Source organism: Telluria sp. ZT3P26 (assembly GCF_059686035.1).
Genome location: NZ_JCASII010000012.1, coordinates 1 through 46,261, shown reverse-complemented (window position 1 = coordinate 46,261; position 46,261 = coordinate 1). Strand labels below are relative to the sequence as shown.

The 46,261-nt window shown below is 57.2% G+C and carries 45 protein-coding genes; 29 read left to right on the top strand and 16 right to left on the bottom strand.

From position 1 onward, the window contains the following. Window positions 1–298 precede the first annotated feature (298 nt). From AC56LN_RS22850 to AC56LN_RS22825, 6 genes are all read right to left on the bottom strand, one after another. Window positions 299–664, bottom strand: a complete 366-nt coding sequence (locus tag AC56LN_RS22850) for a TrfB-related DNA-binding protein (protein ID WP_499574858.1) — start codon at window positions 662–664, stop codon at window positions 299–301. Window positions 665–720: 56 nt separating this feature from the next. Continuing rightward, window positions 721–1,881 (bottom strand): ParB/RepB/Spo0J family partition protein, encoded by a 1,161-nt coding sequence (locus AC56LN_RS22845; protein ID WP_499574857.1) that lies wholly within the window; start codon window positions 1,879–1,881, stop codon window positions 721–723. After that, on the bottom strand, window positions 1,878–2,660 hold the full coding sequence (locus tag AC56LN_RS22840; protein ID WP_499574856.1) for a ParA family protein: 783 nt from the start codon (window positions 2,658–2,660) through the stop codon (window positions 1,878–1,880). The genes AC56LN_RS22845 and AC56LN_RS22840 overlap by 4 nt, the downstream gene beginning before the upstream one ends. 129 nt (window positions 2,661–2,789) lie before the next feature. Further along, on the bottom strand, window positions 2,790–3,329 hold the full coding sequence (ssb, locus tag AC56LN_RS22835; RefSeq protein WP_499574855.1) for a single-stranded DNA-binding protein: 540 nt from the start codon (window positions 3,327–3,329) through the stop codon (window positions 2,790–2,792). Window positions 3,330–4,280: 951 nt separating this feature from the next. Then, window positions 4,281–4,949, bottom strand: a complete 669-nt coding sequence (locus AC56LN_RS22830) for a recombinase family protein (RefSeq protein WP_499574854.1) — start codon at window positions 4,947–4,949, stop codon at window positions 4,281–4,283. 88 nt (window positions 4,950–5,037) lie between these two features. Further along, complete coding sequence (locus AC56LN_RS22825; protein ID WP_499574853.1) at window positions 5,038–5,682, bottom strand: OmpW/AlkL family protein; 645 nt, start codon at window positions 5,680–5,682, stop codon at window positions 5,038–5,040. Between the two features lie 314 nt (window positions 5,683–5,996). Between AC56LN_RS22825 and AC56LN_RS22820 the strand changes: the two genes are divergently transcribed. The 3 genes from AC56LN_RS22820 (at window position 5,997) to imuA (ending at window position 9,585) form a co-directional block, all read left to right on the top strand. Then, the gene (locus tag AC56LN_RS22820; protein ID WP_499574852.1) at window positions 5,997–7,115 is read left to right on the top strand and encodes a DNA-binding protein; all 1,119 of its coding nucleotides are present in this window, start codon (window positions 5,997–5,999) and stop codon (window positions 7,113–7,115) included. Window positions 7,116–8,207: 1,092 nt separating this feature from the next. After that, window positions 8,208–8,780 carry a helix-turn-helix domain-containing protein gene (locus AC56LN_RS22815; protein WP_499574851.1) on the top strand — a complete coding sequence of 191 codons (573 nt, stop codon included), beginning with the start codon at window positions 8,208–8,210 and terminating at the stop codon, window positions 8,778–8,780. A gap of 85 nt (window positions 8,781–8,865) precedes the next feature. Then, window positions 8,866–9,585: a translesion DNA synthesis-associated protein ImuA gene (gene imuA / locus AC56LN_RS22810; RefSeq protein WP_499574850.1), complete on the top strand. Its 720-nt coding sequence runs from the start codon at window positions 8,866–8,868 to the stop codon at window positions 9,583–9,585. A 211-nt stretch (window positions 9,586–9,796) separates the two neighbouring features. On the opposite strand, the gene AC56LN_RS22805 is transcribed toward imuA, so the two are convergent. The 5 genes from AC56LN_RS22805 to AC56LN_RS22785 all read right to left on the bottom strand — a co-directional run bounded on the left by AC56LN_RS22805 (window position 9,797) and on the right by AC56LN_RS22785 (window position 14,026). Then, window positions 9,797–10,177 (bottom strand): hypothetical protein, encoded by a 381-nt coding sequence (locus AC56LN_RS22805; RefSeq protein WP_499574849.1) that lies wholly within the window; start codon window positions 10,175–10,177, stop codon window positions 9,797–9,799. An 88-nt stretch (window positions 10,178–10,265) separates the two neighbouring features. Beyond that, window positions 10,266–10,562 (bottom strand): hypothetical protein, encoded by a 297-nt coding sequence (locus tag AC56LN_RS22800; protein WP_499574848.1) that lies wholly within the window; start codon window positions 10,560–10,562, stop codon window positions 10,266–10,268. Window positions 10,563–10,593: 31 nt separating this feature from the next. Further along, window positions 10,594–10,842 (bottom strand): hypothetical protein, encoded by a 249-nt coding sequence (locus tag AC56LN_RS22795; protein ID WP_499574847.1) that lies wholly within the window; start codon window positions 10,840–10,842, stop codon window positions 10,594–10,596. Between the two features lie 66 nt (window positions 10,843–10,908). Then, a complete protein-coding gene (locus AC56LN_RS22790) occupies window positions 10,909–11,736 on the bottom strand; it encodes a DUF932 domain-containing protein (protein WP_499574860.1) in 828 nt (275 codons plus the stop codon). Window positions 11,737–13,150: 1,414 nt separating this feature from the next. Next, window positions 13,151–14,026 carry a LysR family transcriptional regulator gene (locus tag AC56LN_RS22785; RefSeq protein WP_499574859.1) on the bottom strand — a complete coding sequence of 292 codons (876 nt, stop codon included), beginning with the start codon at window positions 14,024–14,026 and terminating at the stop codon, window positions 13,151–13,153. A gap of 151 nt (window positions 14,027–14,177) precedes the next feature. On the opposite strand from AC56LN_RS22785, the gene AC56LN_RS22780 reads away from it, so the two are divergent. From AC56LN_RS22780 to AC56LN_RS22760, 5 genes are all read left to right on the top strand, one after another. Continuing rightward, on the top strand, window positions 14,178–14,909 hold the full coding sequence (locus tag AC56LN_RS22780; protein ID WP_499574846.1) for an SDR family NAD(P)-dependent oxidoreductase: 732 nt from the start codon (window positions 14,178–14,180) through the stop codon (window positions 14,907–14,909). Between the two features lie 39 nt (window positions 14,910–14,948). Beyond that, window positions 14,949–16,019 carry an alkene reductase gene (locus AC56LN_RS22775; protein WP_499574845.1) on the top strand — a complete coding sequence of 357 codons (1,071 nt, stop codon included), beginning with the start codon at window positions 14,949–14,951 and terminating at the stop codon, window positions 16,017–16,019. Between the two features lie 29 nt (window positions 16,020–16,048). Further along, window positions 16,049–16,876, top strand: a complete 828-nt coding sequence (locus AC56LN_RS22770; RefSeq protein ID WP_499574844.1) for a pirin family protein — start codon at window positions 16,049–16,051, stop codon at window positions 16,874–16,876. A gap of 69 nt (window positions 16,877–16,945) precedes the next feature. Then, window positions 16,946–17,551 carry an isochorismatase family protein gene (locus AC56LN_RS22765; protein ID WP_499574843.1) on the top strand — a complete coding sequence of 202 codons (606 nt, stop codon included), beginning with the start codon at window positions 16,946–16,948 and terminating at the stop codon, window positions 17,549–17,551. Window positions 17,552–17,563: 12 nt separating this feature from the next. Then, a complete protein-coding gene (locus AC56LN_RS22760; RefSeq protein ID WP_499574842.1) occupies window positions 17,564–18,700 on the top strand; it encodes an FAD-dependent monooxygenase in 1,137 nt (378 codons plus the stop codon). Between the two features lie 256 nt (window positions 18,701–18,956). On the opposite strand, the gene AC56LN_RS22755 is transcribed toward AC56LN_RS22760, so the two are convergent. After that, the gene (locus AC56LN_RS22755; protein ID WP_499574841.1) at window positions 18,957–19,421 is read right to left on the bottom strand and encodes a helix-turn-helix domain-containing protein; all 465 of its coding nucleotides are present in this window, start codon (window positions 19,419–19,421) and stop codon (window positions 18,957–18,959) included. 1,383 nt (window positions 19,422–20,804) lie between these two features. On the opposite strand from AC56LN_RS22755, the gene AC56LN_RS22750 reads away from it, so the two are divergent. Next, window positions 20,805–21,548, top strand: coding sequence for an autoinducer binding domain-containing protein (locus AC56LN_RS22750; protein ID WP_499574840.1), 744 nt, complete (start codon window positions 20,805–20,807; stop codon window positions 21,546–21,548). A 63-nt stretch (window positions 21,549–21,611) separates the two neighbouring features. Then, window positions 21,612–22,694 carry a fatty acid desaturase gene (locus AC56LN_RS22745; protein WP_499574839.1) on the top strand — a complete coding sequence of 361 codons (1,083 nt, stop codon included), beginning with the start codon at window positions 21,612–21,614 and terminating at the stop codon, window positions 22,692–22,694. An 86-nt stretch (window positions 22,695–22,780) separates the two neighbouring features. Here the strand turns inward: AC56LN_RS22745 and mnmH are convergent, their stop codons facing one another. Continuing rightward, window positions 22,781–23,812, bottom strand: coding sequence for a tRNA 2-selenouridine(34) synthase MnmH (gene mnmH, locus AC56LN_RS22740; RefSeq protein WP_499574838.1), 1,032 nt, complete (start codon window positions 23,810–23,812; stop codon window positions 22,781–22,783). A gap of 227 nt (window positions 23,813–24,039) precedes the next feature. Between mnmH and AC56LN_RS22735 the strand changes: the two genes are divergently transcribed. From AC56LN_RS22735 to AC56LN_RS22670, 14 genes are all read left to right on the top strand, one after another. Next, window positions 24,040–24,366, top strand: a complete 327-nt coding sequence (locus AC56LN_RS22735; RefSeq protein WP_499574837.1) for a hypothetical protein — start codon at window positions 24,040–24,042, stop codon at window positions 24,364–24,366. A 1-nt stretch (window position 24,367) separates the two neighbouring features. Then, window positions 24,368–24,988, top strand: coding sequence for a lytic transglycosylase domain-containing protein (locus AC56LN_RS22730; RefSeq protein ID WP_499574836.1), 621 nt, complete (start codon window positions 24,368–24,370; stop codon window positions 24,986–24,988). Window positions 24,989–25,017: 29 nt separating this feature from the next. Next, the gene (locus tag AC56LN_RS22725; protein ID WP_499574835.1) at window positions 25,018–25,302 is read left to right on the top strand and encodes a hypothetical protein; all 285 of its coding nucleotides are present in this window, start codon (window positions 25,018–25,020) and stop codon (window positions 25,300–25,302) included. Continuing rightward, window positions 25,299–25,664, top strand: a complete 366-nt coding sequence (locus AC56LN_RS22720) for a VirB3 family type IV secretion system protein (protein ID WP_499574834.1) — start codon at window positions 25,299–25,301, stop codon at window positions 25,662–25,664. The genes AC56LN_RS22725 and AC56LN_RS22720 overlap by 4 nt, the downstream gene beginning before the upstream one ends. Continuing rightward, window positions 25,639–28,011: a VirB4 family type IV secretion/conjugal transfer ATPase gene (locus AC56LN_RS22715; RefSeq protein WP_499574833.1), complete on the top strand. Its 2,373-nt coding sequence runs from the start codon at window positions 25,639–25,641 to the stop codon at window positions 28,009–28,011. The genes AC56LN_RS22720 and AC56LN_RS22715 overlap by 26 nt, the downstream gene beginning before the upstream one ends. A gap of 101 nt (window positions 28,012–28,112) precedes the next feature. Then, the gene (gene virB5 / locus AC56LN_RS22710) at window positions 28,113–28,772 is read left to right on the top strand and encodes a P-type DNA transfer protein VirB5 (RefSeq protein ID WP_499574832.1); all 660 of its coding nucleotides are present in this window, start codon (window positions 28,113–28,115) and stop codon (window positions 28,770–28,772) included. 72 nt (window positions 28,773–28,844) lie between these two features. Further along, window positions 28,845–29,789: a TrbL/VirB6 family protein gene (locus tag AC56LN_RS22705; protein WP_499574831.1), complete on the top strand. Its 945-nt coding sequence runs from the start codon at window positions 28,845–28,847 to the stop codon at window positions 29,787–29,789. A 138-nt stretch (window positions 29,790–29,927) separates the two neighbouring features. After that, window positions 29,928–30,737 carry a VirB8 family type IV secretion system protein gene (locus AC56LN_RS22700; protein WP_499574830.1) on the top strand — a complete coding sequence of 270 codons (810 nt, stop codon included), beginning with the start codon at window positions 29,928–29,930 and terminating at the stop codon, window positions 30,735–30,737. Then, a complete protein-coding gene (locus AC56LN_RS22695; protein WP_499574829.1) occupies window positions 30,734–31,564 on the top strand; it encodes a TrbG/VirB9 family P-type conjugative transfer protein in 831 nt (276 codons plus the stop codon). The genes AC56LN_RS22700 and AC56LN_RS22695 overlap by 4 nt, the downstream gene beginning before the upstream one ends. Further along, the gene (virB10, locus tag AC56LN_RS22690; protein WP_499574828.1) at window positions 31,561–32,850 is read left to right on the top strand and encodes a type IV secretion system protein VirB10; all 1,290 of its coding nucleotides are present in this window, start codon (window positions 31,561–31,563) and stop codon (window positions 32,848–32,850) included. Before AC56LN_RS22695 ends, virB10 begins: the two co-directional genes overlap by 4 nt. Continuing rightward, window positions 32,831–34,048: a P-type DNA transfer ATPase VirB11 gene (gene virB11 / locus AC56LN_RS22685; RefSeq protein WP_499574827.1), complete on the top strand. Its 1,218-nt coding sequence runs from the start codon at window positions 32,831–32,833 to the stop codon at window positions 34,046–34,048. The genes virB10 and virB11 overlap by 20 nt, the downstream gene beginning before the upstream one ends. Then, window positions 34,041–35,927 carry a type IV secretory system conjugative DNA transfer family protein gene (locus tag AC56LN_RS22680; protein ID WP_499574826.1) on the top strand — a complete coding sequence of 629 codons (1,887 nt, stop codon included), beginning with the start codon at window positions 34,041–34,043 and terminating at the stop codon, window positions 35,925–35,927. The genes virB11 and AC56LN_RS22680 overlap by 8 nt, the downstream gene beginning before the upstream one ends. Before the next feature lie 15 nt (window positions 35,928–35,942). Continuing rightward, window positions 35,943–37,598: an LPD7 domain-containing protein gene (locus AC56LN_RS22675; RefSeq protein WP_499574825.1), complete on the top strand. Its 1,656-nt coding sequence runs from the start codon at window positions 35,943–35,945 to the stop codon at window positions 37,596–37,598. Between the two features lie 92 nt (window positions 37,599–37,690). Then, entirely contained in the window at window positions 37,691–38,077 is a 387-nt protein-coding gene (locus AC56LN_RS22670; RefSeq protein ID WP_499574824.1) for a TrbM/KikA/MpfK family conjugal transfer protein, read from the top strand. A 555-nt stretch (window positions 38,078–38,632) separates the two neighbouring features. Here AC56LN_RS22670 and AC56LN_RS22665 read toward each other — a convergent pair. Then, on the bottom strand, window positions 38,633–39,394 hold the full coding sequence (locus AC56LN_RS22665) for a hypothetical protein (RefSeq protein WP_499574823.1): 762 nt from the start codon (window positions 39,392–39,394) through the stop codon (window positions 38,633–38,635). A 117-nt stretch (window positions 39,395–39,511) separates the two neighbouring features. Here AC56LN_RS22665 and AC56LN_RS22660 point away from each other — a divergent pair, with 117 nt between their 5' ends. After that, a complete protein-coding gene (locus AC56LN_RS22660; protein WP_499574822.1) occupies window positions 39,512–40,204 on the top strand; it encodes a hypothetical protein in 693 nt (230 codons plus the stop codon). Window positions 40,205–40,671: 467 nt separating this feature from the next. Here AC56LN_RS22660 and AC56LN_RS22655 read toward each other — a convergent pair whose 3' ends face one another. Together AC56LN_RS22655 and AC56LN_RS22650 are read right to left on the bottom strand one after the other, a co-directional pair. Further along, on the bottom strand, window positions 40,672–43,515 hold the full coding sequence (locus AC56LN_RS22655; RefSeq protein ID WP_499574821.1) for an LPD7 domain-containing protein: 2,844 nt from the start codon (window positions 43,513–43,515) through the stop codon (window positions 40,672–40,674). Next, window positions 43,475–43,837 carry a plasmid mobilization protein gene (locus tag AC56LN_RS22650; RefSeq protein ID WP_499574820.1) on the bottom strand — a complete coding sequence of 121 codons (363 nt, stop codon included), beginning with the start codon at window positions 43,835–43,837 and terminating at the stop codon, window positions 43,475–43,477. The genes AC56LN_RS22655 and AC56LN_RS22650 overlap by 41 nt, the downstream gene beginning before the upstream one ends. Before the next feature lie 336 nt (window positions 43,838–44,173). Here AC56LN_RS22650 and AC56LN_RS22645 point away from each other — a divergent pair, with 336 nt between their 5' ends. The 4 genes from AC56LN_RS22645 to AC56LN_RS22630 all read left to right on the top strand — a co-directional run bounded on the left by AC56LN_RS22645 (window position 44,174) and on the right by AC56LN_RS22630 (window position 46,145). Next, window positions 44,174–44,548 carry a hypothetical protein gene (locus AC56LN_RS22645; RefSeq protein WP_499574819.1) on the top strand — a complete coding sequence of 125 codons (375 nt, stop codon included), beginning with the start codon at window positions 44,174–44,176 and terminating at the stop codon, window positions 44,546–44,548. After that, the gene (locus tag AC56LN_RS22640) at window positions 44,545–45,276 is read left to right on the top strand and encodes a P-loop NTPase family protein (protein WP_499574818.1); all 732 of its coding nucleotides are present in this window, start codon (window positions 44,545–44,547) and stop codon (window positions 45,274–45,276) included. The genes AC56LN_RS22645 and AC56LN_RS22640 overlap by 4 nt, the downstream gene beginning before the upstream one ends. After that, on the top strand, window positions 45,277–45,771 hold the full coding sequence (gene traM / locus AC56LN_RS22635; protein WP_499574817.1) for a conjugal transfer transcriptional regulator TraM: 495 nt from the start codon (window positions 45,277–45,279) through the stop codon (window positions 45,769–45,771). It begins immediately after the preceding gene. A 230-nt stretch (window positions 45,772–46,001) separates the two neighbouring features. Further along, window positions 46,002–46,145: a hypothetical protein gene (locus AC56LN_RS22630; protein WP_499574816.1), complete on the top strand. Its 144-nt coding sequence runs from the start codon at window positions 46,002–46,004 to the stop codon at window positions 46,143–46,145. Window positions 46,146–46,261 lie beyond the last annotated feature (116 nt).

Here is a 46,261-nt window from a genome sequence, read left to right as displayed (position 1 = left end):
GCATCGGGGCTGGCCGGGGTCGGCCCGGCCAAACCCGCCCCTACATGCTCCCGCGATACAGGGGGTGCCGTCCTGCGGCGGCATCCGGACCTTCGTCCGGACCGGCGAGCCGCCCCCATCTGCTTTGTTCACGAGCCGGGAAACCCGTCTACAGGAACGGGGATGTTTAAGATCATGGCTGAGTGATGCGTCACGGGAATTCAAGGGGAGACGGTGTGTTACAATCGCGCCGTTAAGTCGGAAGCACTTTCGGCTTACGTTGACTTATGCCCGGTGCGCTTTGCGTGTCCGGGTTTTTTTATTGGTCCGGCATGTGCTTGCTGCTGCCGCTCGATCCAAGCGCGGCGATTTCGCTCCTGAACTTCTCGATCAGTGTGCTTGGGGCGATCAGCGTCACCACTTCCCATCCTGGCGGCACGAGAACGCCCGCGTGGGTCTTCGCGCGCTGCGCCTCTTGGTATTCCTCCAGTTTGTCCCAGAACGTCCCTACGACGTTGTTAACCGCTTGCCGTGACCAGCTGTGACGCTCTGCGATCACTGCTAAGGTCTCGCCGTCAACGAGGGCAGAACGTGCGGCGGCGGCTCGCTCGTCGCTGACGTTCTTCAACAGCTTTCGGGTCGCGTCAAAATCAGCTTCCGTCATGCGCCTTTTCGCTCTTGTCATGCTCAGTTCCTTGAATCTATATGCAGGCCGGGCGACAATGGTCGCCCTCTTCCATTCTACGCTTTGACAAGTCCCAGTACCTCAATGGCGTTGAAGGTCTCAACCTCTACGTCCGCGCCCTGGAGAAAGGCCATCATGGCAAACGCGCCGACACCATCGTTTGCAAACGCTCCGTTCCGCAGTCCTTGGATAACAGCCTTCGAGAGATTCTTGCACTTCCGGCCAGCATAGAAAAACGTTTCCAGCCACTGCGTCACGTCGGCGCGATCCTCGGCCGAGAGCGTTTCCATGAACACCTTCGGACTCGATCCGAGCTCGAAAATCAGCCCGAATGCATTGGTCAGCGTGGCCGCCGGGTCGAAAGGCGTGTCACGGCGCAGCGCGGCCGGTGCGCCCTCTTTCGCCTTCGTTTCATCGTCACCCGACGTTTTCGCGTCCGCGAAATTGGTCATCGTGGCCGGGCCCGGTTCCTCGTGCGCGGTGTCCCTCGCCGTGGCCGCGTTCTCTTTCGGTCCCTTTTCGGCTTTCGGCTTTACCTGGGCTTTGACCTGGGCGACCTTCTTGCGTGCGTCTTCCTTGCCGCGCGATTCCTTGAGGTCGTCTACCAGTGCCCCGGCCTTGGCCGCGTCCACCTTCTCGATCACCTTGACCGCATTGATGACTTCGAGGTCCGCACTGATGTTTTCCGCCACCAAGCGCAGCGTTTGGCCGGGCAGGTTCAACAGGGACAGGATTTTGGAAAGCCATGCCCGGCTTTTCTTGTGTTTGGCAAGGACGGCTTCCACGGTGCCCAGTTGGTCCAAGTCGCGTTGAATGCGCTTTGCTTCTTCGATTTGCGTGAGATTCTTCCGCTGGACGTTCTCGGCAAATTGGACGCGGTCGGCTTCTTCGTCGGTCATGTCCGGACGATAGTCGCCCCAGAGTTCCGTGATTCCCTTCAGATCGGCCGCAGCGCAGCGGCGCCCGCCGACGACGAGCCGGTACGGCAAGACGCGGCCTTTGCGCAGCAAGATGGGCTGAATCTGGCCTTCCTTCAGGCTGTCCCCCAAGTCGGCCAGCGTGTTTTCGGCGTCCTCGAACTCTTCCCGCACCTGGGGATCAATCTCGATGTCCGCAAGCTTGAACATCTGGCGTTGCGCGCCGTCTTCCATCAGGGTCGCGTCGAAACCGGCAACCAGCATGTCTCCCATTCCAGCGAAAGCGTTGGTTTTGCTCATTTCGATACCCCTTGAAGATTGGTCAGAATTTGTTTGCAGACGGCCCGCCATTCCTTGGCTGCTGCCAGATGGCCCGCGCCCTTAGTGTTACGCCATACCGGGCGGCGATTCATGATCGACTTTTTGACGGCCGCGCGCTCGGACAACTGGAACGGCATGATGACAGCGCCGAGCTGCGCGCGCAGCGCGGCCAACGCTGCAACCTCGTCCGGGCTGCGCGTGTTGATCCGGCTCGGTAGCAGGCCCATCAAGCGAAGATTCGGGTTGTACGCCGGGGTCTTGATGGACTTGAGATAGCTCCACAGTTCAGACAGCGAATGCCCCTCGAACAGACCCACACTGAATGGGCAAAGGACAGCATCGGCCGCGACCAAGGCAGCGACGGTCATCGGCGGGTTGAACCCGATTGCGCCCGGCGTGTCGATCACGCACAGATCGAACTTGCCCGCGAAGCGGCGCAGGTTGGCGGCGACCCGCTTTTCGGCCCCGGCCACGTTGCCCCCGAGCTGACGCAAAACCTTGTCGGACCGGATGATGTAAAGGTTGTCGGCCAGCTTTTCCGGCTCCATATCGACCGGCTCTGCGCTGAACAACATCGAAGCGGTAAGGCCCGGTTCGGAGCCAGCAACGGGAGAATGGCTGACAGACAGACTGCCGCGCGGGTCGAGGTCGACCAACAGCACGTTCTGTCCGTCCTCAATCGCAGCGTGCCCGACATGGTAGGCGAGTGAGGATTTTCCTGCGCCGCCCGATTGGTTTGCTACCGCAAAGATTTTCATGGTGAGAGCCTGTTATTGGGTTACGTTGACTTGCTGCTCATTATTATTTGGGGGCAATTATAGTCCGCCCCCAATTCTGGCAACACATTTTAATTGTCAAGTCTCGCCAGTGTGAGACCTGACATCCGCTTAGCTGGACTGCTGCTCGTCCCAGGCCGTTTCGGCTGGCGCGGCCGACGCGACGGCGGGTTTGGCGCCGCGCTTGGTCGATCCTTTGGAGCCTGCGGCCTTGCCGGAAGGTGCAGGCGTGGATGGCGCAGGTGCAGGCGCCGGGGCTGCGGCCGGGGTTTGTGCGGCGGCGGCTTGTTGCTGCCCTGCGTCGCGGTTGGCATTGGCCGGGCCACCCAGCATTTGCATGGACTCCGCGATGATGTCGGTAGCGTACCGCTCCACACCGTCCTTGTCGGTGTATTTGCGGGTCTGCAAGCGGCCCTCGACGTACACGGACGAACCTTTCTTCAGGTACTGGCCCACGATCTCCGCAAGGCGCCCGAAGAATGCGATCCGGTGCCACTCGGTGCTTTCCTTCGTCTCGCCTGTGTTGCGGTCCTTCTGCGTGTAGCTGGTTGCGACCGCGATATTGGCGATGGCATCCCCGCTAGGCAGATAACGCACTTCCGGGTCACGACCCAAATTGCCGAGAATGATGACTTTGTTGACTGAGGCCATTTTGATGCTCCTTGAAAGGTCGGGAAAGTCTCTGGTGCCCCGGACTTCTCCGGGGCGGCTGGTGTTACTGAATCGCAAGATCGAACATCTGATCTATCTTGTAAAACAGCAAAATCAAAGTTGGCGTCACTAACAGCAATGCAGTGAAGAAGCCGAGCCAGAAACTTTTGTTAAACATTGAAAACTCCGGTTGGTTACGTTGACGTTGAATCGTTTTTACTGGTGAATCGTTTCGTCCACCATGTAATTATTATAGTCCATGACAACTCATTTGACAACGTATTTCAGTTGTCATTAACCGATATGTGATCGCATATTTATTGATCGAGCGCCCGCCCTCAATAGCCAATTTAAATAGGCCAAAAACGCCCGATCCCTGCGGCGACAGCGGCCGACAACCTTCCTTTGTAGACGGGGTTTCCCAGCTCGTGAACAGAGCAAACGGGGGCGGCTCGCCGGTCCGGACGAAGGTCCGGATGCCGCCGAAGGACGGCACCCCCTGTATCGCGGGAGCATGTAGGGGCGGGTTTGGCCGGGCCGACCCCGGCCAGCCCCGATGCGACCGGCCCGCGACCTCGACGGACCTAGAACGCGCTGTGGTGGTGACAGGATCTCGGCGCCGGCGCGCTGCAGGCGTCACCAAGGATGGTGACTGCGATCGCGCACCTGGTCGCGCCTGGCGTCACCAAGCATTGGCGACAGCGATCGCATACCTGGTCATTTCCGGCGTCACCACGCAACCCTTTTGGTGACTGGAAAAATTCTCGAGAGCTGCCGCGGTGTCACCATCGGACACGGAAAGCCCCGACGCATTTCGCTTTACGGGTTTCGGCAAGTGGTGGCCTGGAAGGGTGGGCGGCATTGCCGCTCAGTCGCGCAGCGACCAAGGGAGCGCGAGCGACCGCGCCCTGGAACGGGCATCCCGGTTTTTCGCGTAGGCGAAAAATGCCCCTATGCCTTGTCAGTGGAGTTTGGCGGGATTGTTGACGTATCTATGTCCGCCGACACCTCTCCCTGGTGTAGCGCCCATACACGCTTTACCTGACTCTCTGAACACCCTGCCAGCTTCGCTGTCTCTGCAATCGAATGGTTCGACCGGCGCAGGGCGATAATTCGTTCGTGGACGGCCTTATCCGTCTTTCGGCCTGCATACTTTCCTTTTTCCTTTGCAAGCTGTATCCCTTGAACCTGACGTTCCCGGCGCGTTTCATACTCGTCGCGGGCCATCTGCAAGGCCAGCTTCAACAGCATGTCTTGGACCGATTCGAGCACGATTTTTGCGATGTGGTCTGAAGTTGCGGCAATTTCCGACAGGTCCACGATGCCGGGCACGGCCAGCTTTGCGCCGGTTGCGCGAATGGACGCTATTAGTTTTTCGGCGTCAGGAAGCGGTAGACGGCTGATACGGTCGATCCGTTCGGCAATCACGACATCGCCGGGCTGAAGGTCGGCAATCATCCGTAGAAGCTCCGGCCGATCTGCTCGGGCACCGGACGCCTTTTCCTTGTAGATCGCGGCGATGTAGAAGCCCGCAGCTATTGCCGTCGCCTCTATGTTGGCCTGTCTTGCAAGGTCTTGCTGGTCAGTGCTGACTCTTAGGTAAATTCGAGCAACTTTCATTCAGGGTGTGCAGTGAGTTGTAAGCCCGGGCGGGCGAAGTGCTCAACGGATCAGATAGAGCACTGCAAAGGCGCGCGGCCGGGAGAACTTAGAAGCGATATCCAATAGCCACGTTGACGGCGAGCGGGTTCACGGACACGTTGACCGATTGTCCGGTCGAAAGGTGGGCCGTTGTCTTCACGCGCATTGCGACGACGGAGCCGTCAAGGAACCAGCTTGGAGACAGGTCATACGTCCCGCCGACCTGTCCGCTCAGCCCCCACTTGTTATCAATCGAGGCGCTTACACTGCGCCCCTGGTTCATCAGCGCCGCCAGTATGGGCGTCGTCCGTACGCTAGCAAATCTCGCATAAGTCGTTCCCAAACCAATGTAAGGACGGAAAGCACTGCCGGGGAAGAATCGGTACTGCGCGACCAAAATCGGCGCGTAAATCTCGGTGTCAGCTATCTTCCCGGCTGCGGCAACTGTGCCGTCGCCAGTGATATCGAGCCTGGGCGGAACGCAAAAGGCCAGCTCGGCGCTGAAACGATCATCGAACGCATAGACGGCGCTCCCGAATATTCCACCGCCTCGACTTACATCGACGGCACTGCCCGGCACGCCGGTTATCTCACCGCTGCTGACTTGCGGGTAAAACTCGTTGTACCCGATCTTGCTAGCCCAACCGCTAGACTGCGCCTGCGCGGCTGTCGCCGTCAGCAGCGTAATGCACGCCGCCACACTTACCGCCATGCATCTATTCATCTGTAACCTCTCGTTCAACGTGGCGAAAGACTTATGGTTCAGCCCAATAGGGTATACGCAAATCGGCTACACCAAACGTCGGTAGCCAAGAACGCAAACCACGACTCTAAATGGCTACCCTATTTTTGTCCACTCAAAATAGCTAACACTATGTAGATGATTAAAAGAAACCTTTAAGAGTTGCAATAATTAAACGTGACGATCACAAAAAATCATGGAATTTTGTTTGTTTGTTAGTTTGTGTTTTGTTTGTTTGTTTGTTTTGCTATACTAGGTTTTTCTCCCTTTCTGACGGATATGCCATGCGACCAATCGAATTTGCACCCGAAGCTGTAATCCAAGCAGGACAACAGTTGCGCGACAGCGGACGCAACATCACAGGCTTTGCGCTCAGAAAAATTGTCGGCGGTGGGAATCCGACCCGGCTAAAGCAGGTATGGGATGAGCACGTCAGCACTGAGGGAACCCAGAAGCCCGAGCCAACCGCCGAACTCCCAATAGAAGTTGCGGAAGAAATGGCAAGCGTCAGCGCCGCCCTGGTTGAACGCCTCACTGGTCTAGCCGTGGCCCTCAACGACAAAGCGGTCAAAGCAGCCGAACGGCGCGTGCACGAAGTGGTCCGCGCAGCCGGTGAGCAACGTGAACAAGCAGAACGCGAACTCGTGGACGCCTCGCAGACCGTGGACGACCTCGAATCGAAACTGGACGAGACCTTGGCCGTTGTAGAAGGAATGAAAGCTGAACTTGCCCAGAGTCACGAGAAAAGCCAGAGGTTGGCCGTCGAACTGGCCCAGACGGCCGAACGGCTTGCACTTGCCGAGAAGACCGCTAAAGCAGCCGAGACAAACCATGCGGCCGAACAGAAACGACTGACGGACGCCCTCGATGGCGAACGCCAGCGCCGACAGGAAGAAACAGACAAGCTGCGCACGGACTTGGCAACAGCTACGGCAAGAGCGGAAGCCGCGCGGGAGCAACACGCCGCCGAGCTGGCCCGGATCACAGCCAGCCACAACGACGAACGGGCAAAGAGCGAAGACGAAAATAAGCGACTGGCCACTGCGCTAGAAATGGAAAAGCAAAGGTATCAGCACGACACCGAAAACCTGCGCACCAATCTAGCAAAAGCGGCGACCAGGGCCGAAGCGGCCGACGAACAACACAAAGCGGATACGGCCAGATACGAACAGGCTATTGAGCAATTGAAGGTGGAATTGCATACCGCACTCGCACAGATGGAGTCTGCAAAAGGCGAAGTTGCGAGTTCAAGGGAAGAGACGGGGAAATTGCAGGGACAAATTCAGGCTCTCGAATTGCAAACCTCCAATCAGTTGCAAGCCCTGGCCGCATTTCAGAATCAAAGTTCCGAAACCGATACCGGGATCAAAAGCGGCAAGACAAAGCCATCGCCTAAGTCATAAATGCAACAAGCATAACTTTCTCACCATAAGCTAACAAGGCGCCTTAGCGCGCGGGCGTCCCCGCTTGCTTGCACCCCGATTTCGTTCCGAAATCGCCGCGCCTGTTTTTTTAAAACCCCCCTGGTTAAAATTTTTTTACATTAAATGCAACTAACACACGGCCTATGGACAACAAAAAGCCGTTGCCCACAGGAATAACCGCCAACATGATCCACCGACCAACCCGTTATGGCCGCGCCGCCAAAAGACCGTTTCCTGTAGACGGGGTTTTCCAGCTCGTGAACAGAGCAAACGGGGGCGGCTCGCCGGTCCGGACGAAGGTCCGGATGCCGCCGCAGGACGGCACCCCCTGTATCGCGGGAGCATGTAGGGGCGGGTTTGGCCGGGCCGACCCCGGCCAGCCCCGATGCGACCGGCCCGAGGTGTTGATGTTCCTTTTACGGGGCGCTCCAGCCCCGCACTTTTTGCTTTTGAGTTTTCCTTGTGCGGCCGTAGGCCGCAGTCTGGACTTGTAGTTGTTTTACCCCGCGCCGCGCGCAAACCCGGGGGCGAGCAGACCCATAGGAGATAATAGAGAACAACGTGGGCGGATGCCTTGAAACCCGCATGGATACTGGCTTATGCGATTTCTTTATAGGTCACGCCGTGACCTGCATTCAGCTCACAGTGTGAGCGGTATACAGGTCATCAGTTATGACCTGTATGTGTTTTTCACTACCACACAATTGACAAATCTCCAAGTAAATCGAGGCATCGTATTTCTCGTCTGCTTCCCTATACTTCGCGTGACCTGAATACGGGTCAAACGTGACCTCAATACAGGTCACACATGACCTCTGGGATGGCATATACGACCTTTGACGGGTCATGATGCCCATCCGCTGCCCTACCCGCCGCTCTCTTCCCAGATCGCGCCATGACCCGAATAGGGGTCAAATTTGACCTGCATAGAGGTCACGCGTGAGCCACGAGCAGTCTAGCTTGACCCTGCATGGGTCACGAAAAACCTTGCGAAGCTCATTTGTAGGGCGTATAGTAACATTTGTGACCTTCGGAGGGTCACAAATGAACTCAATACAGGTCAAGGAAGCCATGAACGATTTCACGCTAGATGACGGTGCCGGTGGACACTCTCGTACTCAACTCGCCGCCGAGCTGGAATCGACGCGCCGGGAATTAGCTCGTGTGAAGCACGGCGCTGTGAATTCCGATTTCGTTCAACTTAGCAAGATTTACATGGATGAAACTGTATCACTTGCTAATCACGCCCCCGCCGCCTTCATGGTTTTGATGACTCTGGTTAAGCAAATGAACAAGGCGAACTCGGTCATGATAAGTAATGAATCGCTCGAACGCATTTGCGGGGTCAGTAACTCGACCATTAAACGCGCTATAAAAATCCTGCGCGAACAACAATGGATCGACGTGTTGAAAGTAGGCACGTCAAATGTTTACCGGGTGAACTCCAATGTATTTTGGCAGGATCGCGCAGACGGAAAATGGGCGTCCTTTCAAGCTCAAGTTGTCCTTAATTTCGACGAACAGGACGAGACGACGAAGAAGAAAACTGTCAAGTCGTGGACCCGGCATATTCCCTTGGTCGAAGCCGACGATGCTAACCGCGTCCAGGCCGACCAAGGCGCCCAAGGCGAGTTAGGTATTTGATGGATTTCGCGGACGCGAAAATCTCACACTTGCCAAAACATGAACTTGCATATACTGTACATCCGTACAGTATATGCAAGTTACCATGTCCACCTCTGCTGTCCAGCTCGATCCCGAAACCCTGCACCCGTCCCTATGGCGTGCGTCCCAGCTCGCACGCGCGGATACCTTGTGCATCGACACAGGCCATGCGGCGCTATCTAACCAGCTTCCAGGGGGTGGATGGCCGGTCGGGACATTGATTGATCTTCTTGTACAGCAGCCCGGCATCGGTGAAATACGCTTGCTTGGCCCGGCACTGGCGAAGGTGGCCAGCCGGAAAATTTACATCGTTGCCCCGCCACAGACGCCTAATACGCTCGCGTGGTGCCAACATGGATTGAATGCTACCCAGATATTCTGGATTTGCAGCGAGCGGACAGGCGACACCCTATGGGCCGTCGAGACTCTATTGCGTAGCGGCTGCTGCGGCGCTGTCCTCTTCTGGCAAAACCATATACGTCCCGAGAGCCTGCGGCGCTTGCATTTGGCGGCACAAAGCAGTGAAACGCTGTTTGTGATGTTTCGCCCGCTGGCGACAGCGTTGGACGCGTCCCCCGCACCGTTGCGGCTAAGTCTCAGACCAGCCGAGGGCGGGCTAGATATCGGTTTTGTGAAAAGGCGCGGACCTCAACGCGATGAAACACTGTTTTTACCGTTACCTGTCGTCCTGGCGCCCCGATCCGTGCCGCGCCACGGCGTCGAGCGGGAGCGCCCGCGCTACGTACCTTCGGCGCTGGCTACACCGGCCGAATTGGTGGCATAACGACACTGACATGGCGTTGCGGTAGGGTCAAGGTCGCGGGCCGGTCGCATCGGGGCTGGCCGGGGTCGGCCCGGCCAAACCCGCCCCTACATGCTCCCGCGATACAGGGGGTGCCGTCCTGCGGCGGCATCCGGACCTTCGTCCGGACCGGCGAGCCGCCCCCATTTGCTCTAATCACGCGGTGTCGAAAACCGGCTTGGCAATAAGAGGATCATAAGGCGCGGGCCAGAATCCGGGCGGCGTCTTGCAGCTTGCCCAGCCCTTCATACAGGACCGCATCGAGGCGTTTAGCCTGTGCTTCCAATGCGTCATAGTCTCGGGCGCGCCGCATCGCCTCGCGCGCTTCCTGCATCTTCTGGGGGTCCTTGCCGACGTACTCACGGCGGCGCGGTTCCCCTGGCTGGATCGGGTATAGCAGGACGAGATATTTTCCATCCTTCATGTGCTCGGTCGCGTAGATCAGGCCCAGTTCCTTGAGGGCGTCCATCTTCCCGGCGATTTCCGCCCTCGATGCGTCGAGCTTTGCGATGCAGCCCGGCAGCGATGCGGCGATGGCGGAAAGGCTCTGGATATGGTTTTTTGTCATGGTCATAATGATCTCACTGAAGTGTTGATGGTGACAGAACCAGCTGCGCCAGGTCGAAGGACTGTCACCACGTTCGCGCTCGGTCTGCCGTCGTTCAATGCGTGTCGCGGTACACGGCAAGCTTTTGCATAAGGTTGGCGAAATGGTCGGTGCGGCGTGCGTGTTCTGCGTGTGCGTAGAGGCGCCGCACGCACTGCATTAACACGGCTTCTTCGTCGGGCCCGGCCGATCCGGCGAGCTGGACGGCCGACAACAGCAACACCACCGGCCCTATACAGTTGCTAACGATTTCATCGCGTCTTGGCTCGGGAATCGCACCGAGTGGCAACGTCTTCAGGCAATCGCTAATGACTTCTTGAACGTGCGCCGCGCTGGGCATAGGCAAGGTCATATCGTTCTCCAGTATGCTAATCGGCATCGGCCTAATCGACCCGGCCGGACAAGAAAATCTGACGGCGCTCGCCGTGGTCGGTGAGAATGATCCGCCCTGCCGTCTCCGCTTCTCGGAGGTAGTACGACGCTCTCACGGCCAGCGCCGCCGCCTCGCCGCGCATGCCCGCATTCGAGTCGGGATCACGCTGGTATTTCTTCAGGACGGCGATTAAGCGCCTTGCCGTCGACCGCGCACGCTTCCTGTTTTGCTGCGATACGAACATCAGTTTGGAATCCATTGGATGACCTCTAGCTCTGTTCTTGGCACATCGAACAGAGGGAGCTAGGCTCCCTCTCCCGTACGATTACGCTTTCAGCTTCTGCATTTCCTGCGACAGAATCCACAGCGCGCGGTTGAGTTTCACGGACTGGTCAATGCCGGTTACTGGTCGCGTCTCGCGGACCTTGCCGGTAGCAGTACGGCCACGCAAACCGCCGTCGATCAGGTGTTCTTGCACTCGGTTGAACGTGGTCCAAAGGTCGTTGGAACGGTCCTCGCTCCGCTTCGGCGTCAGGATTTGCGCTTCGGTCACTGGCGCCGGCGCCGCCTCGGTGTCGTACTTCAGGGACAGGGCCGCGTGCGCGAATGCCTGTTGCTCGCCTGCGTTCAACGTCAACGCCTTCATGCCGTTCATCTGGCCGCCGATCTGCTCGAAGTCGTCCAGCACGCGGAAAGCGCCTTCGATCACGTTGTCCACGACATTGCCCTTGTGACGGATGCGGACATCGCTCATCACGTCGCCGCAAACCAGACCGTTTGCGCACACGAAGCGGAACATGCCCGACATCATTTGATAGCTGCTCGTGCCGTCGTGCGAGTTCAGCAGGATGATTTCGTTCGCTTCCTTGCTGTTGATCTGGGTAGCGTGGCGCAGGCGGATCATGTGCTTCGTGTGCTCGCGCTTGCCTTCGTCGCGGGCTTTGGCTTGGCAAACCATGAACGGGGAAAAGCCTTCCTTGCGCAGCGCGGTCAGCACGTCGCCGGTCGGGATGTAGGTATAACGGGCCGAGCGGCTTTCGTGCGCTTCGACTGCGAAGATGGACGGGGCAACGCGGCGAATCTGGTCATCGTTCAGCGGGAAGTCCGAACGGAGGGAGGTACGATTACGGCCGAATTTAGAAGCTAACATGATTATTTCCTTTAGGTTACGTTGACGTTTGAATCGTTTTTACTGGTGAATCGTTTCGTCCACCATGTAATTATTATAGTCCATGACAACTCATTTGACAACGTATTTCAGTTGTCATTAACCGATATGTGATCGCATATTTATTGATCGAGCGCCCGCCCTCAATAGCCAATTTAAATAGGCCAAAAACGCCCGATCCCTGCGGCGACAGCGGCCGACAACCTTCCTTTGTAGACGGGGTTTCCCAGCTCGTGAACAGAGCAAACGGGGGCGGCTCGCCGGTCCGGACGAAGGTCCGGATGCCGCCGAAGGACGGCACCCCCTGTATCGCGGGAGCATGTAGGGGCGGGTTTGGCCGGGCCGACCCCGGCCAGCCCCGATGCGACCGGCCCGCGACCTCGACGGACCTAGAACGCGCTGTGGTGGTGATAGGATCTCGGCGCCGGCGCGCTGCAGACGTCACCAAGGATGGTGACTGCGATCGCGCACCTGGTCGCGTCTTGTCAGGTGACACAATTAATGCAAACCGTGCCACATTTAGTGAAAACAGCAAAACAAATTCGGAAAAGAATTGTCTAGTGGAAACTGCTTCGTCCGACAGCCGCCGCCTATTTTTTCAAAAGACGAATCCTGGAAAGTTAGGAATCGGATGAACTGGCTGTACTGTACCTCGCCCTTACTAGCATGATGGACTGCTGGGTCGTATTACGGTTTGGGCAATGATCACCACTAAGAACCTATCCCAGTAGGGAGGAGGAAGTTGATGACGATGCATGGCAAGCGCGGGCAAGGCGCGAGAAGGCCGCATGGCGGGCCATGCAACGACGAGCAACGCCGCACCCGCTTGTCAGGCGCGTCAGAAACGACTCATTCCCTACTGGGATAGGTTCTAAGTGTAACGGCTCGCGTTTAAAACCGGCCGTGCTCGCATTTGACGCTGATTTCGGCTCGCGATAACTGCAAATGACCGGGCGCTCGTGCTCACGCTATCTGCAAATGAGCTTGCAATTGACCGCGCCAGCTCGCATTTCACCGCCGCCGGCTCATGCTAGTTGCAAACGACGGAAGTCCATGGAAAACGTCTCGTCGGGGTCTAAACTATCGGGCGACGATGTCTTGCATATGTCGTATCAACCCATGTGAGACGCGAAACGCATCTCAACGGCAGTGCCTCGCATGGGTGTACCAGTACGGTACATCGCCAACAGGCAACCTCCCTTTCGGCCAGTAATTGTCATTCAGTAAGCTTATCATTCGCAGCAAGAGCGCTAACCACAGCGGTCTGGTTCGATTGTCTTGGCCGTGTTCCAGATTCGGTTTCTGCCATTCGGCTGCCTCGACGTTTATCTAACGCTTGAATGGAAGAGTTGCAATCGCTTCCCTCCAGCCCTAAGCAGAGCAGTACACTTCAGTATCGCTAGCGCTTTCCGAGTTGGTCCTGAAGAAATTCGATGAAGCGCTGGGTTTTCGCCGGGAGCAAACGTGTTTCCGTGATCGCATACACCGGGATGGTAGTACCTGTCCAATCCGGCAAGACCCTGCGTAACTGCCCCTTGGCCACATCCTCTGCGGCGATTTCCTCCGGTAACATTACGATACCCAGATTCAGGGTCGCAAGACGCCGGCACATGCCGACGCTGTTCACCAGGAATTTGCCTGCCACTTCTACTTCCACACGTTCCGCGTTACGCATGAGGGTCCAAGGGCCTGATTTAGGAAATCCAATGCGCTCGTGCTGTACCAGATCGTCAGGGTGCGCCGGCTCGCCCGTCACTTCCAAGTAGCGCGCCGAGGCGTAGAGTTGAACCGACAGCTGGGCGAGCGGCCGGGCGATCAGGTGCGAATCTGGGAGTTCACCCATGCGTATCGCAAAGTCGATGGGCTCAGTTACTAGGTCCGCCCGGCGTGGTGTCAGGTCGAACTCGAACCGGATGCCAGGGTAACGCTGGGAAAATTCCGCCACCAGGGGTGCCACATAAACGGTCGCAAAATCCACTGGCAAGGATGCGCGTAAAACACCGCTGGGCTGCGCGAGCATCTGCTCCAGTTCCTCGTGTGCACTGCGTGCCTCGTCGACGATCCGGCGGCAGCGCTCGTAGTAAAGCTGCCCAGCTTCTGTAAGCTCAACTTTCCGGGTGGTCCGGTGAAAAAGCCGTAATCCGATCGCCTTTTCGAGCGCCGTCACCCGCCGTGACAATGTTGAGTTCGGTACGCCGGTGATATCGGCGGCGCGCCGGAAGCTCAGCGTGCGCGCGACCTCGATAAACAAGGCCATGTCATTCAACAACTCCATCAGATTGCCCCATTTATGAATCAATGATTCTCATTTTGCCTACTTTATCTCATTTCATTCCAGTGGGAAGATACGTCCATTGAAACGGCCGCTTCAAACGGCAGATGCAAATCTCGACATCGTTGCCTCGCGCAGGCTTTAGGAGAATAGAATGAACAAAGGAACTGCAGTCATTACCGGCGCCGCCACGGGCATCGGCCAGGCGTATGCGCAGCGGCTTGCCACCGATGGCTTCGACATCGCGGTTGCCGACGTGAGCGACGCCAGCGCTACCCGCGCTCTGGTCGAAGCACAGGGCCGCAAATTTTTCTCGGCCATCGTCGACGTGACCTCGCCTGCCTCGACCTCGCAGTTCGCCCAAGATGTCGCAGCGGCGCTCGGACCTGTCACCGCCCTGGTCAACAACGCCGGCATCTATCCGTGGCGATCGTTCGCGGAAACCGACTACGACCTGTGGCGCAAGGTTATCGGCGTCAACCTAGATGGCGCCTTCCTCATGTGCAAGGCGTTCGTGCCGGGTATGGTCGAGCGCGGCGTAGGCCGGGTCGTCAACGTCGCCAGCAGCTCGCTTTGGCTGAATGTGCCTGACATGACCGCCTACATCGCGAGCAAGGGCGGCGTGATCGGCTTTACGCGTGCCCTGGCAAGCGAAGTTGGGAAGTCGGGCGTCACTGCCAACGTCATCGCCCCGGGGCTGACAAACACCAAATCCATGCGCGGGACGAACGAAGATATCTTCGACTACCTGCCGAAACAGCAGGCAATCCCGCGCATGATCGAACCTCAGGATCTGGTGGGTGTCGTCTCGTTCCTATGCTCGGTCGACTCCGCATTCGTGACCGGACAGACCATTGTCGCCGACGGTGGCCAAGCGCGCCTCTGAACCCCACCGATTCACACTTTTTCTACTGGCGAGTAACCAATGACCAACACCCTTACCCCTGTACGTATCGGCCGCTATACCCTACCAAACCGCCTGGTCATGGCGCCAATGACGCGTTCGCGCGCTGCCGATAGTGGCGTGCCTGGCGAATTGACCGTTACCTATTACGCCCAGCGTGCAAGTGCTGGACTGATCATTAGCGAAGGCGTCTTCCCATCTGCGCTTGGCAAAGGCTATGTGAATACCCCCGGCATCGAAACCGACGCACAGGTCGCCGGCTGGAGGAAGGTGACGGAGGCGGTGCATGCACGTGGCGGTCGCATTTTCATGCAGATAATGCATTGCGGTCGGATTTCCCATCCTTTGCTCCTCGGTGGCGCAACTCCGGTTGCACCGTCGGCGATCAAGCCTGCCGGACAAGCGTGGACAAGTCAGGGCCAGGTCGATTTCGTCGAACCGCGCGAACTGACGCTCGGTGAGATTGCCGGCGTCATCAACGATTACCGCCAAGCCTCCCGGCGCGCCATCGAAGCCGGCTTCGACGGCGTTGAGCTGCACGCCGCGTCGGGCTATCTGCCTGAACAATTCCTTTCGTCAGGCAGCAATCACCGACAGGACGCGTACGGAGGCTCGGTCGAGCGTCGCGCACGCTTCGTGCTGGAAGTTCTGGCCGGGATGGTGGACGAAGCCGGGGCGGACCGGGTCGGCATCAAGATCTCGCCCGAAATGAACTACAACAGCATCGTTGACGACGCGCCAGCCGAAACCTATTCCTACCTGGTCAAGCAGCTGCGCAGGTTGGGCTTGGCATATCTGCACGTAGCTCTGTTCGGCACGCAGGTCGACTACCACGCCTTGCTGCGCCCGCTGTTCGATGGCGCCTACCTGATGGGTAGTGGCCTCACGAAAGAGCGCGCCGAGAGCATCTTGGCAGAACGAAAGGCGGATGCGACCGTGTTTGGCAGCGCCTTTCTAGCCAACCCTGATTTACCCGAGCGTTTCCGTTTGGATGCCGCCCTCAACGAGGCCGACCGCAGCACTTTCTTCGCACCGGCTGGCGCCAAGGGATATATCGACTATCCCGCGCTCCATTCCGGCGAAGCTATATAAAATCACCTGGCAATTCGAAAGGAGCCGCCATGACGATGACCATCGCCCGTATGCAGCGCGCCAACCGGGGCACCCATTTTAGGGCCTACCGCTTACATGGTACGGACCCAGCGCAACTCGACCCGTTCATGGGAATCGACCATGCGTGGATGAGCGAGCCAACGTTCCCTCCGCATCCACACGCCGGATTCTCGGCGGTGACCTACCTGTTCAAGGATTCCGAGACCGGCATCGCAAACCGCGATTCGCGTGGCAACCGAACCCTGATCGAACCGGGAGGCTTGCACTGGACGGCAGCTGGGAGTGGAGTAGTCCATGAAGAAAATCCTGCAGTCTTGGGCAAGACGACGCATTTGCTGCAAATCTTCGTGAACTTACCGCACGATCGGCAGAACGCCGAGCCGCTCGCGCTGACGCTTGCGCCGCAGGATGTGCCGGTGCTGCGACGCCCGGGAGTGGAAGTGCGCGTCCCTGTGGGGAGCTTCGATGGACTGTGTTCGCCCCTGACGCCGCCCACCGACGTCACTCTGCTCGACATCACGCTCGACGCCGGCGCCGAACTGACGCTGCCGGTTGCGGCCGGCGAGCGCGCCTTCTTGATGCCGATCGCTGGCAGTGCGCAGCTCGACGGAACCGTTTTCGGCCTTGATGATCTTGCTGCTCCGATCCTCGCGATCGGGCTTGAAGGCAGCAGCTATACCCTCGTAGCCGGAGCTGGCGGGACGCAGGTAGCCGTGTTCATCGGCCGGCCATTGGACCAGCCGATCCTGTCGAACGGTCCTATGGCCTTCGCGACCCATGAAGCGCTGAGCGCGGCAGCCGCCGCCTATCGGCGCGGCGAGATGGGCACCCTGTAACACCCTGTCGCATCATCAACGCGCTGGTCCATTCGGTCCTCGCATCCCTTTACCAATAGGAGCCGCATCATGAAAATCGAACAATTTACCGCTGAAAATTCCGCCTTGCTGCTGATCGACCATCAGGTCGGCACCATGCAACTTATCAAGAATATCGACTCCGAACTTGCGGCCAAACAGTCGATTGCGCTGGCAAAGATGGCAAAAATCCTTAATCTGCCGGTCGTTATCACGTCCAGCCAAGAAGAACGCGCACAGGGACCGATTCTGCCGGAGATTGCAGAAATTCTTCCTGAAGCGTATGAGGCCCGTGTCAAACGTCCTGGAGTCGTCAATGCTTGGGCCTACCCCGATTTTCACAAGGCGGTACTCGCCACCGGACGCAAGAACCTGATCATGGCAGGTGTCACCACCGATGTGTGTCTCATCTTCCCGTCCATCGACGCAGCACAGGAAGGGTTCGCGGTGCAAGCGGTAATGGACGCGTCCGGCTCGCCAAGTTTGCTTTCTGAAGAATTCTCGCGTCAACGGATGCACGATGCCGGGGTGGTCCTTACCGCTACGAACACACTGATGGCGGAAATCGCGCAGGACTGGTCGACGCCGCAAGGGCAGCAGCTGATTACCCTGCTGTTTACAGATGTCTTCCCGGCACTCGGTGCCAGTATCGAGTAAGGCAACGTACCGATGAGCAGCACGCAGCCGCAGATTGTCATCGTCGGCGCCTCCCTTGCCGGCCTTACGCTAGCCCTTGCATGCGCAGGCAAGGGTGTGCCGGTGCGTGTCGTCGAACGCGCGGCGCTGCGGGCGCGCGGAGGCGACAGTCTGAGCGTTGATCTCGCGGCGCTCGCGGCAACAGTCGGCCACGATCCGCGGGCGCATCCCGCGCTGCCAGTCGTACCCGCTTATCGCGACCGTTACCTAGCAACCTGGCCAGCTCTCTACGCGTGGCTGCATGAGCGCGCCGCCGAAACGGCGGGCATCATCCTCGAGCATGGTAGGACTGTCGCGTCGGTCGCGCCCATTGGCGACCGGGCGCAATTATCGTTTGCGGACGGCTCTCAGGAGATGGCTGATGCGGTCATCGGCGCCGACGGCTATCACAGTACCGTACGCCGTGCTATCGCACCAGACGCACCGCTGGCCCGCTACGCCGGCTATGTGGTCTGGCGCGGCCTGGTCGAGGAAAGCAGCTTGTCACGCCCGGTCCCATGGCCGTCGAGCGGGGGGCTGTGGATCCAGTTGGTTCACGGCTACCGGCTGGTCGCAGCGGTCCTGCCGGGCCGCGACGGCTCGCTGGAGCCCGGTCGGCGCCAGGTAACCTTCGCCTGGTTCGATGCGCACCGCAGTGAACTGCTCCGGCACACTGGCCGCCTCACGCCAGATGGTGAACTGGTCGGGACGCTCGGACCCGGCGCAATCGACGCCGGCCTGCGTGAAGAATTGCTGGGGATGATATTCCAGCTCTGGCCTGAGGCATGGGCGGAAGCGGTCGCCGCCGGAGTGCGCTCGCCTGATGCATTGAGCGGCGCTCCCATTGCCGAGTACCGGCCGGAGCGGCTGGCCGCAGGCCCGCTTGCGATTATGGGCGACGCCGCGCATGTAGTAACGCCAATGACCGGCAGCGGTTACGCGACCGGAGTCGACGATGCGACAGTGCTCGCGGCGCTGCTGGCTTCTAACCCGGCCGAAGAACCCGTATTTGCCGCCCTCGCCCGTTACGAAGCGGCACGTCTGCCCTATGTGCGGGCGTTGGTGACTCATTCACGCCGGCTCAGCTCCGAATACTTGCACCATGCCCTGGCGTCCATGCGGATGGCGTAAAAACTCCACGGCAAGCTATTGTCCGCATTCGCTAGCCCAAGGTGCCGCTAGCCCGCAGCTGGGCGGCGTTCGTCGTCGCACTGAGCGGTCCTACACGCAGTCGAAAGGGGTTTACAGGTGACGGAATTTCATTTGCAGGTAGCATGAGCTGGAGGAAATACAATGCGAGCCGCTACCGTCGATTGCAAGCTCATTTGCAGATACCGTGAGCACATCCTTGCCTTCGTTTGCATTTATTTCGAGCCGAGATCAGGGTCTAATACGAGCAACTTCGGTCCCAAACGCGAGCAGCTACAGCTATTCGCCGGTTTCCTGATTGCGTCGCCGTTTTGAGGCGACGCACTGGTTCGGGGGTGGAATCGACAAGCGAACCTTTCAGGCTCAGTGCTGTGTTGATTAGTTCAACCTGCACCGGATGCAAATTGTCGATCTGCTGCCGAAGGCTATGCATGAGGTAGTACATGTTTTTATTGGCGTCAGCAGGGATCGCTAATTTGCGTTCTGATGCGGCAACGGCTTCGTGAAGGCGTCCCAGTTCGTCCCCTGATAGCTCAAGGGCGTCGCTCAACTTGGCGAGAAATTCACCGTTGGGTGCATTCTTTAACCCCAGTTCTAAAGCCGAAATGTAGCTCTGTTCGTAACCTAAGAGCTCGGCGAAGTCGACCTGGCGCATTTGATGTCTCAGCCGAAGATCATTCAAGAAGTGTGCAAAAGGACTCATCGACGGAGCCGAACTAGACGTTGGAATCGATAAGGATAATTTATTTAGCGGGTTGGAACAGGCCGAATATTTTTTGCATTATATGTGGCACAGATGCTGGTTTTTTTCATTATTGGTGACACACCGTGAAGCGCGAGTTGTCACGATTACTGAAAAAGACGTTTGAAATCATCGCCCAAGTTTTCACTATTTGTGTCACTCGACACGTCTGGCGTCACCAAGCATCAATCCTGTTTGGTGACGCGGCCGCGGCGCCGGCGCGCTGGCCATGTCACCAAACATTGGCGACAACGATCGCACACCTGGTCATTTGCGGTGTCACCACGTTTTGCTTCTTGGTGACTGGAAAAGTTCTCGAGAGCTGCCGCGGTGTCACCATTCGACACGAACGGCCCCGGCGCATTTCGCTTTTGGGTTTTGGGTTTTGGGTTTTGGGTTTTGGCAAGTGGTGGCCTGGAAGGATGGGCGGCTCGCCGCCCAGTCGCGCAGCGACCAAGGGAGCGTAAGCGACCGCGCCCTGGAACGGGCATCCCGTTTTTTCGCGTACGCGAAAAATGCCCCAAGGACTGTGTTTTTTGCTTTTTGCACGTCAGCACTCCTTCAGCGTTCGTCACATTCGCGTAGCAAAATCCGGTTTTGCGGAACATTCCGGTAAAATGACGCCATGCCGCTTGTGGCAAACACTTGTCAGATGATTACAAATGGGACTGAATAAACAAGAAATATTAGTTTTGGCCGAGACGAATAGAGATAACTATTCTGTCCAGATAAAATCAGATACCCCTGGCTTTTGGCAAATAAGTATTCAAATCAGTAATCCTGAAAGAAGTTTCGATGTTTTTACTAGTCGAGGCGATTTGAAAACTTGGAGGAATCTGGCTGACGCTGTGCTTTTCGTGAAGGAGACTTGTAAAGACTGTATGAATGTGCAAATTGTTGTCCAAGAATGGACTTTCGCGCGTAGGAGCTAATAATGTGCATGACGAAATTTGCGTGCCCCACTTGCGGACATGGTTATCAGGACGAGTTGGAAGTGTTGGACGAAGGCGAACTGCATGATTTTAAATGCGAAAACTGCTCGAATCCCTTTCATGTGTTAATCAAAGAGTGTTTGAAGTGCACGGCTGATACTGTCTTTGTTTGGCGTGAAAAACCAACCTTGGAGGCGGTTTCTTTATTGGTTTGCAGTTCCTGTGGTACGTCGTACTCGGAGCCGGATGATTTGGACGAGGAAGACTTGTAATTTGTTGTCGTTAGAAATTCATTATCTGAATTAGGACAATGAAGTGAACTGTGCCTGTGTAACCCTGTCTACACACCCGTCGATGCGGAGACCTCTATATAGGTTTGTAAGGCGCGCTGTGGATGACGAAAGGATCAATAATGGGAAACATGGATGGCCCGGATGTAATGGATTTGATCGGTGAATTGGCCGATTGCGCAACAGAGCTTGAGGCAAGTGTATTGGTAAAGGACATCGTGGAAGCGCTGGGTGCGCAGTGGTTTGTCTATACGACGCTGCTGCCGCCCGAGTTCAGCAAGATCAACGAGAGTTTCCGTTTCTTCGTTGGATGCAGCCCCGAGCTTTGCAAGATTTACAACAAGCGCATGTGGATGATGAACGATCCGTTTTTCGAATATGCGCGCATGAACACGGCGCCCATCGTTGGGTCTAAAATCAAGGTCCAATCGGCTGGTCAGATCGAGCTGATGAAAGTCGGTGCCGAACATGGGTTTCGCAGCGGTTTGGTCGTCCCCACGCACACGTCCATGGACGCGAACAAGCGCATGGGTCTGCTGTACGTGGGATGTGACTTGCCGGAAGAAGAGGGCGAACCGCTGCTACTCCGAAAACGCGTCCAGTTCGGCGCGCTTGGCATGGAGCTGCTGCTTTGGTGGAACGAGCGGTTGAGGACCGAAGCCATGCGCAAGTTCAGCCTGCTCGATAGCGATGTTGAGCTTCTACAACTTGCAAAGAAGGGAAAGGTTGCCTTGGAGATAGCAGCGATCTACGATATCAAGGTTGCTGCGGTGTACAAGAAACTAAACAACATCAAGGAAAAATTTGATGTCGATAAGATTGAACATGCGGTAAGAGAGGCCGAAGCGCAAGGAATCATTACGTAGCGGCCCCTTTTTTTAAATTCCTGGTAATGCTTGGGGCACAAGATGGTAACGAGTAGCACAACGATGAAGAATGCAGGGTACATGCTGGTGTTGCTTCCCCAGCTAATGTATGTGGTCGGCACGTATACCGGCGTTCCCTGGCTCCCGGTGGCCTTCTTCTTCGTTCTGCTGCCCGTCCTCCGGTATCTCGTCGGTAACGATGTCTCGCCGCCGAACGTGGCCCCGTCCTCTGCCCTGGTCGATTACCTCCGCTTTATTCCTCGCCTGTATGTCGCCGTCTGGGCGTTCGTCCTTCCCTGGACGATTCACTACCTGGGATCGCATCATCTGTCCGCGTGGCAGTATGCGGAACTGGGTTTGTCGCTCTGGATCGTCACGTCGTTGAACACGGCTGTGGCTCACGAAATGGTCCACTCTGGGCGGCGTCTTGATCGTTCGTTGGGGATGCTTCTGGATGCTTCGGTCGGCTATTTCCATTTTGCGGAAGAACATTTAAGTCACCATGCGCGCACCGGCCATCATCACGGCGGCGACGCGGCCCGGCAGGGCGTGTCGCTTTATTCGTATGCGCTGGAGCGCTACGTCCGTTCACACGTCTGGGCCTGGGAGTTCGAGACATCGAGGCTGAAGCGTAAGAACCTGTCGTTCTGGTCCGCTCGCCCACTGAAACGCGCCCTGGTGCCGCTTGCGATCGCCACGGCGTTCTACCTTTCGGCCGGTTGGCAAGGTCTGCTGTTTTACGCCGCGCAGATCATCGGCGCTGCGTTCTCCCTGCAGGCAATTACTTACCTCCAACATTGGGGACTGTCTCAAAAGGAGACACCCGATCTGGCCGACTACGGTTTTGCTTGGGAAGACGCTTGTTGGATGCAGGCATGCGTCACGCTGAACCACGCATATCACGGACAACACCATTTGAGCCTGCGCGCGCCGTATTACAAGCTCAGCATGCCCCCCGGCGCCTTGAAGTTGCCAGCGTCCTATCCGGTAATGTTCCTGCTCGCGCTCGTACCGCCATTGTTTACGAAGGTGATGAAGGAGCGCTTGCGTCTGTGGTTGGAGGATGCGGACGAGCGGGAGAACATGGCCGGGGAAATGAGCTGTATCGGCGCGGCCCGGATCGCAAGGATGATCCGGGCCGGTTGACCTGTCAGTGTAAAAGGTCCTTGGTGACAAGATCCAGCTGCAGGATCCACCGCGGTGTCACCACGTTTTTCGCGGGCGCGAAAATATCAAGTGCCCGTTAAGTCCTGGGCGACTTTTCGCAGACCTTCCGGCGACAGGTCGTGCAACTCGATGACAGGCGAGTTGTCGATATCGGGATAGTTGCGAAGGACGGAACGTCGGTATGACGGGTCGTAATGCTTCACCATCAGCCGCTCGAACAGTTCCGGCATCGCGCCCTGTTTTGCCATTTCTTCCCACGCCGCAAACTCTTCATTGCCCACGTGAAGCTTCAGGAATTGCAGGCGTTCCAGCATCGCCATCGGGTCTTCCTCGAAGTGCCTATAGTCTTCCCTCCACAGCATGACCCTCTGGGGCATGTCTGCGACAACGCTGAAAGTCTGCCCTTTCCGCATCGTCGCAAGCAAGGCGTCGGGTAACTGGACGTTGCCGATTTTTTTGCTTTCTGCCTCGACCCAAACCGGCTTGGCCGGATCGAACTCGGACAGTTTCTTAAGCAAGAGGCTATCGAAATATTTCTGTGACGGTTGCTTTGTTCCATCGGGCAGCGCGCCGAGCACGGAGCCTCGGTGCGCCGCGATGTCTTCCAGATCGAGCACCTGGGCGCCGACGTCGTGCAGCCTGTACAAGAGTCTCGTTTTGCCGCAACCAGTCGGGCCGCTCAAGACGTTGTACTGAAAGCGGGTCGGCACTTCCTGAAGCTGCTCGTTGACCCAGCGGCGATATCCCTTCCATCCACCGTTGAGCTTCTCGACCTTGTAGCCGACCGTTTCCAGCGCGTCCACCCATAACTTGCTTCGTTTGCCTCCCCGAAAGCAGTACACCAGCACGCGCGCGTTATCCGGGTAAGCGGACACGTCCTCTTGAAGATGGCGGGCGATGTTGACAAGCGAATACCGCACGCCAATACGGTACGCGCCCATCTTGTCGGTCCTGTGCAGGGTGCCGACTTCCGCATATTCCTCATTGTTCACCACAGGCATGTTGATCGCGCCTGGGATGTGGTCCTCCTCATATTCGCGCGGCGACCGGGCATCAATGATGAGGTCATAAGTCATGCTGTTTTTCAACTCTTGCATCGTGGCATCTTTTATATGGTTTAACTTTAAAAAACCTTCCATTGTATATCGATTTATGCGACTTCCCCAAATAATTGCCCCCATTGGTGATTGCAGAGTCCGCCGACCACAATAGCGCAGCAGTGCGGAACGTAAGAAAAAAACACAAGAACGCTACTTTTCAAACAAAATCGGATTTTGTTTAAAAAACCTGGTAATGTTTAACAAAACAACGAATTGCTTACATCATGCGCGAATCGACTCCAAAGCAGCAATCTCGGCTGACCAAGCAATACCTAGACATTCTGTCTACATCGCTCGGCAGTAAATATGTTGTCACGGTGCATGAGACGGGCGCAGGCGTTTGGGCGGTGGCCGTGCAGTTCGATGGACGCGAACAGACCCAGCCAATCACGACATCCAGGGGAGATATGAAAGTGTGGAGAAACCTCATCGGCGCGATTTCCTTCGTTCAAGAGAATTGCAAGGCTGCTTCGGACGTTTTCATCGAAGTCGGCGGCTGGCGGCTGTGCCGCGTCACCGCCAGCGGTGCCACGGTGCCGGTAGGGGCGTGACATGGCCGATCTGCTGCCGAACGACTGCATGCAGTACGTGACGACACCAATCGAACGCGCGGTGGTCACGGTGGAGTCCTCATTCAATCCCTACGCCATCGGCGTCGTGAATGGACGCCTCGAACGCCAGCCCCGCAACAAGCAAGAGGCGGTAGCCACGGCGCTGAACCTCAAGAGGCTGGGATTCAACTACAGCGTGGGTTGCCGTCAGGTGAACCAAGCGAATTTTGCCAAATACGGGTTGGACATCGAATCAGCGTTCGACCCTGCAAAGAATGCACTTGCCGGATCAGCCATTTACGACGAGTGCCTTCAGAGGGCCGTTGCCAAGTTTGGCAACGGGATTGAAGCAACCAAGGCCGCTACGTCCTGCTATTACAGCGGCAATTTCACACGCGGTCAGCAGAAGGAGGGGAACCAACCGAGCTATGTAGACAAGGTACTAGCAAATCTAGTTCCGGGTGAGCGCAACACTGTTGCACAAGCAATACCCGTCATGGCGAAGGGTTTGCCGGTGATGAAGGCGAAGCGTCCAGCAGCCGACAAGGAGGCCGCGCAGCCAAATGCAGCACAGCCCGAGGGACCGCAGACCGCGTCCTGGGATGTTTTCAAAGAGTTTTGACCAACTAACTATCAATCAAAGGTAATGCTATGAAGAAAGTTCAAATCGTTTTGTCGGTCCTGGCAATCACGCTGCTGGCTACGAACGCGCAAGCGGCCGGACTCGATACGGGTACGGAAGCCATTAACACGTTCAAGACCTGGTTCTTCGTCATCCTGGCGGCGCTGTCGGTCGTGTACCTGGGCGCGAAGGGCGCGCAGCTTGCGACCGACAAGATTCAGTGGGCGGACTACGGCCAATGCATCATGAAAACCGCCGTGGTCGGCGGGTCCACCGCGCTCGCCGGCTGGGCCTTCTTCCTCTGGGCTGCATGATCGTGTCTACCCCAGACAACCAAGAGGTTTATCCCTCCTATAACGCCCTGTCGCGGGTCGCTATGGTCTGGGGTGTTCCTCTGGTCGCAGTGATCGTGGTTGGGATGGGGAGCATGTTGTTGGCTCTCATCGCAGCCGCGATCCTCGGTGCAGGCGGCGTGTTTTTCGGCTTGGTCGGCTTCCCAGTGCTGCTGTATTTCAAGCAGATATGCGAGACCGACGACCAAGCGTTGCGCATCACGGCGATGGAAATCTGGTGCCGCCTCACGCGAAGGAATGCCAAGTCCTTCGGCAACACCTTCACCCTTTCACCAATGAAATTCGGACGGAGAGATCATGTCTATAAGCGCGATCCTGAATAACCAGCCGTCGGCTGAAGAACGGCTTCCGAAGATCGGCAGGCACGTCACGCCGCACGTCGTCAGCTATACCGACGACAAAGCGTTGCTGGTGATTAAGCTCGCCGGGATGCCGTTCGAGGCGATGCCGGACGACGTGATCGTCAGCCGGTTCGATAGCCGCAACCGCGTTATCGCCTCGCTGGCGAAGGACAAGGGGAGCCGTCTGGCGATCTGGACTACGCTCAAGCGTGAGCGCGTCTCGTTCGACAGCCGCTTTCAGTTCAAGTCTGCGTTCATGCGACAGTTCGCAAGCAAGTACTTGAAGCGCTTCGAGACGGGCAACTACTTCGAGAACAATTTCTATGTGTCCGTCCTCCTGAAGCATGACGACATCGAAGAGGGCGCGCAGGAACTGGAAGACATCGGCACGCAATTGATGAAGGCGTTTGCCATCTACGACCCGGAGTGCCTGACTGCCTACAACTCGAACGGCATGATGTTCTCGCAGGTCTACGAGTTCCTGGGCGGCCTGTACAACGGCTTCAAGGAACAGCAGCCGGTCTATTCGACGCCCGCAAGGGAGACGATCCCGAGTTCGTGGCTCCATTGGGGCTACGACTTGCAGGAAATCCGCGGTGCGAACGAAACCCGGTTTGCGGTTTCGTACGACCTGAAGGAATTCCCGGCCCAGACCAAATGGGGCATGTTCGACAAGGTACTTGCGCTCCCGGTCGAATTCACGCTGACGCAATCGTTCCTGTGCATGGGCATCTTCCAGGCACAGAAAGCCATCAACAGCCAGATCAACAAGTTGGAGTCGGTCAAGGACAAGGCGGGCCACCAGCTCGACGAGCTGCGTAGCGCGCTCGGCTATATCAGCTCCGGCGAGTTGGCGTTTGGCGAGTACCACGCCGCGTTGACGGTCTACGGCCCGACGAAGGAAAAGGCGGCTGACAACGGGACGATGGTCACGACGACGTTCCTCGGTGAGTGCGGCGCGCGCTTCATCAAAGCGGCTTTGTCGGCGCCCATGTCCTACCTGAGCCATATACCGGGCGCCAAGGTCAAGCCACGGCCGATGATGAAGTCCAGCCGGAATCTGGCGGCGTCGTTCGGCATGCACAACTATTCGACGGGCAAATCCGAAGGCAACCCGATTGGCGATGGTTCCGCCGTCATCCCGCTACAGACGGCTTCGGCTTCGCTGTACAGCTTCAATTTCCACCACTCGAAAGAAGGCGAAAACAACCTGGGCGAGAAAATCGCCGGGCACACGCTGATCCTGGGTGCGACGGGCGCCGGTAAAACGACCCTGGAAACCGCGTTGATCGGCTTCCTCGAACGGTTCGACGCGAAGATTTTCGCGCTCGACAAGGACGAGGGCTTGAAGATCTTCATCGCGGCCCTGGGCGGCGTCTACTACTCCTTGAAGGCTGGCGAGCGCACTGGTCTGGCGCCGTTCCAGTTGCCGGACACGCCTGCCAATCGGCAGTTCCTGTATGGACTGGTGCGTACGTGCGCGAAGGATCATAACGGCAAGATTACGGACGAAGAGGGCAACCAGGTCAAGATCGCGGTCGACGCCGTGATGAGCCTGGACATCCAGCATCGCCGCTTCAGCCGCCTGCTGGAGAACATCCCCGGCGCCGGTGGCAATACCTTGCCGGAACGTCTTGCCAAGTGGTGCGAAGCCACGGACGGGGAGTATGCCTGGGCCTTGGACAACGTGGCCGACAACATGGGGTTGATCCACGAGCATAAGGTTGGCTTCGACGTGTCCGACTTTCTGCGCGAGGGCTACGAGCCGACCGAACCCGTGCTGGCCTATCTGTTCCACCTGAAAGGCATGATGCAGCGGCAGGGCGGATTGCTGGCGACTGTGATCGAGGAATTCTATGTTCCGGCTTCGTATCCAAGCACGCAAAAAATGATGTTCGACGTGCTCAAGACCGGCCGTAAGCGCGACGAATTCATGGTCATGGCATCGCAGTCGCCGGAAGACGCAATCAACTCGCCTATCTTCGCCGCGATCCGCGACCAGACCCCGACCAAAATCCTGCTCCCGAATCCTTCGGCCGAGTTCAGCAGCTATCAGCGGGTGGGTCTCACGCGTAAGGAATTCGACAAGCTGAAGGCGCTCGACGTGGAGTCGCGCACCTTCCTCATCAAGCAGGGCAACCAAAGCTGTTTTGCCATGCTCGACCTGTACGGCATGGACGACGAAATCTCGATCCTGTCCGGCAATACGGAAAACATCGCGATCTTCAACGAGATCGTGTCGGAAGTTGGCACGGACCCGGATGTCTGGATGCCCGAGTTCCAGGCAAAGCGCAAAGGCAAGAAGCAGGCATTGACCGCATCGACTTGAAGGCGGCGGGGTTACTCGTTTTCGCGTCCGCGAAAAATCAGATGGTTCCCGCCGCTCATGCAAGTTTTCGCGGACGCGAAAAATCCAACTTGGAGATTTACATGACGACAAAGACAGTAAAGCGAATCGCGGTGGGGCTGCTGCTGGCCGCGTCCTCGTCTGCCTTCGCAGGGATTCCGGTGACGGTGGTCGCATCCGTCCCTGACACCCTCAATCAAGTGCAAACCATGACCCAGTGGGCAAACCAGTACAAGCAGATGGTGGACCAGCTCAAGGGCATGGAACGCCAGTACAAGGCGCTCAGCGGTTCCCGCAACCTGGGCCAGATTCTCAACAACCCGGCGCTCCGCAACTATCTGCCCGACGAATGGGCGGGCGTGTATAGCCAAGTCGCAAGCGGCTCGCTCGTCGGCCTGAGCAATTCGGCCAAGGCGCTCGCCACGGCCGAAGGCTTCGGCACGACGGCTGCCGGCGCGCGCAAGCGTCAGCAAGACGTGCTGGTCACGAACAAGGCGATGACGATGGCGGCATACGACGCCACGCTCAAGCGGGTTCAGAACATCAATGCGCTGATGGTCCAAGCCGATGCACAGGAAGACGCGAAGGGTGCGGCCGACTTGGCAAACCGGATGGCCGCTGAGAACGCAATGATCCAGAACGAGCAAATCCGGCTGAACCTTCTCGTGCAGCTTCAAGCGGCCGAGGCCCAGTTGGCAGCAGAGCAGCGCTCGCGGGAATTCGACACCGCGTTTGCGAAGTAGGCATGACGACGGGCGGGCGCCTCGTGCGTCCGCCTGTTTCATCAACAGCAAGTTAGAAACGGAGCGGGGCACTTGTCCCACATTATGCCGATTACACCTTTTACCGATCTGTACACCTTCTTCGATTCTGCTGTGACGACCGTATTGGTGAACGGGACGGCCAACATGATCGCGCTGGTGACACCCCTGTTCGCGGCCGGGTTCGGCCTGTACATGATGCTCATCCTGTCGTCGTACTGGCGTGGAGACGACGACATCATCGAGGACATGCAGGACTTCTGGTTCAGGATGGTTGGATGGGCTGCTGTCATTACCTTCGGCCTGAACATCGAAATGTACAAGACGTATGTAGCGCCGTTCGTCATCGGCTTTGGCGATGACCTGGCTAACACGGTAGGCACCGGCTACAGCTCGCAATCGGCCTTGGATTCGATGGCGAACGCCTTCATCCAGTCGTTCATCAAGCTCTACAACGACGCGGACGGCATCAAGCAAACCATCTTCGCGGGCATCGCCATCGTGTCGATGTCCGTGTTCGGCGGCGCCTTTATGGTGATCGCCATCGCCTACGTGATCCTGGCAAAGCTCGCGCTTGGCATCCTGGTCGCCGTTGGACCGCTGTTTATCGCAGCCGCCCTGTTCCCCGCTACGCGGGACCTGTTCAAAAACTGGACAGGCCAAGTGCTCAATTACGCCTTCATGGTGATGCTCTTTTCGTTCGCCGCACAGATCGAGATTGCCATGATTAGCAGCAAGATTCCGACCGAGCTTTCTATCTCGTCGGTGTTCTACGTGTCGTTGGTCTGCCTGGGAATGGTGTTCGTCTCGTTGAACATTCCAGCGATCGCCGCCGCCCTGGCTGGTGGGATCGGGATTTCAACGATGGTCCGCAAAATTCCAAAAATCAAGTTGCCCCAAATGCCCCAGATGGGCGGCAAGCAGCCGCCATCGGGCGGGGAAATCCGCAACGGCAATCCAGGGCGCCAAGGCGGGTCCATTTCGGCTGAACAAAAGTGAGAAAACCATGAAAAAACTCTTTTCCATCTTCGTATGCGTCTTGGTCATGTCGGGTTGCAGCACGCCGCCGCAACCTCCCCAACCCTCGGGTGACTGGACTCCCGTTAATGCTCCGCTCACCAACAAGGGGTAATGAATATGTCAGCAATTCTTGATAAGGCCAAGGCGCTGACCGGCGCGGCAGGCGACCCCGCTGAACGCGGACAGGGCAAACAGCCGGTCAATATGGACCAGCTAGGCGATTGGTACATGAAGCAGGCACTCGAATTCGAGAAATCGAAGACGGAGGAAAATCGCGCGTCGAAGAAAACGGCATGGCGTGTTGCAACCGGCTCGATGGTCCTGGCCGGTGTTGCCATCGTGACGGCAGGGGCGAATATGTTCATCAACAAGCCAAATCCGCCCGCCGTCTGGAGCCACAACGCCATTACGGGTGAGGTCACGCAGCTTACTACGCTGAAGGAAGGAAAAATTTCGTTCGGCAAAGCGACCGATCTGTACTACCTGCGCCAGTACATCCATTTCCGCGAGTCCTACGACTGGGAAGTCATTCAGTCGTATTACGACGCGACGCGGGTACTGTCGTCGGCAAAAGAGGCGGACCTGTACAAGAAAATCTCGGACCCGGCCAATCCAAAGGCCCCGGTCAACGTCCTGAAGGACAACTACCGCGTGATCGCCACGGCGGGCACGATTTCGTTCGTTGGCGAAACCGCTCTGGTCTCGTTCTCGAAAAAAATCATCCCCTTGAACGCTGGCCCGACCGACAAGCCCCACACGGAATACTTCCAGGCGACGGTTACTTTCGAATATGAGAACACGCCAATGACTGAAAAAGACCGGGGCATCAACGTGCCTGGGTTCAGGGTCACGAGCTACACCGTCGAGCGCGACATCACGAAAAGCGAAGCCGTCACAACCGATGCAGTACCGGGGGGGAATCCATGAAGCCAATCGCCATTACTGCCCTGTTGCTGGGTCTGGCAAGCGCGTTCGCCAATGCGGCGACATCGAGCGATCCGCGTATCCGCGTCGAACCGTATGAGTTCGGCCGGTTCGTCAAGATTTACACGAAGGTCGGGGAACCGTCCCTAATTCAGTTCGAGGAAGGCGAACGGATCGTTGATACGCCCGAAGGCATGATGGGCATGGGCGATTCCAAAGCGTGGTCTGTAGGCCCGAAGGGCAGCAACCTCATGCTGAAGCCGAAAGTGGCAACGCCCGACACCAAGCTCTTGATCGTGACGACCCGGCGTACCTACGCGTTCGAGTTCATCTCGATCAAGGCGAAATCGACTGTGCAGCCGACCAACATCCTACGCTTCGAGTACCCGGACACGGCGCGCCGGGTTGCCGAGGAGAACGCGCAGAAGGCCAAGGTGGTCAGCGACCGTTTGCATAAGATCGACACGGCCATCAAAGCGGCCGGACCCGGCACCGTGCGCAATCGCCAGTACATGAAACAAGGCGATCAGGACCTTGCGCCGAGCATGGTCGAAGACGACGGTCGGTTTACCTTCATGCGCTTCGATTCCTCGCGTCCGCTTCCGGTCGTCTACAAAAAGCTCCCGGACGGTAGCGAAGCCATCGTGAATTTCCACGTCGAACCGCAAACCGGGACAGTGATCGTGCATGAGGTAGCTGCCGACTTCATCCTCCGTTACGGCAAATCTGTCATGGCGATCCGCAATGACGGCTTCAATCCGGCTGGAAAACTCAACGTGCTTGGCACTTCCGAACCAAACGCTGTCCGCTTGCAGAAGGACCCATTATGAATCCGACGACGAACCCTGTAGTTGAAGATACCAACGAAGTTATCGACCGGGACATTCCCGATCTGAAAACCACACGTAAGAAGACGAACATCACGCGGCTCGTGATGATCGGTGGGCTGTTGTTTGCCCTGGTTCTCGCCGCCCTGGGTATTACGCTGTTCATGAAGCAGCTCGAAAAGAACAAGCAACAGGAAGTCGCGGAAAAGGCGAAAGAACGCCCGAAGACCGCCGTAGTTACGAACACGGCCGACTTCGATGCCGCTCAAGCGCGCATCAAGCGTGAAAAGGCGCAGGCCGAGGAAGCCGAACAAACGGCACAGGCCATGTCCGCAGCCAACGCGGCGTCGGCAACTGGTAATCCGCGCGGCCTTGCCACGCCAGCGGGCGCTATTGGCGTGACCGCAACCACGCCGCAGGGTACGCAAGGCATGGCCGGTACTGGAACGGCTCAGGCAGGCGGCGCAACCGCCGGCGCCCGGACCGCCGGCGCTGGCTCGAGCGCGCCGCGAGTGCAGACGGCCTCCCAGCGCCGGATGGATGGCGACGTGCTCGTCCAGATGGGCGGCGGGGCTGGTGGTTTCGGTGACGGGCATACCGGCGCGCCGGGCGGGATACTGCCTGTCCGCCAGGTTGCGGCCGAATTGCCGCGTGGAGGTTTGGATGAGAAGGTAAAGCCGTCCCTGCTGCAAGCAGGAATCGCGGGCCAGCGGCAGGACATGAGCATGCTGCTTCAGCGCGGCACGGCGATCCCATGCGGCGATATCACGAAGATCGTCAGCGAACATTCCGGCATGGTGATGTGTGTAGTGTCGAACGACGTGTATTCGGCCGATGGCAAGGTGTTGTTGATCGAGCGTGGTAGCAAGGCGTTCGGTGAGCGGCGCGAAGTGATGTTGCAGGGACAGGCGCGCATCGCAGCTATCTGGTCGCGGATCGACACGCCGTATGGCGTCTACGTCGACGTGAACTCGCTCGCCACGGACACGCTGGGCGCGACCGGCATCCCGGCCAACGTCGATAACCATTTCGGGCAGCGTTTCGGCGGCGCCGTCCTGCTCAGCCTCATTGGCGACGTCGGGCAGGCGTTGGCGAACCGCACGCGGGACGGCGGCGGGACGATCACGTTCGGCAACACCGCGACGGCTGGCCAAGACCTCGCAAGCAAGACGCTCGACAACACCATCAACATCCCGCCGACCGGCTACGTCAATCAAGGCGAAGCGACAACCATCCTCGTCCTGCGCGATATGGATTTCAGGAGTGTCTATGAACTCGCACGCAAATAACCTGGGCGGCAACGTGCAAGGCCTCGCCGCGCATCCACAGAACGGCTCCGCTGGGTCGGAACAGCGCGCGGTGTCTGGCGAAACCCGGACCGGCCCGGTTTTCGCGGACGCGAAAAAAGCCGCCGATGCAGCACGCCCGGCATTGCGCAATCAACTGGCCGTAAGCGGCGCTTTCGACAAGAGCGTCACCTTGCGTGAAAAGCTGAAGCAATCCGGCATTCAAGCATTCCTCGATCAGCCTGGACTGACTGAGGTACGGGTGAACCAGCCCGGCACGATCATTACGGAATCGTCGGCTGGCTGGGTAGCACATCAGGTTCCGCAATGCGACCTGCGCATCCTGAAAGAGCTTGCAAACGCGGCGTCCATCTACCACGGCGGGACGGCGCTCGATGTGCGCTGCCCGATCAAGCAAGTAACCCTTCCAGACGGTCAGCGGGGACAAATCGTAATACCGCCAGCATGCCAACCCGAGACGGTCGCGTTGACCTTCCGTATCGCACACGACAAGCGGTTCACGCTTGCCGACTACCTCAGCACCGGGCGGCTCTCGAATTTCCGTGACGTGTCGATATTTCATGACGTGCCAGAGGACGTGCATTTGCAGGACTTCGAGCTTGAAATCCTGGCCGCGAAGAATGAACACGACATGAAGCGTTTCTTTGAGCTTTGCATCGAGCACAGGCTCAACGTCTGCATGTCCGGCAGTACCGGCAGCGGCAAGACGACGTTCATGAAGGCGCTCGCGGATATGGTGCCCAAGGACACCTGCATCATCACAATCGAGGACACCCACGAACTCACGTTGCCGCTGCACTGGAACAAGGTCCACTTGTTCTACGGCGACTTCGTGACGCCCAAGCAGCAGCTTAAAAACTGCCTTCGCATGAAGCCGGACCGCATTTTCCTCACGGAGCTGCGTGGCGACGAAGCGTTCGACTACATCGCCGCCCTGAACACAGGCCATCCTGGGTCATTGACCACCGCGCACGCCAACGGCCCGCTAGAGGCTTATCAGCGCGTGGCAACGCTGGTCAAGCAATCCGAAATCGGACGCATGCTCGATTGGAACCACATCGTGCGGGAGGTCACGACTTCCATCGACGTGATGTTGCAATTCTCGTTGACCCACATGACGCAACTTTACTTCGACCCGGTTCGCAAAGCGAAAATGATGAGAGGGGATAAAGATGTCTAAGACAGGGAAGTATCTCACGCTGGCCCTGGTGGGCCTTGCCTTCCTGGGCGGCTTCGCGGCCGGGGGCATGTATGCCGGAGGGCGGCTGTTCGCGCACCTCCAGCACATCCCGAGTGAAGCCGTCACGCTCACGACCTTGCCGGATTACTGGGCCGAGTTCGGCCACATCCGCAAGGTCAAGCAATCGCTTTTCCTGGGCGCGCTCGCGGCGGCCGCCGTCTTCTTGGTGCCGGTGGCGATTGTCGTCATGGTCCTGACGAGTGGTCCCGGCCGCAAGCTGCACGGCGCCGCACGCTGGGCGACCAAGGCCGAAATGCACAAGGCCGGGCTACTCGGTAAGCCGTCGAGCAAATGGCCCGCAATCATCGTCGGCAAGATCGGAGACCAGTTCCTGCGCTACTACGGCAAGGAATTTCTGAGCCTTGCGTCGGCCACCCAAGGCGGGAAGGGGGTAGGGTGCGTGATCCCCAACCTGCTGTTCTACCCGCACTCTCTCATCAACCTCGATCTGAAGCTTGAAAACTGGAAGATCACTGCGGGTTTCCGCTCGGAGAACGGCCAAGAGTGCTTTTTGTTCGCACCGGGACAAGAGGATTTCCGTTCGCATCGTTTCAATCCTCTTGCGTACGTCCGGCCCGAATACGAATACCGCATCAGCGACATCCAGAACCAAGCCGTGCTGTGGTATCCGATCAAGAGCGAGAAAGACCGCTTTTTCACTGGTAACGCTCAAACCCTGTTTATGGGCCTGTGCCTGTACATGATGGAGACACCGGACGAACAGTTCTCGATGCCGAACCTGCTGAGTCTCGCCACTCCCTCAACCGGCGAGTCGCTGGGCAAATGGATCGAGGCGACCATTCAGGCGCGCGAACAGAAAGACAGCCCAGCCCCGCGTCTGTCTGTGGAATGCGTTGACGCCCTGCGCACGTATTCCGGCCTGTCAGAAAAGGCGCAAGGCGACATCCTGGGTACGTTCGTGGAACCGCTGAAGATCTTCCGCGATCCAGTGTTGGCTGCTGCCACAACCGGGAACGATTTCGACCTGCGCCAGATTCGCCGCAAGAAAATGTCGGTATACATCGGCATGACGGCGGAAGACCTGGTGCGCTATTCGGTACTGATGAACGTCTTCTTTTCCATTGCGATCAACCAGAACACCAAGACGCTCCCCGAGGACGACCCGACGCTCAAGTACCAATGCATGCTGCTGCTGGACGAGTTCACGGCCCTCGGCCGGATCACGATCATCCGCAAGGCGATTGCGATCATGGCCGGTTTCAACATGCGGCTGGTCCTCATCTACCAGAACAACTCCCAGATCGCCGGACAAGAGGACGGCTACGGTACCGAAGGCGCACAGACCCTGCTCAGCAACTGCACGACCAAGCTGCTCTATCAACCGGACGATCTCAAGGACGCCGAGGAATACTCGAAGCTTCTAGGGTACGACACGGTCAAGAACAAGAGCCGGACCCGCCAGCTAGACAAGACAGGCCGCAGCGAGAACGAAAGCGACCAGAAGCGGGCCTTGCTGCTCCCGCAGGAGCTGCGCGAGCTGGGATTCAAGAAAGTCATCGTGTTGAAGAAGAACACGAAGCCGATCCTGGCCGACAAGATCATTTACTACGAAGACCCAGCCTTTGAAGGACGGATCAGCCTGCCGCCACCGACCGTGCCTGTCCTGACCATCGTACGCACCACGCACCGCGACCGCGTGCTGTTGCCTGAAGAACTCGCCACGACCGAAGCCGAAGACATCGTGAACAGCCGGGAAATCCTGGCCGCGATCAGCGAAGCCATCGGCTTCGACTTCGCAGCGTTCGATGCGAGCGTTGTTGATGAAGATGATGAAAACACTTTGGCGGTAGCCGCCTAACAAGGAGCCTTACACATGAACAGCATCGAAGTCACCACGAATCCCGAAGTCACTGCCGCAGCGCCGAAGAACGCTCAGAAGGAGGCCACGCCGTTGCGGTTGTTCTACAAGGAAAAGCAGGACGCCGGCTATACGCTGCATCAGGAAAGCGCGGACTTCCAGCGCTTGATGAAAGAGGCGGTGAAGCTGCAAGAAAAGGGCCGGGACATCCTGCTCAACGAGCGGGACAACCCGAATATCGTCCACGCCAAATCGAACCGTGAGAATGACGTGAACGTTGGCCGTGTCATCGAACCGGCCAAGGCGCAGGACGGCACGTACAAGAAAGGTCCAGGCGACGTAGTGTTGGCAAGCTTCTTTGAAAAGCTGCCTTTGGACACCAAGGCGTTCGACGCGCGCCCGCCTGCGACGCAAGAACCCGCAAAACCGACTACGAGCCTCGACAAGACGCCTGCCGAGATCGCAGCACCGGAACAGCCAGCCGCGCAAAAAAACGCCGCCAAGGCCCAGGAAACGGCCGAGAAATCGACCGACGAAGCTAAGAGTTCCAAACCGATCCTCAGCAAGACCGGCTATGACTTGCCGGAAGGCGTTTTGAAGGCGTACCAAATCCACGATGGCAAGTTCAAGGAACACGGCTCCGACACCATCCGGTTCGAGGATCACGGCAAAAAGCTTTCGACCAAGATCGAAGACCCGCAAGTCATCCGGCACATGATCGAAGTGACGATTGCCAAGAACTGGGGCACTCTCGACCTGAAGGGCACGGACACGTTCCGGCAAATGGCGTGGCTCGAAGCCAGCGCAAACGGCCGCGAGACGACGGGATATAAGCCGAACGAACGCGACCTCGAACAGCTCGAACAACTGAAGCGCGAGCGCGGTCAGAACGCCAATCAACCCACGATGACGGGCGCAGCCGACAAGCCCAAGGAAAACACCGTCGAGGTGGTCGCTTCGCGCGAGCGTAGTACGCCCGCACCTGAAGCCACCAAGTCGGCCGCGCCTGAAAGCCAGCCGGACAAGAAAGACCCGGCCCCGGCTGCTGCCGCGACCGTCGCGGCCAAAGTGGACGCAAAGGCGGCGCCGGATGCCGTTTCGGCGGACCAGTCGGCAACCGCGCGCATCGAGACCGGCCGCTTGATCGAGCATGGCCCCGCGAAGTACAACTTCGACCCCAAGGAAAAGGATAGCTACTACGTCAAGCTGGAAACCGACAAAGGCGAAAAGGTCATCTGGGGCAAGGACTTGCAACGGGCGATGGGCGAGGCCAACACCAAGCCGGGCGAGACCGTTTCGCTGACGATGAAGGGCGCCAAGGATGTCGAGGTCGAAGCCAATATCCGCGACAAGGACGGCAACGTCGTCGGCAAGCAGACTATCGACGCGCAGCGGAACAAGTGGGAAGTGAACGCGGCCGACCTGGGCATCACACGCACCTTGTCGAAGGACGAACAGCTACGCGTCGACGCGGCGCTCAAGGTACTGGGCAAGACCATTGCCAAGTACCCGGAAAACGAACGGGCAAGCGTCCTGGCGAAAGTGGGTGATGCCATCAACAAGGGCGAAATCAACCTGCCTTCGCCAAAGGTCACGGTACGTTCGCCGGTCGAAAAGCCGACTCCTTCGCCGTCGCGGGACATGGCAAAGGAGCAGGTTAGGTCCCGTTAATTTCGCGTCCGCGAAAAAGTAGTGGTGACACAAACGCCGCCTGGCCAGCGCCGCGGCGTCACCAAATCTTCCCATCCATAGGAATTACGATCATGCTGAAGAAAAAGACCTTAGCTTCGATGACAATTGCACTGTCCGCGCTTGGCTTCAACAGCGCGCAGGCGCAAGAGATGAACAGCATCACGCAACTGGCATGCGAGGCCGTTCTATGCCTTTCGACACCCGACCGGCCCGCCGAGTGCGCGGCATCCATATCTCACTATTTCGGCATTGTGATGAGCAAGCCGTGGAAGACACTGCAAGCGCGTAAGAACTTCCTGAAGCTGTGTCCGGACGTGAGCGAAGCCGACGCAAACAAGGCGGCAGCAGCTACCACGGCACAGAACGAGCCAACCGGACAGAACTCGATGCCTTCCGACGCAACAGCGACGGACGACGACAGGACCGCCGATTCCAAGGAGGATACTCGTCGTCTGTAGACGGCCATCAGTCCGATGAGCAGAGCAAACGGGGGCGGCTCAAGTCCCGACGAATGTCGGGATGCCGCCGAAGGACGGCACCCCCTGTATCGCGGGAGCATGTAGGGGCGGGTTGGCCGGGCCGACCCCGGCCAGCCCCGATGCAACCGGCCCCAGACCTCAACCCGCATCGAACGTGATGTAATGGTGACAGGATCTCGGCGCCGGCGCGCTGCAGGCGTCACCAAGAATGGTGACAGCGATCGCGGACCTGGTCGCGCACGGCGTCACCAGTCCGCCAGTACACACAAGCTGCTGATCCCCAATGAATAGCGTGACGCGTCACGCAAAGGAAACATCATGACTGACTTGAGCACGCTGAGACTGGTCCTAAATCGAATCGCTGTTAGCCACGCAGTCGATCCTGAGCGTCTGAGCATAGGCGACAAAGGAGCCGTTTTCTATCGCAATGGTGATGAACTCCTGTGCCTGTGTCAGCGTGGAAGCCACTATTGGATAGAAATCGAATCAGAGATAGTTGCGGGTCAGCTCATTGAGCGTGCGGCTCGTGGATGACTAAAGCACGCTTGGTATAGTTATCTCGAACCATTTTTCGGCGTTTCCAAAATCAACAAGGAATATTCGCCGGAAGGGATGCGCAAGCGGAGGGTAGCTTTCTATGGTGAAACCCTTGTAGTCTTCAGCTTCCATATTGATGTCAACATAGTTGACCAACACAAGCCACCATTCATCATAACGACCAAAAACCGGCGTTACTTTGGCTGCTTTTTCCTCAATACAAAAGCACAGGTTTCGTTCAACTTCGGCTAAAACCGCTCCGAGTGGGTCACCGTCTGCACTACCTCTCAGCTGGAAAAAGCTACCTGTGTCTCTCCCCGCACGCTCAAGATCGACTTCAAATTTTTCGCCAAATTTCAGCTTAGCATCAGTACGCGATGACGCTTGTTTGAACTGGTCGAGCTGCTTAACAACTTCGTCCTTCAAGCTGTTCCATTCTAGGGGGCGACGGAACTCCATGAATACATACCAAGACTCGCCATTGATTGACGGGCCGAACGTCGCCAGGAGGTTGCGCATCCTATGCCACATGCGGATTGCGACGTTTTCATAGCCGTGCCGCTCTCCGTCAGGGTAGACGTAGTTCTGATTCAAACGCCTAACCTCTACACCGATTCGACCGTCTAGCCGGAAATCTGGCGTGACGTTGCCGTCTGGCTCATGCTTTACCGCTCCCATGTTCAAGGATTGTAGGAACCTGCACGCAATCGCTTCATCGCGGTTTTTTATGTCGTCGCAATTCGACACCTCTTCGTTCATAGATCGCATCCTCCGCACTCGACATCGCAACTACAGCTTGTCGAGTAGGGTTCAAGTGGTGACAAGATTCGAGTATCTGGTTGTGTCGCAATCTTTTGCTATCGCTTATCATTCTGGATGACTACCGAAAACACCGATCAACCTCCAGTAGAAGACGTGGTAAGCCCCCCTTCAACTAGCTCACTCTCAACCATCCCGCCTGTAGCTGCTGCGCCGGTAGCTGCTGCGCCGGTAGCTGCTGCACCGATAGCTGCTGCACCGGTAGCTGCTGCGCATGTAGCTGCTGCACCGGTAGCTGCTGCGCCTGTAGTAAGTAGAAAAGCTAAAAAGAAGGTGATTCAGGTTGCCGGAAATCCACAGTTCGCTCCTGCAATCAGTCGTAACAAAGACATTCCCAATCCGAGTACCAACTCGTTGGACTGGGCCCATATGCCCGCGCTCACAACATCTGGAAAAACCTTTCCCGCTGGACCGATTCGGTTGCGCTACGGCGAGCATACAGGGCCTGAGCGTGGTTTTGGACTTACCCATATTTGGGAAGCTCGTAAGTACAAGAGTGCTGCCATGCCCACACCTATGCATGCGTTGGTTGCAATTGAACAATTCATCATGTCCATTTTGCAGGTTGGGACTGAAATTTTTTACGAAGGAAACCGGGCAACAATTTCAGATCGTGCGATGGTCTTCAAGACAAATGCAGGAGCCGTGATTGTAGAAGAGCGCGTAGATGGGAACGGCAACGCTTGGTACTCAATCGTCACGGCTATCCCTCGGACTAGCGCCAAGGGAGTCTTGATTGGAAACCTTTAGTGGAATAGAAAACGGCCGCTGAATCAGCGGCCGTTCATAAATAAGTTAGTTAGACCCAAGGTGTCCGATGCCTCTCTTTAGCTTCACCCGAAGGTTTGGTTCAGAGCACCGGCGTTTCCGCCGCCCCACTTTTCAGAGTTACCGATTACTCTGCCTGCCCAATTGTGTGAAGACCAATATTTCGGTCAAGTCCTCACCAGATGCTCGATTGCAGGAGGTCCAACGGTTCGTATACTACACTAAATTAATCGGATTTGGTTAACAACGTTATTGTGTGAACGCACAGGCTACAACTGCTTGCCTACGTGAACATTGATGGTGACGCAACCACGGCGCCGGCCAGCTGCCGGCGTCACCAATCGCCCGTTTGGTGACAAGAAAAGTTCTCGAGCGCTGCCGCGGCGTCACCAATCCCACAGCTTGGTGACGCCGCGGTGGATCCGATCGCGCTGCCGCGTCACCAAACCTTACCGCTCCCGGTCCTGCTCTTGCTTCTTGCTGCGATCCTGCGATGGGGTCGGCGTGGCCGGTGCCGGACTGGTAGAACCAAGTCCCGTCGATGGCCTTTCGACCGTCTTCGACGTACGTTGCGCGGTCACGAAGTCCCGGCCAAGCTCCCGATGTTCGGACTTGCGAGCACGTTCGGACGCCAGCTCGGCCGCGTGCTGCTCCCGCATGCTTTCCAACCGCTTGTTCTCGAACGTGACCTTTACCCCCGCCTCGGCCGCGACAAGAGCCGCACGCTCCTGATAATCCTTTGGGCCGGAAAGGATGATGATGCTTCCGAACTTCGCCTCTGCGAGCCGCAAACCGGCCTCGATGGCGAAGCGGTCGGTTTGCAACATCATCAGCTTTGAACCGCGATCCTCGATGATCGCGCGTCCACCAAGCGAGTACACCACGTCGCCGTTCATGTGGACGCGGAATTTCATATCCTTGCCACGGTAGAAAATGCCGTTGGCTTCAGGATGGGATGCGTGCGCCGAAATCGAACCGCCTTCATGCGCGCTGCGCTGTGTCCCTGCGCGCGCCATGCGCCGCAGCTCGGCCAGCGCATCAGCGTTGCCGGTCTCGGCCAGGGCGTGAAGAAAGGTCCGGTACTGGTCCGACACCGGCGTGCGAAGCTGCTGACGCTCGACCCGGATGTCTCCGCTCAGTGTTCGCTCGGCCGCTACATACGTCATGCGCGCGACCGAATCGGCCGCTTTGCGCGAGCGGGGGAGGCCAGCCCGCGCTTCCCGCTTGTCACGCTCAAGGGCACGCTTGAGCGCGTCTCGGCGCTCACGTTCGCTGGCGAACTGGCGTGTCCAAAGCTCCCGCTGTCCGCCCCGGCTCTTGCGCTCGTTCTGGAATTGCCGCCATAGGGCAGGGGAGGGCGATTGCATCGGCCCCTGGACAGAGAGGCCGCTAGTCTGGTCACGGTACGCCGACCGGAGGATGTCCGCCGACTCGGACCACGATAGCCGCATCTCACGCGTCAAGAAATCTGACACGTTCAGCTTCCGGTTTCCGCAGACGATACGAGCGCTGCCGTCTTGAGCTACCGTCACCTCGTACTTGTCCACCAGCAGACCGTGGGAACGCGAAAGTTCGGAAATGAGGCGGCTTGCGTCGAGCCTATGCTTAATCTCCTGGAATTCCTGCACGTCCGAGTCGGCCGCGATTTGGCCGCGCTCGCGTAGGTCGCGCGCGTGCTGGCCCAAGGTGGAATCCACGGCCCGGCCGGTCGCGCCTACTCTTCCGCCTCCGCGCTGGCGATTGCGATCCCGTCGCAATGCGTCATTGCCACTGGTTCTTCCGTGCTCCAGCTTATCAGGTGCATGATCCGGCAATAGCACTTCACGCTGGCCGATGTCGCGTACCACATCGAGGCCGGGCACTCTTGGCACACGGTTGAGGGTTCGGGTCGCCTCGAATCGGGTAATTGCGATAGTGTCGTGCTTCCGACTTGCGGTAAAAGCTTGCTGCTGTCTGGTGAGGTCCCCGCCTCCGGCTCGTCCGGCTCCGCTTCCTCGGCCGGGACTAGGGCCAGCTCCGAACTGCTGTCCCCCTGGTTGTCCGGGTAATCCTCGCCCATCATCTCGTCCATCGACACCGCTCCCATGTCGCCCGTCTCGTTCATGTAAGCGAGCGGGTCCGGGTCCTGCGTTCCGTCCATCAATTCCTCGTCCAAGTTGCTTGAATCTGTAGACGTGCTCGAAGGCGTTTTTTCTAAATCGTTCTGGCTCATTTTGAGGCTCCTTGAATTTGTCGTAAAAGCGCGCAGCTCTATCATTCAGAATATTTTGCTTTTCCTCGAACGTAGAATCTTTGTACGCCTTATATAACTTGAAATTACCGCTGTTGATATATTTGACTTCAAAAGCCCTGAGTTTATACCACTCATCGAGGGCATTAGTAATGTTCTCAGGGTCTCGGCGCGCTATTCCTTCCACCTCGTATTTGCGCACAACCTGGGCAGACATCGCCTCTCGCTTATCGGAATCATTCGCCTCGATAAACTCTTTTGAAAAGACATACTCCTTCAAGTTCACGCCTTTGGCATTTCCCACTGGCCTTACGTTCTGGTACTCGTTATGTCTTCCAAAGTTACGAGTGCGCACATCGCCAAACTCGGTAATAAGCGTTTTGAAATCCTCGTAGCTTGTCACCCCACGATCCAGCACGGCAGAAAGTATCTTTCCCTTTAGCTCCTTATTACCCCCCTCAAATTCATCGTCCTTATACCGCTGAATCATATCGGACGCATCGGTGAATTCGATACGCCTGTTATTCTTAGGACTAGCCAATCCGTATTTGTTATTGACGTGTTCTTGAAAGGCGTCCAAAAACCTTTCGTTATGATCGGCAAGCCCGAAAGGATTTAACGAACCGTTACTTAATAGATTCGTCTTTGGTATTACAATATGGATGTGCGGCTTTCGCTCTACCGTCTCGCCGGTTTTTTGATTAACGTAGCTCTTGATTTTAGGCAGGTGTGCTTCGGCGTAGAAATTGTATTCACCCGGCCCATAGGCAGCGAAAGCAAACTTCTCGAAGTCGCGGACGATATTATCCATCGTCTCGCGGCTTATCTCGTCTTCTTTGAAAGCAAGGGTAATATGCTTGTAGCGCTCGCCGTCTGATTCGGAATCTTTGATAAGCTGGTCTGTGAATTCTAGATCGCCTACAAGGATAACACGCTCATCCAGCTCGTTGCGGGACATCTCACGGCCCTGCTTGTGTCCGTCTTCGAGATATTCTTTGATGCCTTCGCTACCGCCACCAAGTCTAATCAACATGATTAAGCGCCGTTTTAAGGTATCGAGCAATCGCCTCCAGACTCGCAACCGTTTTTTCGCAAAGCGGATTGGAGACCGTACCGGCAAGATTCGCGGAGTTCAGTACGTGCGCGATCTGGTTCATATTATTGCTCGTCTTATTGAAAAGGAACTGCATGCGGCTTTTTTCCAAGCTCGCCTTTGGCTTCGCTACCACGACGGTCTTATTCTTCAGTACGCAATCGCGCAGGAATTCCGCCCTGGGCAAATTGGATGCCGCGATCTTCCCGCGCAGGTCGGCGCCCTCGGACTTCGTGAGGCGAAACGAGAACGGATCAGTAAGCGGCTCAGAGGTCTTTTGCGGACGGGCCATACAATTCCCCCAAATTCATCCCCGCACGTCGTGGCGGGCCGTTGTGAGGCTCCTGAGAGCCGATCCCGCGCCGTAGGGCGCCGGGGTTTCAAAGGGGTCTCCCCTTTGGCACGGATATGATATACGAAACGCGTCGCGTTTTGTATTCATATCTCTCGTGCCTAATCAACGCCAGAAAACACAAGCAAACGTGATACTGTACGTGCATGCGGTTGCATTGGGTTGCAAAGCGTAGCACAGACAGCTAAGATGGTTGCATGACGGTTGCATTGAGTTGCTTTGCGTTGCAAAGCTGAGAATTGCACTAAACACACACAGAACAGACGCCGACCACACATGGACATCGAAGAGTTCGTACAGAAACACCAACCTGGGATGCGAACATCCAGGCTCGACAAGTACGCCAAGGAAATTAAGGCGCTAAAAGACAAGAAATATACAGATGAGCAAATCCGCGAATGGCTGGCGACTAACGGTTTGCAAATCTCCCGTGAGGCAATACGTCGATACGTGAAAAAACTCACGACCGGATCGCAATCGACGGCATTGGCGCCCGTAACAACAGGGAGCGAGCCGAAGCCCATCGAATCTACGGCCACTGCTCCAAGTAACGAATCGCAAGCTGAAAAGCTACGGAGGAAACTAGCAGAACAACAAGGCGATGCAGATAAGACACGGTTTAAACACGACAAATCCGGTAACATCAAATGAAAGAAACTATGAAAAACTCTGTACATTTCGTATTGCAAGGCAAAGGCGGCATTGGCAAAACGCTGGTCTCGACTTTTATCGGACAATGGATTAATGAGATAGAACCTGGGACACTGAAAAGCTTTGACACGGATCAGGAAAACGCAACGCTTGCAGCTTACAAAGGATTGAACGTCACACCAATCGACGTAATGAACGAAGACCGGACCATTAACCGGAAAATGTTCGATAAGATGATGTTGGATATCCTTGCAACAGACGAAAATATCGTGATCGACAACGGCGCAAATACTTTTTCACCGTTGATGTCGTACTTGATGGAAAACCAGTTTATCGACCTGCTGCAAGAGTCTGGTAAGAAAGTGTACATCCACTCTATCATTGGCGGTGGTGACAACCTGAAGGACACCATGTCGGGCTTCGCATCCCTGGCTAAACAAACATCCTGCCCGATGATCGTATGGTTGAACGAAAATGCGAGCTGGGGCGGAACGGACAACTTCATGGACTCGGACATTTTCGTCAAAAACTCAAAGAATGTCCGAGGCATTATCCTGCTGCAAAGCCGCAATTCGGATACGTTCGGTGACGACATCAAGCGCATGCAGAAAGCACGATTGACGTTGAATGAAGTGATGGAAAGCCCGGATTTTAACGTATTGGAACGTAGCCGCCTGAACAGCGTTTTCCGTGACGTTTATAAAAAACTCGATGCAGTCGAGTGGTAAATGGACATCCAAAAGCTACGCACGCGAATATTCGAAAAAACCGGCGTAAGGGTCGATGAGAGCGATCCGATCTTTACCCTGGTCGCACTGAACGAATCTTTGCTGGAAAACGTAATTCAAACATTCAGCGAAGCACTTGAAAAAAACAATGCGGAGCTGGACGAGCGGATCGGCAGCATCGTCGTACTGCACCGCCAGTTGGTCGCTGCGGCTGAGAATCTTGTAGAGCGTGCAAATCAGGCGCACATGGCGGCGGCGCTCAAAGCCGCCGCAGAAGCCAAGAAAGAAATCATGACGGCGGCTCAACAGGCAATCTCAGCCGAAGTAGAGAAAAGCGCGGGAATCATTTCGACAGCGGCAAACAAGCTGGCAGAAGCCGGAAATAGGGCAAACGTAAGACAACGACAGCGTTGGCTTGTCGCTAGTGCTCAGGCGGTAATCAGTGGTATCGTGGCGGGAATAGTCGTTGTAACGACGATGCACTTTATTCACTGAACTATTTACAAACAGAGGTTTATTATGCGCAAGATGCCAGCAATCATCGTAATTGTGATTCTGCTATTCTCGGTAGTAGGCTATATGGCATTGGACCGGAACGAAAAGAACGTCGCTCATGAGCGCGACAAATCCTTCGACTCCAAATTCTCAAAGTAAGACTTGGTGACACAAGATCCGCGCCGGCGGCACCTGGTTGTCACCAAGTCAAATCAGCTTGGGAGGGCCACATGATGACTCTGAAATCGGTCGCGTACCGTGCGGCGTTGCTGCTTCGAGCGGTAGCGTCGATCAAATGGGAGCCGGTGCCGTTCTTCGGCGTTGGCCTGCTGGCCGTGTGGGGCTGGTGGATAGCAATCGCGGTATCACGGTAGCGGGCCGGTCGCATCGGGGCTGGCCGGGGTCGGCCCGGCCAAACCCGCCCCTACATGCTCCCGCGATACAGGGGGTGCCGTCCTGCGGCGGCATCCGGACCTTCGTCCGGACCGGC

Bases quoted from the DNA above. Each gene is read 5' to 3' on its own strand.
- AC56LN_RS22850 (WP_499574858.1), bottom strand. From the start codon at position 664: ATGACAAGAGCGAAAAGGCGCATGACGGAAGCTGATTTTGACGCGACC.
- AC56LN_RS22845 (WP_499574857.1), bottom strand. From the start codon at position 1,881: ATGAGCAAAACCAACGCTTTCGCTGGAATGGGAGACATGCTGGTTGCC.
- AC56LN_RS22840 (WP_499574856.1), bottom strand. From the start codon at position 2,660: ATGAAAATCTTTGCGGTAGCAAACCAATCGGGCGGCGCAGGAAAATCC.
- ssb (WP_499574855.1), bottom strand. From the start codon at position 3,329: ATGGCCTCAGTCAACAAAGTCATCATTCTCGGCAATTTGGGTCGTGAC.
- AC56LN_RS22830 (WP_499574854.1), bottom strand. From the start codon at position 4,949: ATGAAAGTTGCTCGAATTTACCTAAGAGTCAGCACTGACCAGCAAGAC.
- AC56LN_RS22825 (WP_499574853.1), bottom strand. From the start codon at position 5,682: ATGGCGGTAAGTGTGGCGGCGTGCATTACGCTGCTGACGGCGACAGCC.
- AC56LN_RS22820 (WP_499574852.1), top strand. From the start codon at position 5,997: ATGCGACCAATCGAATTTGCACCCGAAGCTGTAATCCAAGCAGGACAA.
- AC56LN_RS22815 (WP_499574851.1), top strand. From the start codon at position 8,208: ATGAACGATTTCACGCTAGATGACGGTGCCGGTGGACACTCTCGTACT.
- imuA (WP_499574850.1), top strand. From the start codon at position 8,866: ATGTCCACCTCTGCTGTCCAGCTCGATCCCGAAACCCTGCACCCGTCC.
- AC56LN_RS22805 (WP_499574849.1), bottom strand. From the start codon at position 10,177: ATGACCATGACAAAAAACCATATCCAGAGCCTTTCCGCCATCGCCGCA.
- AC56LN_RS22800 (WP_499574848.1), bottom strand. From the start codon at position 10,562: ATGACCTTGCCTATGCCCAGCGCGGCGCACGTTCAAGAAGTCATTAGC.
- AC56LN_RS22795 (WP_499574847.1), bottom strand. From the start codon at position 10,842: ATGGATTCCAAACTGATGTTCGTATCGCAGCAAAACAGGAAGCGTGCG.
- AC56LN_RS22785 (WP_499574859.1), bottom strand. From the start codon at position 14,026: ATGGAGTTGTTGAATGACATGGCCTTGTTTATCGAGGTCGCGCGCACG.
- AC56LN_RS22780 (WP_499574846.1), top strand. From the start codon at position 14,178: ATGAACAAAGGAACTGCAGTCATTACCGGCGCCGCCACGGGCATCGGC.
- AC56LN_RS22775 (WP_499574845.1), top strand. From the start codon at position 14,949: ATGACCAACACCCTTACCCCTGTACGTATCGGCCGCTATACCCTACCA.
- AC56LN_RS22770 (WP_499574844.1), top strand. From the start codon at position 16,049: ATGACGATGACCATCGCCCGTATGCAGCGCGCCAACCGGGGCACCCAT.
- AC56LN_RS22765 (WP_499574843.1), top strand. From the start codon at position 16,946: ATGAAAATCGAACAATTTACCGCTGAAAATTCCGCCTTGCTGCTGATC.
- AC56LN_RS22760 (WP_499574842.1), top strand. From the start codon at position 17,564: ATGAGCAGCACGCAGCCGCAGATTGTCATCGTCGGCGCCTCCCTTGCC.
- AC56LN_RS22755 (WP_499574841.1), bottom strand. From the start codon at position 19,421: ATGAGTCCTTTTGCACACTTCTTGAATGATCTTCGGCTGAGACATCAA.
- AC56LN_RS22750 (WP_499574840.1), top strand. From the start codon at position 20,805: ATGGGAAACATGGATGGCCCGGATGTAATGGATTTGATCGGTGAATTG.
- AC56LN_RS22745 (WP_499574839.1), top strand. From the start codon at position 21,612: ATGAAGAATGCAGGGTACATGCTGGTGTTGCTTCCCCAGCTAATGTAT.
- mnmH (WP_499574838.1), bottom strand. From the start codon at position 23,812: ATGCAAGAGTTGAAAAACAGCATGACTTATGACCTCATCATTGATGCC.
- AC56LN_RS22735 (WP_499574837.1), top strand. From the start codon at position 24,040: ATGCGCGAATCGACTCCAAAGCAGCAATCTCGGCTGACCAAGCAATAC.
- AC56LN_RS22730 (WP_499574836.1), top strand. From the start codon at position 24,368: ATGGCCGATCTGCTGCCGAACGACTGCATGCAGTACGTGACGACACCA.
- AC56LN_RS22725 (WP_499574835.1), top strand. From the start codon at position 25,018: ATGAAGAAAGTTCAAATCGTTTTGTCGGTCCTGGCAATCACGCTGCTG.
- AC56LN_RS22720 (WP_499574834.1), top strand. From the start codon at position 25,299: ATGATCGTGTCTACCCCAGACAACCAAGAGGTTTATCCCTCCTATAAC.
- AC56LN_RS22715 (WP_499574833.1), top strand. From the start codon at position 25,639: ATGTCTATAAGCGCGATCCTGAATAACCAGCCGTCGGCTGAAGAACGG.
- virB5 (WP_499574832.1), top strand. From the start codon at position 28,113: ATGACGACAAAGACAGTAAAGCGAATCGCGGTGGGGCTGCTGCTGGCC.
- AC56LN_RS22700 (WP_499574830.1), top strand. From the start codon at position 29,928: ATGTCAGCAATTCTTGATAAGGCCAAGGCGCTGACCGGCGCGGCAGGC.
- AC56LN_RS22695 (WP_499574829.1), top strand. From the start codon at position 30,734: ATGAAGCCAATCGCCATTACTGCCCTGTTGCTGGGTCTGGCAAGCGCG.
- virB10 (WP_499574828.1), top strand. From the start codon at position 31,561: ATGAATCCGACGACGAACCCTGTAGTTGAAGATACCAACGAAGTTATC.
- virB11 (WP_499574827.1), top strand. From the start codon at position 32,831: ATGAACTCGCACGCAAATAACCTGGGCGGCAACGTGCAAGGCCTCGCC.
- AC56LN_RS22680 (WP_499574826.1), top strand. From the start codon at position 34,041: ATGTCTAAGACAGGGAAGTATCTCACGCTGGCCCTGGTGGGCCTTGCC.
- AC56LN_RS22675 (WP_499574825.1), top strand. From the start codon at position 35,943: ATGAACAGCATCGAAGTCACCACGAATCCCGAAGTCACTGCCGCAGCG.
- AC56LN_RS22670 (WP_499574824.1), top strand. From the start codon at position 37,691: ATGCTGAAGAAAAAGACCTTAGCTTCGATGACAATTGCACTGTCCGCG.
- AC56LN_RS22665 (WP_499574823.1), bottom strand. From the start codon at position 39,394: ATGAACGAAGAGGTGTCGAATTGCGACGACATAAAAAACCGCGATGAA.
- AC56LN_RS22660 (WP_499574822.1), top strand. From the start codon at position 39,512: ATGACTACCGAAAACACCGATCAACCTCCAGTAGAAGACGTGGTAAGC.
- AC56LN_RS22650 (WP_499574820.1), bottom strand. From the start codon at position 43,837: ATGGCCCGTCCGCAAAAGACCTCTGAGCCGCTTACTGATCCGTTCTCG.
- AC56LN_RS22645 (WP_499574819.1), top strand. From the start codon at position 44,174: ATGGACATCGAAGAGTTCGTACAGAAACACCAACCTGGGATGCGAACA.
- AC56LN_RS22640 (WP_499574818.1), top strand. From the start codon at position 44,545: ATGAAAGAAACTATGAAAAACTCTGTACATTTCGTATTGCAAGGCAAA.
- traM (WP_499574817.1), top strand. From the start codon at position 45,277: ATGGACATCCAAAAGCTACGCACGCGAATATTCGAAAAAACCGGCGTA.
- AC56LN_RS22630 (WP_499574816.1), top strand. From the start codon at position 46,002: ATGATGACTCTGAAATCGGTCGCGTACCGTGCGGCGTTGCTGCTTCGA.